This window comes from Paenibacillus sp. J31P190 (assembly GCF_059692075.1).
Map to the genome: position 1 here is coordinate 1 of NZ_JCAUAS010000018.1, position 56,551 is coordinate 56,551.

The window sequence follows — 56,551 nt, forward strand, 5'->3', positions numbered from 1 at the left end:
AGGGACTCCCACCACTATCTGATTCTATCGTTCACCACTTTTATGGGATGTGAAATCCTGCGAACAAGCGAGCATACGTAAGAAAATCTAATCATTCTGAGGGAGGAATGTAAGGGCATAGACCCGTTGAGCCGTGGGAGGGTGAACCTCTAAGGAAATTGTGGAGTATGCGTGCAGTAGAGTATGATATGGGGAATTATTCCATATATTCCTCTGTTCCCGTATGCCCATAGTATGAACCAACGGTTCTAAGCAACTTACTATCTGAACGATCTTGATTTTCAAGGTGATGAAATCCTGCGAATGAGTGAGTATACGTGAGATAAACCCTTAAAACCGAGGGACGGCGAACGAGAGTTGAGTAAATGTTACACGATTGAAATCTTATTTTCATCTGGTATTAATCATTAAAGGTTATAATAAAAACCGAGCCCCTTTAAAATATAACTTAGACCCACAGCCCGTTGCTGTGGGTCTCTTTTTGTTATTAAGCTAAAGGGCAGGTTAACGCAACCTTTTCAGTTGTTCAACGTCCTATTTTATGGAAAATCTTCAAAGGAAAAGATGATTATAAGATGGGGGGGATGGTATGAAGCAGAAAACGGTTTTCAAGTTTGCTGTATTGATGCTTACTGTTTTACTATTGTTTTTTCTTGCGGTTTGTTCTTCCGAAAAAGCCCAACAAGTTCAAGATATAAAAACCGCAATGGGCAACGCAAATATAACTTATGAATCCATTCATCATATCGAAATAATTGATGAAGGTGTTGTTGTTTATTATATAACTACAGGTGGTTTAAACGAGGGATTCATTGAACGAAAAACTGATGGATGGAAATGGGTTTTTGGTGGAGGAAGTGCTGAAGAGTTCCCTCAAAATGGTGTTTCCTGGAACGTAACAAATGTAATTGATCGGGGTATTGGTTTAGCTTGTGGTGTTATAACAAACGAAAAGATTATCGGAATAACTTTTAATGGTGAACCCGCTAAGGTAGTTTCTACTAGTGGAAAGACGATTTGGTTTACTATTACAAATTCTCCAATAACTAATTTTCAAGTGAAAGGCTATACAAGTGATAATCAAGAAATTGTAGTCAATTAATTAAATCAATTGCCTTTGTTCAACGAAGAACTATAGTTGAGGGGCTTGCTTCGCGGCAGCTCCTCCTTTTGTTCATTCAAGTAACGGGCAGTAGAGCTTTGCAAAAGCTTGTAAAATAGATAAGTTTAAGTATAAAAAAGGATGTGGATTATTTTACCAAACTGTGATTCCCAACAATCCTATGTAGAATGCCGTCTTATCTAAAGGGAAACATTAACTGAAGTTGCGTAGAATACATAAATTTGCTGGTTTGAAAAGGAGCTATTAAATAATGAATATGAAAATTGTTTTAACATTGGCGGTAATACTTGTCGCACTTACAGGTTGCTTAAACAAGGAAAGCAAGATTGCTGACCAAACACCACTTTCGACTACACCTCCAACCTCATCACCTGATTTTAAGTTATCAGCCAAAGAACAAGAGGTATATAACAACTTTCAAAAAGATTTAAATGAACAGCATTTAAAAGGGTTAGAACCAATTAGTGTAGCTAAGATATACGTTCAAGCCACATCGGATAATAAAAGAGATGTCATTTATGCTCTGTATACGGATAGAAAAGGGCATGTTCTATGGACAAAAGAAGAGTTTGAAAAATTTCCAGTTTCAGACAGAGGGACAAAAGAAGAGATTCTTAAACCATTTAGAAATATTGAAACAGGCAAGTTCATACAAACAAGCGATTTTGAAGGATATATTGAGTATCTATCAAGAAAAGACGCAGAAGCTAAGTCTGGTTTCCAAATGATTAAAGACGAAGATGGTATCTGGAACGTTGCATTTCAACCTATTCAATAAACCTTCATTAATCTAACGGATAACTATAGTTCAATATCAAAAGCTGCCGAGGCAGCCCTTCATTCAAATAACAGATAGGATATCCCCAATATGTGATATTATTTTAACATAATAGAATGACGAGAAATTTAATAACAAAGGTATGCTCCGGAGCAGAAATGGTAGCAAGCGACATCGGGCCATCTGACATTCAAAAAAATATTTTCGCATAATGTAGAAATCCATCGAATTGGATCGTCATTATAGTGAAGACATGAAACAACCCCAATATGAATGTTGAGAGGAGCAAAAACCATGAATTACACACTGTTAATGTATGAAACGACGGAGGATTTCGCCAAACGAAAAGATCCGATTCACAAGGAGGCATATGCCGCAAGCTGGGCCCATTATGTCAAAGCGATGCTCGATTCAGGCATTGTTGTAAACGGTGCAGGTCTCGAGGCCCCCGAAACCGCAACCACGCTTAGCCTCAGGGGTGGTGAATTGCTGGTTCAGGATGGCCCGATCACCGAAACCAAGGAGCATCTTGGCGGTTTGATGATCATCGACGTACCAGATTTGGACACCGCATTGGAATGGGCAGCACGTTGTCCCGGTAGCTCGGTTGAGGTTCGCCCTAACTTGCATCCAGTTTCGTTATGAGCACCATGCATGCTCATCAACTGATTGAACAGACGGCCCGTGATTCCTACGGCCGTCTGGTTGCTTTTCTGGCTGTGCGCTGGCGTGACCTAGCCGCAGCGGAGGATGCGCTTGCCGACGCTTTCCTGGCCGCGCTTGAATCATGGCCTGCGACAGGAGTGCCAGATAATCCCGAGGCCTGGCTGCTTACTGCTGCGCAGCGCAGACTGATCGACAGTACCCGGCATGCCAGGGTGCATGCTGGTGCGGAACAGACTTTGATCGCAATGGCGAAAAATACGCAGAAATGGTCCGAAATCGAAGCGTCTTTTCCGGATGAACGGCTCAAGATGCTGTTCATTTGCGCCCATCCCGAAATTGATCCAGCCGTGCGTACACCGCTCATGCTCCAGTCAGTACTTGGCCTTGACGCAGCCCGCATTGCTTCTGCCTTCGTTGTTAAGCCTGCAACGATGGGGCAGCGGCTTACCCGCGCGAAAGCGAAACTGAAAAGCGGTGTCATTATATTCGACTTGCCTGGGAAGGACGAATGGCCTGAGCGCCTTGAAGCTGTACTTGAAGCTGTCTATGCAGCCTATGGAAGCGGCTGGGATGATGTGGCAGGTGTAGATCCACGCCGGAAAGGAATGGCCGAAGAAGCGATTTTCATGGGAAGACTGATCTTACGGTTCATGCCGGGAGAACCGGAAGCGCTGGGATTAATGGCGCTTATGCTGCACTGCGAAGCACGCCGCCATGTGCGGCGCAATGAGGCAGGTGACTATGTTCCGATAACTGAACAGGATCATTCTCGTTGGTCAGTCATGATGATCGAGGAGGCGGAACATTGCCTTCGTGTTGCTGCGCAAGGAAACCGCATCGGGCGGTTCCAACTTGAAGCGGCGATTCAATCCGTGCACGCCCAGCGTGCCTGGACTGGCCGAACGGAGTGGGAAGCGATCGCATTGCTGTACGAGGGGCTCGTACGTATCGCGCCAACGATCGGCGCAATCGTCGGCCGGGCGGCAGCCGTTGCTGAGGCGCGTGGGGCCGAAATCGGGATGGCGGTGCTGAAAGAAGTGCCGGCCGATGCGGTCAAGAGCTATCAACCTTATTGGGCCCTAAGCGCCCATTTGTTCAAGCGGATGCAGAGGTTCGAACAAGCCCGTGCCGCGTACAGCCGCGCCATCGGATTGTGCATGGATCCCTCCATCCGCGAATTTCTGGAGAAGCAAGCTGGAGAATGTGAGTAGTCAGGTCTGTCGTCATGGATGTCTAAATCCAGGGACAGATCTTTTTTTGTTTTGTTCTCAAAATGCGATTGACATATTCACACGGGCTCCACGATAGTTACGGCATCAAGTTTCATTTCAATATTAACTTCAGATGTTTTGCCGATTTCGTTCGGTGAGATTGATCCGATAACAACACGCATCGTTGACGGCTGTGCCATGGATAATTTGCACCCGCTTATGATCATCGACGCAGCAGGCATAAGATAGCACGATTTACTAAAGTTTTTTGCTCACTTATGATTAAACTATCGGGCAGGATAATGGAATAAATTGTATGTTATAATGGATCCTGAATCATAGATTCGGTATCTGATTCCCTCGAATTATCAATTGTTATATTAAGGAGAAGGATTTTGAAAACAAAACTAATGAAATTAATGATTTGCGGAATAACTCTTAATATGTTGATGTTGCATACGGTTTCGTTTGCCTCTTCAAATGATGGAATTGTTAGTCGTCACACAATAGATTCAAGCGACCTTGCTGAACAGGTAAAGTTTAAGTGGATTGATATTAATATGGATCCTGTCGACCTGAAGAATCATTGGGCAGAACGCGTGTTTCAATGGGCAATAGTAAATAATATGATTGATGGTTATTCGGATGGAAGCTATCAGCCTAACCGTCCGATGTCCGAGGTAGAGTTTTTGAAAACATTTTATAGGGCATTTGGCGCAGCGCTTTCCGTCAGTATAGGGGAAGATTGGACGAATGGCCCCTATAGGCTTGCCTTCATGTGGAAGCACCCCGTACAAGGAACTGACGATAAATCATTAAGAGTTAAGCCAATCACAAGAAGTCAGGCTGCAGAGATCATTGCCTCAGCGCAAGGTGTAAATTATCAAGGTGATGAGGCAATTAAGTTTTTGTTAGGCAATGGGCTTGCATCGGGTAAAACTTTACCTACTCTAGAAGGCTTTTCTGGTAGTGATGTTTTAACGAGAGCAGAAGCCGTCCAATGGATCCGAAGATTAAAATTGAAGGGTGTTGGTAAAATTCTTCAAAGGCCAACGACCCCTTCGGACCCCAAGCTCTTACCGCCTTTGAACTCAGGAGTTATGGAGGATATTCAAGATTTCGTAACGGTTCCCTTGCTGAAGGAAGATTTAAATTTAATAGATAAGCAAGGAAATGTAGTCATCAAATTTGGAACCCCTAAGGAGTACTTTGATAGTAAATACGGGGTTTCTAAAGAGCAAAATGTTGTCAAAATGGAGATGTATGGGCAGCTTTCTGTTCATTTTGATAAGAATGGTGGAATGGACGCATGGTCAATTGATGATTCTTCCCTCATACAATCTAACTTCCAGACAAATCAACGGATAGTTCTTAATGAGAATACTTTGTTCGATGTACTCCAGACATATGGAACGGAAGGTTATGGAGGAAATGGGATTGCTGAATATTATTATGAAAGGTCGGTGACGATTTAATACCTCGCCCATCTCGCTCTCAAATTGTAGATCCAAACAATACTTATGTTATTTCATTTACATTTGATCAAATAACCCACAGGGTCAGATTTATTTTTGTATCAACGCATTTATTTGCCTCAAATCCACTAAGAGAGAATTAAGATGTTGGCGTGGAAAATAGAGGTTAAAAGCAAAAATTAGGAAGGAAATTATATTAAACTAACGGAAAACGATAGTACCAACACTGGTAAGTAATACAAAAAACTACCCGAAGGTAGTTGACTCTACAATTTCTTAAAGTTAAGAACAAGTCCACCAGTGCCTTCTAGACTCACAACCCATTTTAATGCGTTGCCTGATCCTATTTTTGCGCTCACAGATACTTGAAGATTGTTTAATTCAAAGTTGGTAAACTTGGCTGCGATTTTTTCAACGATTTCTTGAGTAAAGGGAACAAGTTCTTCATTGGTGTCGTCTTCTGTTAAGTCGTCGAGTGTATTAAAGGATTTTTCAACAGTTTCTTTTTTGACTAGAATATAGAGCTGGATGTCATCTGGCATAATATCATCATCTCCCTACAATTAATAGGAAAATTATACCATTATGTAGTTTTGAAGTCAGTAATTTAATGTAATTCTTGCATGAACGGAGCCTAGACTAACGAGGAACGTCAGCTCAACATGAACATTAACAGGCCGCCGCATATCATTAAGAAGGAGTGTGGAAAGTATGTTTCATGTAAAAGATATTTTATCCGATCAGTTATTAGCAAATGCTAATGACCCTAGTTGGTACCTACCATTTTCAGATGCAGTTGAAAATTTGTCAGAGGAAGTAGCGTTTTGGAAACCTAGTGAAGATAGTAATAGTATCGCTGAAATTGTGCAGCATTTACTTTATTGGAATGAAACTTGGCAAACCAGGTACCAAAAATCTCATGTCAATGCTGTGCCTTCCATAGGAAATAATAATAAAAGTTTTATAATCCCGAAAGATCAAAAATTCACTGACTTAAAAGAACGATTATTAGAGGTGCTTTTACAATGGCAAGATCTACTTACTGAAGAAAAAGTCGAAAGTGATGTAAATGGTTTCCCAGAGACTGCCAAGTGGTGGGAGATACTCGGAAATGTGTCAACTCATAATGCATATCACATTGGTCAAATCTGTTATATTCGGAAGCTACAAAAGAGCTGGAAAGTAGATACAAACTAAGAAAAATCACCTAGAATAAATAGTGAAGAAGCTTGCAACGCGGCAGCTCCCCTTTTGTTCATTCAAGTAACGGGCAGTTTAGTGGAATAGAGAAGGCTTAACTCAGCTGGGAGAGCGCATTGCTGGTAGCGATGAGGTCAAGGGTTCTACCCCCTTCGGCTCCATAAAAGTAAAAGTTACCTGCAGGGTGGCTTTTTTCTTTTATGATTTTGGGGAGGTGCCTCCCTCCAAGGGGGTCATACTGTACGGAGTGAGCGTAGCTAGTACATCGGGGTCCCCGCAAAGTAATCGGAGTAGGCTCCACTTTACACCGCTTGGGATGCCAAACGATTTTTGTTATGCTGGATATAGACGATTTGTAAATGGGAAGCAGGGAAGGCATATGAAAAAGATACTGATCATAGATGATGAAGCCGATCTTCGAAAACTGCTGACGGATTACTTTGAAATTAACGGGTATTTTGTTATGACGGCGAGGAACGGCAATGAGGCGTTGCGGCAAATTGAAAATCAACCGGACCTTGTTTTGCTGGATATCAATATGCCTGAGCTTAACGGTCTTGAATTATGCAGGAAAATCCGGCACTTTGTATCCTGCCCTATTTTATTTCTAACAGCCCGCGTTGAGGATGCGGATAAAATATCAGGGTTTCGAGCCGGAGGGGATGATTATATTCTAAAGCCGTTCAGTATCCATGAACTGGGCTCAAGGGTAGAGGCGCATTTACGCAGGGAAATGCGCAGTCAAAATAAAACGTCGATAAAGTTTAGTGAAGGTTTGGTCATAGATTATTCTGCTCGTGCACTTTTTTTCCATGACGTACAAATTTCCTTGGCAAAAAAGGAGTTCGATATTATTGAGCTGTTGTCGACACATCCCGGAATGGTGTTTGATAAAGAGCGCATTTATGAAAAAGTATGGGGTTTGGATGATGAAGGCGACAGCACCGTGATAGCGGAACATATCAGGCGAATTCGTTTCAAATTGAAAGAGCATGGCTGCGAAAACAGGATAGAAACTGTCTGGGGAGTAGGATACAAATGGCGAAAATCATAAGCTGGCTGCGACTGAAGCGTATGACCTTGCTGCAATCATTCATCTTCTTATGTTGTCTTACGCTCATCACCGTTCTAGTCGTCATCACATTGGAGTTTAGATGGGCGGAAAGCATACGGCTACGATTTGCCGACCATTCTTCCGTAAACGATTGGGTGTTGCCTTCCCTCGTTTCGATGGTGCTGTTAACTGTTGCCGTCGGTATAGTCCTGATGGCCAGCCACTTTTATAGATGGAAACTGAAAAAGCCGCTTGAAATACTGATGAAGGCATCGGAGAAAATATCGGCGAACGATTTAGGGTTTCATATTTCTTATGATGGTAATGATGAGATGGGCGATCTGTGCCGTGCATTTGAAAAAATGCGCGGTCAATTGGAAAAAAATTATAAAGCTCTTTGGCGATCGGTTGAGGAACGCAAACAACTTAATGCTATTTTTGCCCATGACCTGAGGACGCCCTTATCTGTCCTGAAAGGATATTCCGAGTTTCTGACCACCTATCTGCCCCAAAACAACATATCCGAGGAAAAACTCCTGGACATGATTCAAACTATGAAAGTCCATATTGTACGTCTTGAAAGCTACACTGAGGCCATGAATTCGATTCAAAAGCTGGAGGACATGCCTGTACACAGCCATGCGGTTGAAATGGATCTTCTGACCTCCTTGCTGAATGACATCGCCCGACAAATAACCGGACAATCTGGCAAGACTTTCGGCTCGTCCATTGCTGCGGATTCGAAAAAAATAGCTGTCGATATACATTTGGTGATGCAGGTTTTTGAGAATTTGATAGCTAATGGAGTGCGTTATGCTTCCAGCCATGTGAGTATTCATTATAGCGTCTGCAAGGGCTTTTTTTCCATAACAGTCACGGATGACGGCACCGGTTTTTCTGACGCAGCGCTTCAAAAGGCCGTGCTTCCTTTTTATCGCGGAGATGTATGGGATGCAAATGCGCATCATGGATTGGGACTTTATATTTGCAAAGTACTGTGCGAAAAGCATGAGGGGAGTCTGCATGTTGAAAACAGCTCCCATGGTGGCGGGAACGTAACAGCAAGTTTCTTTACGGGGTTGATAAATAGTTGAAAATTATCAATTAGTATTTCCTTATCATGTGATTAAGGAGTGCTACTATGACATTCGTTCAAAAGAAAATATGTCTATGTTTGAGTTGTTTACTGCTGATTTTGTCAATCTTGTCTAAACCTGTTTCCGCAATTGAAGTTCGAAACAAAGCTGAGATTCAACATGAAATTGATGACTACGTCACAAAAAACATGAAAGTCAGTCATATTAAGGGCGCGGCTCTTGCAATAGCCAATAACGAAGAGGTGTTCTATGCACAAGGTTACGGTGCATTTTCAGATGGCCGTGATATCACAGGCAGTACCCCCTTTCCCATTGCTTCATTAAGCAAATCTTTTACGGCACTAACCGTCCTGCAGATGGTGGAAAAAGGAATAATCAACCTTGACGCGCCATACACATCATACTTTCCCGACCTCTCACCTGAGGACGAACGTGTTCGCAATATTACGATCCGGAATTTACTGAATCAGACAAGCGGTCTTAATGACAAAGTGGATCCCGACATGACAAATTCCCCTCAATATCTATCGCTGCAAGAGATTAACCAATCATTGAACACGGTTAAGCTTGCCAATGATCCTGGAACAGACTATAGCTACCACAATCCTAATTATCAATATTTGGCTCTTCTTGTGGAGAAAGTAAGCGGACAGAGTTTCTCTGCTTACCTGGAAAATAATGTATTTGATCCTCTGGGGATGAGCCATACCTTTAACGTCAGTACCACAAAGCAAATCAATGAGAATCCTGCCATTCCGCGGGGGCATTATCTATTATTTGGCCATCCTGTAAGCCAAGCTGAGCCCATTTGGTTTATTGATGGTCCCGCCGGTATTATTTCAACTCCAATAGACATGGCAAAATGGTTGCTTGCCCAATATAACGGCCGTCTTCTTCCCCCAGAGTTGATGGAGCAATACCATACAGCCGGACAGAGCAGCCCGTATGGAATGGGGTGGCTTGCAGAAGAGGATGAACATGGGGGCCGGACGATTTCCCATAGCGGAATTTTCTGGACGTATAAGGCGGAAGAAACAATATATTTGGATAAGCAGTTGGGCATCACGATGATGTTTAACTCCGGTTTAAACGCTTTTGTCGATTATTCAGCTTTTGTCGACGGGATCGCACGGATTATAAAGGGCGAAAAGGCCGTAACTTCTATCTTTAACAGCAGAAACATTGAGATGGTTATGATTCTGCTGGTGATTGCGACGACTCTTAGGGGTGTATATACACTCTTCCATATCAATAGGAGCAAAAAGAGCATCACGACCGGAAAATTGATTACTTCATCGGTAGGGAGACTGCTCCCTATCTTGATTCTCTTGTTTCTGTCACCACTATCTACATTTATTGGCGCTGGGCGAGTTTTGCCTTGGTTCGGACTATGGACCACCATGCCATCTCTGATTATATGGCTGGCTGTATTATCGTTGGTAAATATAACGATTTTGGTATGCCGTTTCAAATTGTATTACCGTACTAAGAAGAGGAGTAATTTTGAAACTGACGCCCGATGAAGTCGCGTGCCTGGAAGAGCCGTATGTGCCACACCCGATGGGCGGGTTAAACTAACGGATAACGATAGCTCAATTACAAATAGGCTGCCAGCATCAGCGAGGGTCGCGAAATAGATCCATTTCTCAATAAATAATGAAGAACCTAGATAAAATGAAGAGACCATAGCTCGTTGCTATGGTCTCCTTCTATGAAGCGGTCAGCAAAATTACTAATTACAAAACTCGCCTCATTCACTTCAACTGTCCGTTAACGCCTACCGCTGAACCGTTTGATCGCTTCCTCGGTCACCGGCGCGAAGAGGTTAACCAGGTTGCCGTCGGGATCGCGAAACAGCACAGCACGGTTCCCCCACGGCATCGTGGTTGGTTCCTTTACCCACTCGTTGACAAACGGCTTCAAGCGCTCGTATTCGGCATCGACATCGTGGACGCGGAACTCGATGATGACAGTGTGATTGTCGGCCGCCACTGCGGAACCAGCGCCGAACAGTTGCACCGTCTGGGAGTGGCCGATTGCCAGGGTGCACGATGGCACAATGAGTTCGGCAAAGACGGGCGCGGGGCGTTCCGCCGAAACACCCATGACTTTCTCATAGAACTCGACGAGACGATCCACGTCGTCGGTAATGATGCGTACAGAAGCAAAATTCACGAGATACCATCCTTCCTATAATAAATGATACAATACCGTATCATATCATTTTGGGCCAAAATACTTCGCATTTATCTCCCACTCCTTTATGATTACTTACTCCGATTATAAAAAAACATTACTGACAACAGTATGTCAGTAGTGTTTTAACATTTTTTGGGCTTCCTCCAGAATTCGATTTCGGAATGTATCAGTACACGATATGGATGTTGCAAACGGAGCCAATCCGCCAGGGATTCATATCGGTTATGAGGATAACCACGACAGGTTTTTACATAACATTATTGTCGCAAATTCTCAGTTCGACAACCCTGAAACCGATATCGATTTTCAAAAGGGCGATTCCAAAGGGAAGTTGTACGAATTTATCGGGCCCCCTTTACGAGGCAGCTGGGTAGAAAAAATGGACAGTAATTTGTTTTATAACGATTTAGGCCATTTCCTAGCCACTGTTCATTTCCGACCGCTTGGCAGCAGCAGCAAAACCTTTACGCTGGAGGAATGGCAAACGCTTGGGCTTGATCTAAACTCGGTATATGGCGATCCATTATTCGTTGATCCGGAGCAAGATGATTATAGAGTGAGGAATGAGTCGCCGGCCTTAAAGCTTGGATTTAAAAATTTTGAAATGAATCAATTCGGGCTTCTTCAGGATTTTAAACTTAGATCGCGCTTTCTGTATGACTTCTTAAATGAACCATATAGAATTCCTTGCCCCGCTAAAATAGATGTGGGAAACTATAGTTAAATATCAGAAACTATATATTCTGTATGCCAGACCGAAAGGATAGACGCTATGCATCTACTTATTCCTGGACAAGAAAACCTTTTAATTAATCATCTCGTTTTAGATTTTAATGGAACGATTGCTCTAGACGGACTGATTTTGCCTCATGTTAGGGAAAAGCTTAAAGAACTAGACAAATTACTTAAGATTCATGTATTAACCGCTGATAGTAACGGTAGTGCGGCTAGAGAATGTGAGGAATTACCCGTGGAGTTGCACGTTATCGGCAAGGATAATCAACGGGAGGCGAAAAGCAGTTTTGTTCGTAAGCTTGCATCAGGTGTTGCTGTCCTAGGCAACGGGGTAAATGATGAGCTAATGTTTCGTGAAGCCGATCTTTCAATCGCTGTAATAGGGAAAGAAGGCTGTGCAACGGCGGCTTTAATGGCTAGTAAAATTGTCGTCACAGACGTAATTGATGGATTGAATTTGTTAATCATGCATCATCGGCTTATTCCAACGCTCAGAAAGTGATCTGTTGGTCAAAGCTAGAAATGTGCCGCTCTAAAAAGAGATACGTAGAAGAAACGACAGGGGATTATCTTCCCCTGTCGTTTTGATGTTTTACGCCAACAGAGAGGGGATGATTAGAATATCCTGTTCCTCTTAAGCTAGTTTAGTTTTTTTGCGCTTGCGTGACAGCCTTCCACTCCTACTCATCGCAGCGTTCATGCGCCATACTACCTCACAGGTCCAGTGTTCCGATATTGCTGAGGGGCGACGCCTTCGATCTTTTTAAACATCCGGCTGAAGTAAAAAGGATCTGGATATCCGACTTCCTCAGCAATTTCCTTAACGCTTTTAGCTGTATTGCGCAGCAGATGTTTGGCGTGTTGGGTTTTAAGTTCATGGATGTAGTGATGGATGTTCGTTCCAGCATATTTTTTAAACACCTGACAAAGGTATTCATATTTTCGCTCCAGCACCCGCTCCAACGTTTCTTTGGAAATGTCCGACTCGTAAAAATTGTTCAAATGGTTGACCAGCTTGCGGAATGTCAGGTAAGAAGCGGGGAAAGCCGTGTCCAGGTGGCTCTGCTCCAAGAAACCACTCGCCATGAGCCGAAGTATTTCGCCCAGCAAAAGGGTAGCATGAAAACGAAAATAACCGTTCGGTTGTTTCATTGTCTCTACTAGTTCTTCAAATAAGCCGAGCAGCTTATACCGCTGTAAGGAACGAAACTGACGAGGCACTACAAGCAAATCCTCATGAAGGATTTCAGTGGTTCTTAGTTCCGTACGCTCGGCATGGACAATATTAAGCTCGGACGCCCGATCCAACACGAATTCATTCAGGCCGGGTTCACAGGAAAATTGCACCCAAAAAAATTGGCCCTGTCGTTCATGGGGATTCCAACCGGAATGCGACTCCCATGGCATCATAAGCAGCGATTCACCGGTTTGTAGCGTCGTGCGGGTTTCGTTAGTCTGCAAATGAACCGTTCCGTCGGCAATGACGATCAGTTCGTAGTAGGGATTATGATGCCGACCGAAAAAGGTGTGATTATTCGCATCGAAAAGATCCGCCCATTTAACATCGAGCTTGGACAATCGGGACAGAGCGTAGTACATGGCATGACAACCTCCGATGTTATTTCTTTCGAGAACACAACTATGTACATGGCTCCATGAAGGAGCCGTTCCTATAATGAAATTATTACCATTATATCAAATGACGGAGGAGTACACATGAGCATCAGCATTTTAAATGAACAGGATTACTATCGAATCGTATACTGGGGATGGCTTGGTAAAAATATCGGCGGAACGCTTGGGGGGCCCGTCGAAGGCAAGAAAGAGCTGCTGGAATTGACCTTTTATCCTGTGTTGCCTGACGGTCCGCTGGAGAACGATGACTTGGATCTGCAACAATAAGCTATTTTACGTTTAGACTCAACTCATAGATCTGGCTAACAATAATCCATTCGTCGATACCCCATCGTCGTCCGTGATTCGAATGGTTTAAGCAAACTGTCAGCCGGAGCCTTCCGTTATTTTACAAGCCCAGGCTAACTGGCCTCTTCTGAAAATATTATTTCCCCTGCCGTAATCAACACGAATCCGGAGTCATTAGATTTTAGCGGAACGTAGAAGCTTTATTTTGTTCAAAACCGCGTATTTCACGTTTTCGCGGAACGAGGAGCCTCTATTACCTGCTTTCGAGGTGTAAAAACCGATAAACGCCAAAATAGCGCCCTCACGTTCTGCGAACCGGACCTAATTCAACATAATCACCGAAATAGCGCCCCCTGGTTCCTTAAGATTTCCATATCTTCACCTTTTCCTTCACGTAGGTCGAGGGCAGGGTGCCGGTGCATTTTTTAAACACTTTGTTAAAATAAGACTGCTCGCAAAATCCGAGAAAATCGGAGATTTCTCCTACGTTCATCTGTGAGTTGGTCAACAGGTCGCAGGCGGCGGCAATGCGGATTTGCTGGATGTAGTCAGTGACGGATTGTCCGGTAACCTGTTTGAAAATGGTGCTGACATAGTTAGGGGTTCGCTCCACGTGTTTAGCTAATTCGGTCACGGAGATGGTGCGGTGATAATGATTAAGAATATAGGCTTGAAGCAGCATAACGATACTATAGGATTTGCCCTGTATCGATTGAGAATCGATTTCTTCGTTGATGATAGCAAGCATTTCAAGCAGGATGCTGTGGCAAATGGTGTCCGAGTAGGGAGATTTGCGCAGCCAATGCTGGGTCAGCAGTGAAAATCTCTGCTTGATATAGTCAAAGTTAAAAGGCTTGGTTAAACAACGATCTGGGGCAATTAGCATAGGAAGTCCATCCCCGTCACCTTGATAATGAAAGTGAGCGACATACATGTCATGAGCTTCTTTGCTCGAATTCAACGCACTGCGCCAAACCCCTTGGGGAACAAATATAAGATCGCCTTTTTGCATAGTAAAGGTATGGTCTTCAACCGTGTAGAAAATGGTTCCACTTGTAATGAGGATTAAAATATGATTGTTCGTCTTACTTTTTGGTACATGCCAGTTGTTTGGCTCACAATGCTCGAAATAGATAGCAACCGGTTCGATCATAGAAGGCTCCTTTTGACAAATTCTCTCGTCTTTGTTGAGGTTGATGATCATCTTCTTATTGTAACTGAAATCGTAGAATAATTGAAATAATTATTGGATTGTTCATTGTTTCAATAGACCGATTTTACTAAGCTTAAAGGGTAAACTTGCCGAGGAGGATGAAGAGTGAAATGAGTACTTTATTCAAAAAAGCAAAAGCGCGAGTCGGCGTTATGACGGTTGGTCACGAGCCTTATTGGGCACAATTTCCGGGATTAAAAGAGGAGTTAGAGGGCTACGGCCGTGAATTTGAGGAAATGCTTCGCAAACATGACGTCGAGGTAGTCTCGGCAGGCTTTGTCGATGGTGTAGATAAGTCTTTTGCTGCATCTTCATATTTGAAAAGCCAAGATGTTGATTTCCTATTTTGCTTCTTGAGCACGTATGTGACGTCTTCGACTGCTGCTACCCCTATCCTGAATTTGTCCGTTCCGACGGTACTTGTTGCTTTGCAGCCAAGGAAGCGTCTTGACTACCGCAATACAACGACGTATATGCAGTTAGTCAACGATAATATATGTTCACTCCCTGAAATAGGCGGTGTGCTTGTCCGAGCAGGAAAGCCTGCGGCAGGGATGATCGTAGGTACGCTCTATGATGATGAACGCGCGATGAAGGAGTTACAAGGATGGTGTCAAGTCGCCAATACGCGCAGAGCATTCAAATATGCCAAAATCGGTTATATGGGGCATACCTATGAGGGCATGTATGATATGAACTCCGATCCGACGGCTTTTACGGCTTTCTTTGGCTCCCATGTGCAAATGCTGGAGATGTGCGATTTAGCCAAGCTGGTAAATGGGGCAACATCTAAGGAAACGGCCGACAAACTGGATGAAATTAAAAGCGTTTTCAAAATATCCGATCCATTTATCGATCCGGTGACAAGACCGATTAAGCAGGAAGATTTGGAATGGTCAGCTAAAGTGGCAGTCGGGCTGGATAAGCTGATTTTGGAATTTGGGTTAACAGGTTTGGCCTATTATTACCGAGGGCTGGACAATAATGAATATGAACGGATCGGATCGAATATGGTACTCGGCAACTCACTGTTGACGGGCAAAGGGGTTCCGCTTGCCGGTGAAGCCGACTTGAAAACGTGCGCAGCGATGTTGATCATGGATCGTCTCGATGCTGGGGGCTCGTTCGCGGAGCTGCATCCATGCGACTTCGTCGATGATATCGTACTTGTTGGACATGACGGACCGCACAACATCAAGATTAGCGACGGGCAGCCGATCATTCGCGGATTGGATCTGTTTCATGGCAAAAGCGGTTCGGGAATCGGCGTCGAATTCAGCATCAAATCGGGTCCTGTTACTTTGCTGAGTATTTCACAAACAGCTGAAGGTAAATTCAAAATGATCGCCACGGAAGGCGAATCCATCAAAGGGGAAATTCCGCAGACAGGAAACACGAATACACGTTGTAAATTTAATTACAGCGTTGCAGAATTCGTGGAAAGATGGTGTTCAGCGGGTCCTACGCATCACTTTGCGCTTGGCGTGGGGCATGTGGGTTCGAAGATCCGTAATGTCGCCAAAGTACTGGGCATTGAGGTGGAAATCGTATGAGTATGAATATACCCGTTAATCCAAAACGTACTTTGCAAAGAGTCACATTGGAAATGAGCTTAAAGCCTTTTAAAAGTATGGCGCCTGAAGACATAGAAGCCGTATGTGCGGAAGCGATCCGCCAGTGGCTTCCTCTGATCGGCATGGCAGACAGCTGCTCCATGCTGTTGTGGGTCGCTGACGGAAGCGAAATCCTAGTCTGGGACGGCGATTTGCAGCGTGAGATCGAATGGGCCCGCTACATCGGATTCGCCAATGAGGAGTACTTCGGCCACATCAAGGATGACAAAGATCCGCGAATCGCCAAACCATACATCAGCGAGCCGGCCCGAATCACCTACGGTGATTTGCAATTCATTATCACAACCTTTAAAAAAGTTGCAGCTGAGCGTTACGGCATTCGCATGGAAGTGGGAGCCACCTTTGATGCAGGGCCGGAATTTGCCTACTCGGATTTCAAATACAAGCTGCATCCGGAAATCAATCGCGCCGAAGTAAATGGGAAATTCATCTCCCTGAAGGCGGACTATACGGTCGTATGCGGTTGGTCGAAGCTGAAATCGGATAACGCCTCTTATGCGGCTTACCCTGACGGTATTCCCAATGACACAGCGTTTGGGGAGTTTCTCGGTAGGCAGTGTGCAAGCTTTTTACCTACATTAGGCTTTGATTACATTTGGTTTTCCAATGGATTCGCTTTATCGTACTTTCCCTGGACGTATCTGGGAGCTAATTACGATGGCACGCAGCTTGCTTTGGCGGAGTATGAAGAGCTGTCGTCGAAGATGCTGTCGTTCTGGGAACTATTCAAGCAGGAGTGCTCGACTTACCGGACCGAAATACGCGGGACGAACTACGGAACGGGCATGGATCTGGCCAAGGATTGCATTCCTTTGCTTGAACTTTACGAAAGAAACTATATCGAATTTCCACCGCCGAACTCGCCTTGGGGAGCACTTAATTACGATTTCGGCTTGGAGTTGACAGGTTACATGTCGCGCATTGCTGTGCTGCCGGGACAGACTTACCCGTACCGCTTCTATGCCAATGACCCTTGGTTCTGGCAGAATCCGTGGTGGGATCTGTACGACCGAGAACCGCATGACATCTATTGTCCGCTCTCTGTTGCTCGCGTTAACGCTGATGGAGAATTGGAGAGCCCGCGTGTCGTGGAAATTTTGACCATTGATACGGAAAAAGGCGAGCTAAATGAAGATGTACCGATGGAGGTTATTCCTCATATCAAGAAGGCCTTCAAAGACGCGCCTGATCAGCCCGGAATTCTAACCTGGTTGTATCCGTTTCGAGAGCTGCATGAAGCTATGGCTGAATCGGGCGAGTATTCGAGCAACGTTTTTTTCAATGATTGGTTTGTGCGTAATGCGATTAACCAAGGGCTGCCGCTTAATACGGTTCTTAGCACCGATGACTTTTTCGCCATGCAGGACGAAGCCATCCATAAGCTTCAAGATACGATATTGTTTACATCAGCCTTTTGGATAAAAGGGGAGAAGGCGCAGCGAATCGTCGAGTATGTCCGTCAGGGAGGAAAGATACTCATCTACGGCACTGTTGAAGATCCGGCTCTACGCCAACTGCTAAATCTCAGAGCCGAGCATGCGCTCGAAGGTACTTTCTCTGTTAACCTGTCACTGCCGGAAGATACGATCACGAGTGTTGAACAACAGAGGGGAAAAGGGACTCATCTGCTTGATCACAGCTCGCACATTTCTGGCGGTGGGTTGAGTGAGGTCGTGAATGATGCGGCTGACCCTTTTACGCAAGTACATGCAACAGTGAAGCAGAATGGACTAGAGCGTACGTTTACGCTAACTAGAGCCTTACCTGAATGGGACGGAGGAAAGGTCGGTTGGGTACGCGGATCGCTGCCTTTTCAATCGGCCGGAGTGACACATCTGCCAGTAAGGCAGGAAATGGAGTTCATGGATAGCTCAGTTATTGTGCGTTATTTGCTGCAGCAATTTGGTTATTCCTTCTTCCAGACTAAGGGAGACGAAGGTGCAAATCCAGCGCTTATGTTTATCGCCAGACACGACAACGGGTTCATTCTTACCGGTTGCAAACAGGACACTTCCGTAACGCTGCAGCTTCGCTTTCCAGATGGTGCTCCGGTCATCCCTGGACAATCCGCCATCATTGGGGAAGGAAAAGCTACTTATGCGCTTGATCGAACGTATCATGACGAATGCCGAGTTTTTGTTCATCAAAAACAAACGTCCCTCATTACGTCCAGAGAAAACCAGCCTTTTCCGACATCGAAGAAACGCCCTGTCCGTAATATTAGCGTTTACAATCTAACTGAGGCAGACGTGACCATTTACCCGCCAATTGCAGCCCTGCAGTCAGGTATTGTTGAAGTGAAAAATGGTGAACAATATTTGGATTTATCCGGTAAAATAGGAAATCGCGTACTATTATCTAAGATTAGCGGTACAATTGATATATCATGGTAAAGGTCATCTTCTAGGGAGAGAAAATATGAATACTCATAATCAGGTAAGCGAATCGATTGTTATGATAGCTGCGGAACCACATAAGCTGCGTTTCCGTCAACTGGTGAGAAACAGCTTTCGCTTGCGCAGCAAAGCATCTTCTCAAAATCTTGAAAGTACACGGTACTCAGAAGGAATAGACTTCATCGTCGATTATGAGAGCGGCACGATCCGGCGTACGGCAGCCAGCTCCATCCCAGATTGGGACAAGCATCCGCTTTACGGGAAATTAGACTACAATCATAGCGATTACCCTGATATCACGAATCATTCGTATACCCTTTATGCTGATTATGAATATTACGATCCGACTGCGGCCACAGAAGCCGCAGCGGTCGGATCAGAAACGATGTCACGGATTCTCGCAAAGCTGACAAACGGCGAAGCCATCAAATACGTCGTGTTCGGCGATAGCATCAGTACAGGTGCGGAAGTAAGCGAGGAAGCAAATAAATTTTACAATCGATTTGCAGAAATGGTCAGAAAGCGATTCCCCGGGGCGGTTATCGATGTGCAGATGAAAGCCATCGGCGGAGAAAGCAGCGAGGGAGGGTTAAAGCGTCTGCAAGAGGATGTCATCGCGCAAGCTCCTGATTTGGTAACGATTGGTTACGGGATGAATGATCAAAATAAGCAAGCAAATGGAACGAATGCGACTTCCCCCGAGCAATTTGAACGGAATATAGCAACAATGATCGAAGCGATTGGGCAGCATACGGAAGCAGACATCGTTCTCATCACCCCCTGTCTTCCGAATCCGTTATGGAAATATGCCAGCCCGAATGTGACCGACTACTCCGACAAACTGCGAGAGTTGGGCTTAAAAACCGAATCGGGGTCGCTGACCTTCAGCGGATATGGCTAGACGAGCTTGCTGCGGGTAAAACACACGAAAGCTTGCTAATTAATAATGTGAACCATCCAAACGATTATGGTCATAGCTTATATGCGCAGGCTTTAAATATTCTTCTAAGTTCTAATTGAGAAGTGGGTAGGTGATCGTATGAACATACAGTGGAGGAAATGGCGGTTTTCGATATTTACTAAGCTTGTCCTGACATTCTTAATTGTGATTTCACCGCTGTAAAGCTTGGAACGCGGATCAACGAATGGGGATCAGATATCGTCAAAAACGAAATTTCCAAGTCGCTGCAGTCTTAAGTTCAATTTTACCGCATCTTATTGGAGAATGAGATGTATAGAATGGTAAGTCTACAGCGTGAGTATGTGAATGACGATGATTTGCTTGCTTTAAGTCTAACCAAGGACAACATGTCAACCTATCAGCGTATAGAAGCGATGAAGAGATTTCAGCGCAGACTAGAGCTTATGAAGCAATCAAGCATATATGTGGAGTGGTATCCCCCTCATCTCCCGCATCGTTGCTACGGACGATTTATCTGGTAACCTGACGCAACAGGAGCTAGAGAAATTAAAGCAAAGCGTGCTTCAATCTAGATCGCTCATTGTCCAATCGAATAATAAGCTATTCATCCGTGAGCACTATCCGAACCCAATGATTTCAAGTACTCGTAATCCCATTTTTGCGCCCAGTACGGAACGTCTCAGAGAGACACTCCCTGAGTTTATTCGAATTTTTCGATCCCGATACTCCGAAGTGCCCATTCTGGTCGTTTCACAAATCCGGCTTGCGAAGGAGGCATTCGATGTCCATATGTTTCGAACACGGGAGGAGCGGAGGCAATTCCAACAGGAAACAGTAGAACGATTGCGGCGAAGCGGAGATCATCACATCCATTTTCTTAATGGAGAAGAGATGCTTGGATTAGAATACGGGGAATGCACAGTAGATGGCATACATCCGTCCGATTTAGGCTATAAGAGAATGAGTGAAGCACTAAAACCGCTACTGGAAAACCTTTTGCATCCTTACCTTAAATGAGTTTTCCTCCAAGTTCCATTAGGCAGATGAATAACAGTGAAGTATCATTTAGCTTAGGGTGATTAAAAATGTTCATTTCTCCTATGCTTGCATACAACGCAAAAGATAATAAACCATTTTACAGTAAAAATCATATAGCGGAAATAAAATTAGAGGGTCTTAGGTGTATTATTTCCAATATGGATAAACTCTATGTTTATACGGGGCATAATAACTTGATCACAAATAAATTCCCGGAGTTGTATAAATGCCCTCTGCCTGAAGGAACAATACTTGATGGTGCATTAATGATTATTGATGAGCAAGGGAAACCAGACTTTGAAGCCATGTCGGCCAGGTTTTTATCAAGGAAAAACAAAACACCTGTGATATTCTGCGCATTCGACATCTTAAGATACAAAGGAATCGATGTCACGGGACTAACCTTACTGGGGCGTAAAGAACTGTTGGACAAGGCTTTCATTGAAAATGAGAACTATAAAAAGGTGAAAGTGTTTGAAGGGAACGCAGTAGAATATTTTGAGCAGGTTCGTGGGCGGGGTCTTGAGGGCATCATCATTAAATCTAAAAAAGAAAATTCCAAATACGAAATAGAAAAACGCTCCAAACAGTGGCAAAAGGTGATCAATTGGACTTATGCGGATGTATACATATCCGGTTACAGAAAAAATAATTTTGCCTTATTGGCCTCTATTGATGCAGCTGATGGCTCCAAGTTACCAGTAGGGGTTATTGAGTCAGGTGTTACAATAAGTCATCAGAAAGCCCTTGATAGTGTAAAGAATCGTTTGGTCTTTAAGGAAGACAAGAATTTTGCTTATATGGAACCACGCATTATGGCGAAGATTAAGACTAGAAATTGGACGAAAAGCGGAAAACTTAGGTCGCCAGTATTCATGGAATTCGTTATCTAAATAAAAAAGACTGAAATCACCAAAGGAGGAAGTGGTGGTTACAGTCTTTTTGTTTGCTTGCACATCACCAAAGGAATTAGCGTCTAATTCCGCCGGTTAGTTGTTGTTCGGCCAATTGAACTAATCTTCTCGTAATGTTACCGCCGATTGCGCCCGTATCACGAGTAGCCATGTAGCCGTAATAACCGTCTTGAGGAATCTGAATACCTAATTCTTGAGCGACTTCGTATTTCATTTGGTCAAGAGCTGCTCTTGCTTGTTGCACGACTAATGTATTGCTGTTTCTTCTAGCCATTTGATTCACTCCTTTTTTGTGGTGTAAAAGTATTTTGTGGATTAAATGGTTTTTTATTCATTTTACTAAAAATTAATTTCACAAAACTCAGGAAATTATCTCCCCACATTCTTGACTTCATAGTCAACTATATGTATGATTCACTTATGAGCAGACCAAGAGAATTTGATGTTGATAAAGTATTGAATCAGTCGATGGAAGTTTTTTGGGCAAAAGGTTACAAAGCAACCTCATTCGAAGATCTCACCAATAAAACTCATGTCAAAAAACAAAGTCTATATGGCGTCTTTGCAGACAAACGCTCACTCTTTCTAAAAGCACTTGCCCTGTATCGAGCGCAAAATCTCGAGTCACTTCGAGAAATGGTCGATCAAGGCGGGTCGCCAACGGAAATTCTAAACGCCGTTAAGTCCGCTTCACTTAGTTCGAAAAACGAAGATAGCCGCAACGGATGTCTAATGGTCAACACAGCGTTGGAATTTGGAATGAGCGATGAGGAAGTAACTAATGAGGTTGAAAGAATGTTCAGTGATGTCCAGCTTGTGCTCGAGGAAGTAATTAGTAAAGGGCAAGCAATTGGAGAGATTACGACAAGCTTCACAAGCAAAGAATTAGGAGCCTTCTTGGCAAATGCCTTGCGTGGTACCCGCATTCTAGAGAAAACAGGGGTGCCGGTGGAGCAAATCGAAACCATTCTAAATACCTCGTTTGGATTAATAAAAAAATAAAAACGAATGCGCTATTGAGTATAGAAGAGGAGGCGCATTAGATTCCATATACGGCGTTCACTCCATTGGGTGAATGCCGTTTTTATTAATATTTAGGAAATTATGATAGACGCCCATCTGTGGATAAGTGTTGTAAATGAAAACGGAAATGGAAGTGATACATGTTGAGAGGTAGTCCCACGGGGACGTGAATACAGAATTACGGATATTCTCTAAAACCTAAAAGGACCGTCAGGGTGATCTTCCCAGCCGCTCCTTCTACCAAGTAGCCAAACAATAATTGTTCATCCATCTGTGAACATATTCTCTTATATCTTTTTCCCAAACTCAACACGTACCGGAATCACCAGATTTTAGCGGAACGTAGAAGCTTTATTTTTCTCAAAACGGCGTAATTCACCTTTTCGCGGAACGAGGAGCCTCTATTTCCCGCTTTCGAGGTGGAAAAACCGATAAAACGGCAAAATAGCGACCCTACGTTCCGCGTGCGGGTCCCGCATCGACATAATCACCGAATTAACGGCTCCTCGTTCCCCGCGATCCTAAGATTTGCAACCTAAATGTTCGAAATCACTCCACAGAGTTTTGCTTTCAAGCCGACCTATAATCCACTGGATTTGACCACTTTTTTACTGAAAGAAACATATGGGGTTCTCTCAATCATAATCTAGTAACAGAAGATTTGGACAAGACGACGCGGCTATATGCCCGATTCCAAGTAAATTTTACGAGGAGTGATTGAGAGATGAACAAGAATAAAGCAAGAATAGCCTACCGTTTCGATCCACAAGAAAGGTCGGAATCAACACGTAGAGCATCGCGAGTACCTGATCAAGAGGAGAAAGTGATATCCTCCGAGCTTAATCAGAATGGATGTGCGGGATGATCTGCCGAGAAGTCGATTTACTTCTTCTCGGACTCTGTCGACGAGCTCCAGCTCTTGCTATAAGATTTCTTATTGACACAACCGCTGGAAAAAGATATATTCTTCAGTGTAATAAGTAATAATTACGATTTATCGATCGCAATGCCTAATAACTTATTTGTAGTTTGGGCTTTGACAGATGAATCGAGGGATAGCCACAAACACAAATCGTAATTTTTACACATAAAGCTGGAAAGGATTTGTTCTTATGCTAGTTGCCTCCATGGATGAAGTGGAATTCGGTTACAATGACGTCCCTTGTATTCAAGACGCCAGTGTGGAGATTCAGTCTGGTGAATTTGTAGCTATTACAGGCCCCAATGGTGCAGCCAAGTCGACCTTGCTTAAATTACTTCTTGGCCTGCTTGATCCTTGGAAAGGGAGTATTTTCTTGTCTTCAACCAATAAAGAGGGGAGGAAGCTGAGAGTAGGTTACGTATCTCAGCAAATCTCCGCCTTCAACAGTGGATTCCCTAGCACGATATTGGAGTTTGTCCAATCAGGCAGATATGCAAGCCGCTCATGGTTTCGTAAACTCGACAAAGAAGATGAAGTGCAGACGGAGAAAGCACTCCGTCAGGTTGGGATGTGGGATTTGCGCAAGCGCAAGATCGGTGAGCTCTCAGGCGGCCAAAAGCAGCGTATTTGCATAGCCAGAGCGCTTGCACAGGAACCTGATATGCTTGTTCTCGATGAACCGACGACAGGGATGGATCAGGACAGCCGATTTGGCTTCTACGAGTTGATGCATCATCAAGTGAAAGCTCACGGGCGAACCGTTGTTATGGTGACGCATGGCCTTAGCGAGGTAGCACCCTATCTGGATCGTATTATTGAGTTGGAGAGGAAGGAGGATGGCGGATGGAAATGTTGCACTACGACTTCATGCAGCGGGCATTTTGTGCCGGTGGGTTAATTGCCATCCTGGCTTCGATTCTGGGGGTATATCTGATGCTTCGCAGGCAAGCACTGATGGCTGACATGCTATCCCATGTTTCCTTAGCAGGGGTTGCAGGAGGTGCGTATCTAAACATCAATCCAACCTTGACTGGATTCGTCGCAGCTACGCTGGGAGCTATAGCTGTTGAATATGTAAGGAGGTCATATAAAACCTATAGTGAAATTTCGGTTGCCATCATCATGGTGGGTGGATTATCTACAGCTGTGATCATCATGAGTCTCAAGCAAAGCATTAATAAAGGCTTCTCCGCTTATTTATTCGGATCTGTTGTTGCGGTGAATGAAACCGAGCTTCTCCTTATGTTTGTGGTAGCGATATTCGGGGGCATCTTTTTCTATCTATTCCGTCGTCCGCTCTATCAGATTACATTCGATGAAGATACGGCTAAGACAAATGGGCTTCCAGTAAAATGGATCTCACTTGGCTTTAGCGTCATAACAGGTATGATTGTATCTGCGGCTATGCCAATTGTTGGAGTTCTTCTCGTTTCGGCATTAATCGTGCTGCCCGCGGCACTTGCCATTCGAATTGCACCTAGTTTTACATCCGCACTTTTTATAGCTATGAGTATTGGGTTACTTGGTGTCATTTCCGGACTTACCGCTTCCTATCAGCTTAGTACACCCCCGGGAGGAACGATAGCGCTGCTTCTCTTATTTATTCTTATTACTGGCTTGGGATTGAAAAAGGTCGTTCTGACATTTAGCAAAAGCAAAGCAAAAAATGCAGGTGACATCATCCCTCATTTTTCCAAAGAAACGACAATTTCATCATTCAACAAATAGCAGGAGGAAAAATGTAATGAAAAAAATCTGGGTAACGAAATCACTTGCTTTTACCGTACTATCAGCTGCTCTCTTATCGGGCTGTGCATCTAAAACCGCTTCAAGCGATGGCAAATTAAACGTCGTTACAAGCTTCTATCCCATGTATGAATTCACTAAGCAGGTTGCAGGTGATCATGCCAATGTGATTGCATTAATCCCGCCGGGGGCTGAACCCCATGATTGGGAGCCTAGTGCGAAAGACATGAAACAATTGAAGAACGCCAATGTGTTCGTTTACAACGGTATCGTTGAAGGATGGGCGGAGCAATCACTTAAGAGCGCTGAAAATAAGAATCGTGTTGTTGTTGAAGCAAGTAAAGGAATTGAATTAATCGAAGGCTTACCGGAAGAAGAGCATCAAGAGGATCACAAGAACGAAGCGCATGGAGACAAAATCCAAGATCCGCATGTTTGGTTAACTCCAGTTCTTGCTCAAAAAGAGGTTGAGGCCATTGTAGTTGGATTAACGCAAGCTGACCCTGCTCACAAAGAGGATTTTCGGAAAAATGCGGATGCCTATATCGGAAAGCTTAAAGCCTTGGATGAGTCGTTTAAAACAGGTCTTATGAATGTTAAGCGTAAAGAATTCGTCACGCAGCATGCTGCTTTTGGTTATTTGGCCAAAGAATACGGGCTAACACAGGTCCCTATTGCTGGACTTTCCCCTGAAGAAGAGCCAGCTCCTGATAAAATGGCCCATATTATTAAATTTGCGAAAGATAATAAGGTACAAACGATTTTCTTTGAAACTTTAGTAGATCCAAAGGTTGCGAGTACAATTGCCAAAGAAGTCGGTGCGAAAACGGCTGTGCTGAACCCAATTGAAGGATTAACGGACGATGACAAAAAGAAAAACCTTGATTACATAGGTGTAATGACGAATAACCTGGAAGCATTGAAAAAAGCGTTAAATGAATAAATAGAATCATGAGGTTACTTTTTTTAATCATATAAATACGTAAAATTTACGAATAGAAAGAGGTTGTGATATTGATGGATCGTAAAATACCTGTAACCGTCTTAAGCGGCTATTTGGGAGCAGGCAAAACTACAATATTAAACCACGTCCTACATAATCGTGATGGCTTAAAAGTTGCCGTTATTGTCAACGATTTAAGTGAGGTTAACATCGATGCTGAGCTGATTAGAGAAGGTAACGGGCTTTCCCGCACGAATGAGAGCTTGGTTGAAATGTCCAATGGCTGTATCTGCTGTACATTACGTGAAGACCTGTTGAAGGAAGTAGAGCGGCTTGCTAAAGAGAATAAATTTGACTATATTCTTATTGAATCAACGGGTGTAGGTGAACCTTTACCGGTTGCACAAACATTCACATACTTGGATGAAGAGCAAGGGATTGATCTTACGCAATTTTGCCGTCTCGATACGATGGTAACCGTCGTAGACGCCTATCGTTTCTGGACGGACTACTCCTCTGGGGAAACGCTCCTTGAACGCAGTCAAAATGTGGGCGAAGATGATACTCGCGAAGTTGTTGATCTTCTGATTGACCAAATTGAGTTTTGTGATGTCCTGATTTTGAATAAATGTGACATGCTGGAAGAAGATGAGCTGATTGAGCTAGAGGGCGTGCTGCGCACATTACAACCTAGAGCCAAATTCATTCGTTCGGTTCACGGGAAGGTAGCTCCAACAGATATTTTGAATACTCATTTATTTAATTTCGATGAAGCAAGTACGTCTGCAGGCTGGATGCGGGAAATGGAGAAGGAAACCCATACACCAGAAACCGAAGAATATGGCATTTCCTCTTTTGTCTACGAAAGAATTCGCCCGTTCGAGCCTTCGCGACTGATGAGTTGGATGGAAGATTGGCCGGCGGAGATCATCCGAGCTAAAGGGATCATGTGGCTTGCCACGCGCAACGATTACGCCCAGAACTTAAGCCAAGCAGGTCCTTCTATTCGCTTCGGTCCAGCAGGATATTGGGTGGCGGCGCTGCCAGATGGTGAAAGAGAAGCGGTTCTTGAAGAAGACGCGGATCAAATCAAGCATTGGGATGATACCTATGGAGATCGCATTAACAAGGTTGTATTTATAGGCATTGAGGTGGACCGGGTTAGTATAGTGGCATCTTTGGATGCTTGCTTGTTAACGGATGATGAAATGCAAGGAGATTGGAATCGTTTCAAGGATGAGCTGCCGAATGCCATAATGGAGTTGGAGGAAGCCTGCCCTTTGCCACAATAAATTCAGTAATGATGTATGATAGGAGGTGAACAGTATGAGAGTCATTATTACATTGGCTTGTACCGAAACTGGTGACAGAAACTATACAACGACGAAGAATAAAAGAACCCAAACCTCTCGTTTGGAGCTGAAGAAGTATTGTCCACGTCTGAAGCGTCACACGCTTCATCGTGAAACACGTTAATAAACCAAGAAAGTCCGGGCTTACTTGTCCGGGTTTTCTGCTTTACGAAAGGGATTATAATATCCCAAAGGAGGTTGATGGGTTTGATGAGTTTGAATACCAATGAGGCAAGAGATGTCATTCTAAGTCATCACACGGATGCTCAGTGGCACCGCCGCGAGCAGGAATTATTGCAATGGGCGGCTCGTGAGAAACAGCGCAAGCACGCTAAGAAGACCAAACTTCTCGGACATATCAACGTGGATACCGAATTGTTTCCTGCCTTGATACTGCTTCAGCAGAAGCAAATAGTGACTGAATTCTCTTGTGCAGGTGTAAGCCCGCTTGACGAACCGGAAGACCATTCCCTGTATGCTTATCTCACGATCATAGCCTCTGAGCGAGCCGAGCAATTTGTCCAATTGACCATGAAGCGCATGAGACATCGCTTATTGATCTCCTTTGAACCAGCAAGGAACCGATACGATCTTTCATCCTTTTACATAGGCCACAACCGTTCCTTTTGTCAGATGATTCAGCAATGCGCTGAAATTTTTGAGAATGAAGTTTAGGCACTGAATAGGTACAAAAGGCTTTCTCCTAAATAACGGAGCAGGCCTTTTTGTATTTCTTGAATGGTCTGAACCTGATAAAAACGAGTTGGAGGGGGAACTATCTAGTAGTAAACAGACCGTGGAGGATTGAAGAATGGAACATCCATTACTCTCAGAATTGAAGCAGCTTATTACCGATCTCGAACAAAAAGAGGCTGAGGTCATTTATACGATTCCCAGTGAAATAATGGGGGCCACGAATAAGGCAAAAAACTTGGAAAGGTTTTTACACGATATATTTGCTGTAGTTAACGGCAGCGGCGGTGTTAACCTGTTGAGCATTATCCGTAGGGAGTTTGGCATGAGCGTGGAACTTACAGATCATATCCATCAGTGGGCACCATACAGCAAAGATCAATTTGAAGATGCGCTCCATGATGCGATTGACCGGGCTGAAATTCGTGCGGGAAAGCAAGGGTTATTTTTTGAAGGATCGCCTGATAAAAAGGAAGCCGCAGAAGCACTGCATTTGCTTAAGCGTATCGCCCATGCCGCGGTTAAGTGTCAATTTAGTCCAAAACTAGCTGGACCACATGCTTATATTGAAATTTTGGACCATGTAATCCAGTTTCATGCACTTCCCAATTCGTTCCCTGATGATAGCATGATCAAGTACAGAAACCTATTGTCTTCTGACAGACTTTACGCATTATCGGGGCACGATGATGCTATAACAGCTGCATTGAAGAGTCATGTAAAAGAGTGGTACCAACGCTCAACCTTTACGTTTTTGGAAAACAGCGAATGGTATCATACGTACGAATCAGTCCTAGATTATTTGTACGTTTTAACGGAAGAGCAGCTAGAACATTTACGGATGGATTTTATCCAGCATATTAGGAATGATTTTAAAATAGTGAAAGCAAAACCAGAGCTGCACCGGGTGAAGCTTCTGAAGTCCATGCTGGAAACCGTTTTGAACTGGAAGGTTTAGTTACCACGAAACCGTTTAATTTCGCTTATAGGCGGAAGGTTTTATCATTATTTAGGTTTAATTGTATGCTTGGCATTAAAAATGAAGGAAATCTGTCGAAAGTTGTCGAAACGACTCATATCTATCTTTTTAGGAGATGAGGAGTATGAGAACAGCCGATGCTGCTCCGCGGATACGACTTGTTCATTTTATAATTCTATTGATGCTTGTATCTATTTCGATCATTTCTATCATTCAAATAGCTGCTTCGTTTAAGGCAGAACGAGATTCCTTGTATGAAACGACATTAGAGCTTAATTATGATAGTGCAAAGAAGATGAGCGTGACCATGAACTCCCTGTTCAAAGCGATGGAGAAAAGCTTGAAAGTGACCTCTGAACACCTGGAGAAGAGTATGCAAACACAAGATTCTATCCAAGCCCAATTGGATTTGGTAACGGGGAGCAGCAATTACTTTAATTCACAAATGGTCAATGACGCCGATGGGAATGTCTTAGCTATTTCCCCTGTTTCGGTAGGGCTCACTAGCAAGAAGTTGACATCGAAAGCCGTGTTAGATGCGATTGAGCAGCGAAAGCCTGCGATCTCAGCACCTTATGAATCTATAACGAATAGGCTTATTGTATTAATGACAAATCCCATATTTAATTCCTCTGGCCAGTATATGGGTTCTTTAGGGGGCGCTATTTATTTACGAGAAAATAATGTATTAAATGATATATTCGGTTCCAACAGCTACTCTCCATCGGGTTCATATATCTATGTAGTCGATGGGGATGGTAATCTCATTTATCATCCAGAACACAATCGATTAGGTGAGAATGTAAGTGCCAATCCAGTGGTAGCCAAGCTCATTCATGGTCATAGCGGCAAGGAAAAAGTCGTGAATACTTTGGGCGTGCCGATGCTTGCTGGATATTCTTATGTCCCTGCTAACGGGTGGGGAATCGTTGTGCAATCGCCGCTGGAAGAGATAAATGATAAATCGATGCGTTTGATCCAAAATGCAATTCTGTATTCATTACCCTTTCTCCTGCTCATACTTATGCTAACAGCATGGTTGGCCAAGAAGCTGACGCTTCCCTTTGCTCGATTGGCTGCGACCGCCTATAAAATCTTGAATGGCAAGCAAGTCGCAGATCTGCCAAAGGTTAGAACGAATACGTATGAAGCCTATCATTTGTACAAAACCATGTTAATCACGATCGATGCTTTGCAAAAGAAAGCGAATCAATATGAACTGGAAGCTCAAACGGATAATTTAACAGGTCTTGCCAACAGAAGGAGCATGGAAACACAAATGCTCGACTGGCTGGAAGAAGGCATAGTTTTTTCTCTCATTTTACTGGATATTGATCATTTCAAAATTATTAATGATACGCATGGGCATCTTGCAGGAGATACGGTTCTGAAATATTTAGGGAAGCTTTTGCTTTCAATGGCAAGTGGGAACGATTATTACTTCCGGTTTGGCGGAGAGGAATTCATTGTTCTAATGCCCCATGTGACGAAAGAGGATGCGTATCTATATGCAGAGAAAATCCGTAATAAGTTGGAATTGACAATAAGCCCAGTAGGGCAACCCATCACGGTATCTCTGGGAGTGTCCTCATTCCCAACAGACGGAGTGACGGCACATGAAGTGCTAGAACATGCGGATCAAGCGCTCTATTTTGCCAAAGGAAAAGGGCGGAATTGTACCGTTGTTTACGATCCTAAGTATACATAGTCAAGGACCTTAGTTCACCCGCAAGAATTTGCGGAACGAGCTAAGGTCTTTTTCTAATGAAACAGCAATTCTGATATTGACAGTGATTGGAAGATAGCTTATAGTTATGAAAATATTTAATTCCGAGTTAACTTATTGGAATAATATACATGATTATTTTTTTCTCATCTGGAGGGGCACTACGATGAATATTGAGAATATAGAAGCGTTCGTGTATGTCATCCACTATGGCAGCTTTAACAAAGCATCGGAAGTATTATTCCTTTCCCAGCCTTCAGTAACAGCTAGAATTCAATCGTTAGAACGGGAACTGGATTGTCAGCTCTTTGATCGAATTGGCAAGCAAGTTCATTTAACGGATGATGGCAGGAAGTTTCTCCCTTACGCGCAGCAATTACTGCAAACCTTCCAGAAGAGTAAAATCCATCTTAAGCAGAAAAAGGCGCTGCCTAATGAGCTGCGAATCGGCTGTACGGTATCTGTATCTAATTACATGATGCCAGCAATCATCCCCAAGATGAAGCATAAATACCCGGAAATCAATTTTAAACTAACGACCGGAATAACGGATGATCTCGTCAACAAGGTTCTGAACCGAGATGTGGATATCAGCTTTGTGCGGGGAATCACCCATCCAAGTATTTTGTCAGCGAAATTTTATGAGGATCCTATTCGACTCTATGTCTATGAAGGGCATCCCTTTATTGGAAAAGAAAACTTAACGATCCAAGATATCGGACGTCAGGCTCTTATTTTCTTTGAGTGCGGCTCGCTAGATTGGATGCGAATTCACCGTGTATTTGATAGTTTGAAGGAGTCGCCCAACATCCAGATTCAGACGGATAACTCCGAAACAGCCAAGAAGCTGGTTCTACAGCGTGCAGGTATCGCTTTCTTGCCTGGGCTTAGCGTCAGTCAGGAAGTTAAGGACAATAAGCTATTTCCAATCGACTTTCCAGAGACAGCAGGCATTGCTTTGCAGACGAACTTGATTACGTTAAATGGGGAGAATACGTTATTCTTCAACAGTATTTTGGATATTTGCAAAGGGTTATGGGGCCGAGCGAAAGGGTAATATCAGATTCTTATATATGCTTATAGAAAAACTCTATTATCCAGTTGTGAAACTTGATGATAAATTAATGCTAATGTTAATTCATACAAAACAAGTAGGAATTATAAGTTTAATATTTTGTAACCGAAAAATGGAGGGTATACACAGATGAAAAAATTAACAATCCTTGGAACAACACTAACTTTGGCCTTGGTAGCAGCAGGCTGCGGGGCGAAAAATACAGAAACAATCGCATCACCAAAGGCAGCCGCTGAAGGTACGAAGGCTGCTGCAGCTACAGCTTCTGCAGCGGAGCCTGTCAAAGTGAAGAAGATCATTGTTGGAACTGGCACCAAATTTCCGAACGTAGCTTTCCTAGATAAAGACGGTAAGCTTACCGGTTATGATATTGAGCTTGTCAAAGAACTGGATCATCGGCTTCCTGATTACGAGTTTGAATTCAAAACGATGGATTTCGCTAACCTGCTTCTCAGCTTGGAAACGAACAAAGTTGACTTTGTTGCCCACGAAATCGAGAAAAACAAAGAAAGAGAGCAAAAATACCTTTTCAACAACGAGCCCTATGCCTACTGGAAAACAAAAGTTATCGTGGCTAAAGACAATACCAACATTAAATCGATTGATGACTTGAAAGGTAAAAAAGCGTTAACGACAGCGACTAGTGCCGAAGCAACACTATTAGAAAATTATAATAAAGCAAACGATAACGCGATCAAAATTGTTTATCAAAACGGTGCTGCCAACGATTTGGTTAGTCAGCTTACAACAGGACGTGCGGACGGATCATTAGGAGCAGATTTCTTGCTTCCGCTCGTCGACCCGCAAAGCAAATTAAAAGCAGTGGGACCGATTATTGAAGAAGCTGAGGTTCGATTCCTCTTCCGTAAAAATGATAAAGACGGGCAAGATCTTGCGGATAAAATCGACGTGGCGTTAAAGGCTGTGAAGGCAGATGGAACGCTTTCCAAACTTAGCCTTCAATGGCTAGGCGGAGACTATACGAAGAAAGATTAAGGAAGCTTTGAGTAAGAACGGTACAGAAAGGTGAGATCGTCCGAATGGAACAACAATTTGAAATCACCTATGTCTTTGATTTTTTGCCCAAATTAGTCTCTTATCTGCATATCACATTGTTTATTGTAGCTAGCTCTATGCTGCTGGGTGTGCTAATCGGATTCCTCATAGCGCTGCCAAGGCTGTATGAGGTTCCGGTGTTAAGAAGGATATCCCAAATCTATGTGTCATTTTTCCGGGGGACACCGATCCTCATACAGTTGTTCCTCATCTATTATGGTCTTCCCGAGATATTGAAGCTCATTAACGTCGACGTCTCTAAAACCCCCGTCCTGACTTTCGTCATTCTGACTTTTGGCCTGCATGGCGGTGCTTATATCTCTGAAGTCATTCGGGCAGCCGTGAAAGCCGTGGATCGAGGACAAATGGAGGCTGCCTATGCGATAGGTATGACAGGTTACCAAGCCTTTACACGTATCATCATGCCACAAGCGCTTGCTATATCGATACCGAACTTTGCGAATCTGCTTATCGCCAATTTGAAGGATACTTCACTAGCGTTTTCGTTAGGCGCGATGGAATTGATGGGGAAAGCCCAGACACTTGGAGCGGCAACGCAGCATTTTATTGAAACTTACATTTGTTTATCGCTCATCTATTTTGTCATTTGTTACGGGCTGGAGAAGCTGTTCTTGGATATCGAAAAAAGACTGCTGCGGCATGAACAAGCGATTGTTCAACGTGAATCGAGGGTTACATTTAAGCGGTTATTTAAGACACCTTGGGCTGCATCCGCTCAAACGGATAAAGGAGGGTATCAACCATGAAACTCGATCTAGGGTTTATCGGTTCCGCCTTTATTCAACTGCTCTCTGCTTTGCCTATTACACTGCTAATTACGTTCGTATCGGTTTTTTTCGGATTTCTGATTGGATCGGCCGTGGCGATCATCCGAATATACCGCGTACCTGTTATCCATTACATCGCAAGCGGCTATGTGACGTTCATCCGAGGGACACCGATGCTGATGCACTTGCTGCTCATTTATTTCGGATTACCAGTGATTATTGATTCTTTGGCAACAGCCATCGGTTGGAGCTTCCGATCGACTTCTATTCCAATGATCGGTTTCGCCTTTCTTTCTTTCTCGATTACAGCAGGAGCCTATTTGGCTGAAGTAGTAAGATCAGGCATTCTAGCCGTGAATAAGGGGCAAATCGAAGCTGCCTATTCCATCGGCATGACAACACCGCAAGCGTTAAGGCGCATCGTGCTTCCTCAGGCATTGGCTGTGAGCTTGCCTAACTTATCCAATTCGTTCATTGGAATGCTTCACGGTTCTACACTGGCTTTCACGGTATCCGTTGTTGAAATTAATGCCAAAGCGCAAATCGTTGCTACGACGAATTGGAAATTTTTTGAATCTTATATTGCCGCGGCTTTCTTGTTCTGGGGAGTGACGATTCTGATCGAGAAGATAACAGAGCTGCTGGAGAAACGAATAAATATTTACAATCGAGGTGGTGTACGATGATCAAAATGGCGAATATCACCAAAGCTTTCGGCAAGCATGAGGTGTTGAAAGGTATCAATTTGACGGTGAAAAAAGGAGAAGTCGTCTGCATCCTTGGCCCAAGCGGTTCAGGCAAAACGACGCTGCTTCGCTGCATCAATTACTTGGAGAAGCCGAACCAAGGTGAGGTAACGATTGGGGATTTCACCATCCATTGCAAGCGCCCGAGCAAACAGGATATTCACACGCTGCGCAAGAAAACGGCGATGGTATTTCAACATTACAATTTATTTAAACATAAAACGGTGCTGGAAAATGTGATGGAAGGCCTTGTCATTGTGCAAAAGCAATCCAAGGATACTGCACGGCAAACGAGTATTCAAATGCTGGAAAAAGTGGGGCTGGGCAGTAAGCTGGACGCTTATCCAAGCCAACTGTCAGGCGGACAGCAGCAGAGGGTAGGTATTGCTCGTGCGCTGGCTCTCAATCCAGAAGTAATTTTGTTCGATGAACCAACCTCAGCCCTTGATCCTGAGTTAGTCGGTGAGGTGCTCGAGGTAATTCAGAAAATCGCCAAAGAAGGCATTACGATGATCGTCGTTACACACGAAATGGGCTTTGCTCGTGAAGTTTCGAATCATGTTGTTTTTATGGATCAAGGTGTGATTGTGGAAGAAGGAAGGCCTCAGGATATTTTTGGCGATGCGAAGGAAGAGCGTACGAGACAATTTCTAAAACGAATTACGCCGGAGTATACGTTTAACATTTAAATTTATAGCGAATACGGAGTGGATGACATGGGGATCAAACTTAGTATTTTGGATCAAAGCGTTATTTTCCCGGGGGAGAATGCGGAAGCCGCTCTGCAGCATACAATAGAGCTTGTGCAATTAGCGGAAAAGCTGGACTATCACCGCTTTTGGGTATCAGAGCATCACGATTCCGATCAATTGGCCGGTTCTTCACCCGAGGTGCTAATCTCTCATTTATTAGCGAAAACAGAGCGCATTCGCATTGGCTCTGGCGGCATCATGCTGCAGCATTACAGCCCGTACAAAGTAGCCGAAAACTTTAATGTCCTCGCAACATTAGCACCTGGAAGAGTAGATCTCGGTATCGGAAGGGCACCTGGCGGGCTTCCTCGTTCTACGAAAGCTCTACAGCAGGGCATCACAGAGCCAGCTACTTTATCGGAGAAGCTGAAGGAACTCAAACAATTTGTTCATAATCGATTGGATGCTGATCATCCGCTTACAGGACTTCGGGTATCACCGATTCCGACACAACCGGCGGATATTTATCTGCTTGGCGCCACTGCGGCCAGTGCAGAATTAGCCGCTGAATTAGGGCTTCCTTACGTATTTGCCCAATTCATTAATGGTGATCCTGCTGTTGCGGCCGCTGCTTTTGAAGCGTATCACACTGGATTTAATCTAAAACATGGCGGGCAGCCGAAGGCGATTTTGGCTCTGTCCATCATTGTGGCTGACACAGAAGAAGAGGCCAAAGTGCTGGCTGGCGAATATAAGAATGTCAAAATTCATTTGGAAAACGGTAAAACACTGACCGTTGGAACGCTTGAACAGGCCGAGGAGTATGGACGGCAAACACAAGCTAAATTCACCGTAGAAGAGAAGGAAGCGGAGATAACGAAAGGGACCAAAGAATCCGTCCGCCAAAAGCTGCTGGACATCCAGCAAACGTATGGGGTAGATGAGTTTATTGTTACCACGTCGGTGAAAGATTTCGCCAAGCGTCTGCGGTCATTTGAATTGCTTAGTGAGGCGTTCTCGGAGCTGCTTGTGTAGGTAAAAACGCCATACATCTTTTTGGAGGGGGAATGAGCATGAGCGAAGCGCTATCGGAACAATCACAGTCGGCATTTGAGCAGAAGCTGATCGCGATTCGGCGTCATCTGCATCAAAATCCGGAATTATCGAACGAAGAAGTTCAAACCACCGCATCGATCCGAGGCTGGCTGCAGGAAGCGGGTATCCGAGTGGCTAACTTTCCGCTGAAAACAGGTCTTGTCGCGGAGGTTGGTGGTCTGCACGAAGGCCCCATTATTGCGCTGCGAGCCGATATTGATGCTTTGCCTGTCCAGGAAGCTACTGGACTGGCTTATGCCTCATTGGTTCCGGGCACCATGCATGCTTGCGGACATGATTTTCATACCGCAGCCATTCTGGGCGCCGCTTTCTTATTAAAGCAGCGAGAGAAAGAGCTGCAGGGCACGGTTCGCTTCTTTTTCCAACCGGCAGAGGAGAAAGCGCAAGGAGCGGAGCAGGTCATCCGAAGCGGAGCATTGGAGGGGGTTCGTGCGGTATTTGGGATGCACAATAAACCTGATCTTCCTGTGGGCACAATCGGCATTAAACCGGGACCCCTCATGGCATCTGCAGATGGGTTCGTTGTTGAAATCGAGGGAAAGGGTACACATGCTGCGGTGCCTGAAGCAGGGATAGATCCCATTGTAACCGCCGCACATATCGTCACAGCACTTCAAGCGATTGTAAGCCGGAATGTGAGTGCGCTGCAAAGCGCTGTGATAAGCGTCACCAAGATACACAGTGGAACCGCTTGGAATGTCATACCGGATAAAGCTGTCTTAGATGGAACGGTGAGGACATTTGACGAGGAGGTTCGAGCCACGGTTTTGAGCAGGTTCGATCAGGTGGTTCATGGTGTAGCGGCTGCTTATGGGACGAAGGCATCAGTACGATGGATCAAGGGTCCACCAGCCGTGCAGAACGATGCGGGGTTAGCGGAATTAGCAACACGAGCTGCGGATCTTGCAGGCTTGAAAGTCATCGCACCTACTCCATCTCTAGCAGGGGAAGACTTTGCTTTCTATCAGAAGAAGGTGCCAGGTATCTTCTTATTCATGGGCACGTCGGGTCCGCAGGAGTGGCATCATCCCGCATTTGATCTCGATGAGCGCGCGCTGCCAATCAGTGCCAACTATTTTGCCATATTATCGGAGCAAGCTCTTAAGCAAATAAGCTCCAAATTCGAAGTGGAGGTTTCAGGATGAGCCAACTTGTCATCGATATTCAACCTTATTTAGATACGAATAATCAGTTGAGAACAGCGATTGAAGGTCTTACGGAAGAGCAGTTGAAATGGAAGGAGAACGCGGATAAATGGAGTGTGACGGAAGTTCTATCTCATTTGACCGATCACAACATCGTTGTTTCCTTTCGTATTCGCGAGATCATTTCTGGATCCACGGTCCCACTGCCTGCCTTTGGGCAAGATGCTTGGGTAAGTAGTGCTAAGGCGAATGAAGGCGCAGCTATAGATATTTTGGACGCTTTCCAAGCGTTGTTGACCTATAACAGTCTATTATTGCGAAGATTATCCCCCCAAGACTGGGAGAAAACGGGGGTTAACTTCAAAGGACAGACGTTAGCATTGACGGATGTCGTTCAATCTTTTACCGCACATGTGCAGGTGCATCTTGCCCAAATAGAGCGGATTAAACAAGCTTGGCAAGCAGCGGATCTTTAATGATATAAAGCCGACTAAACCTATATGTGATAGAAAGTGGTGTGGGGGAAATGAGTACAAATAGGATTCGGATTCGTGAAGCTCGTACGGAAGACCGTGAGGTGATTAGGCAGCTTCTTATTGATGCCTACAGACAATACGAAGCAGTTCTTCCACCCGAAGGATGGCAGCAATACAGAGACAACATTCTTGCCTCCGTAGATGGCGACGCTCCTTCTGCACGACTAATTGCGGAAATCAATGGGGAAATCGTGGGCAGCTCCCTCTTGTTCCTGTCTTCTCAGGTTGCCTATGGGCTTCCTGAATTGGATATCCATACGCCGATTATTCGCTTATTGGCTGTTTCCCCGCAAGCTAGAGGCAAGGGAATCGCAACGGAGCTCATTAAAGAAAGCGCCAGACGAGCGCTGGAATTGGGGGCATCAACGCTGCATTTGCACACTTCCGATATGATGGAATCTGCCGTGAAGCTTTATGAGCGTTTAGGCTTCGAACGGGCATTTGATAAGGATATTCTAAAAGGCGAAAACGTAGTAAAAAGCTACCGTCTGCAGCTCAAAGAAGCAGCGATTCTTCAATAATAATCATAAGGACGTGATGACGATGTCAAAACAAAAGCAATTGAAGCTTGGAGCTATCATTCATGGTGTCGGTGGAAACATATCAGGATGGCGCCATCCTGAGGCGATTACAGATGCCAGCGTCAATTTTGGCTTTTATAAACAACAAGCCCAGAAAGCTGAGGCAGGTAAATTCGATCTGGTTTTCATTGCGGACGGTCTTTATATTACCGAGAAATCCATCCCTCACTTTTTGAATCGGTTTGAACCGATTACAATTCTTTCGGCGCTGGCTGCCGTCACGTCCAACATCGGTCTTGTGGGTACACTTTCGACCTCTTACAGCGAGCCCTTTACAGTGTCCAGACAATTCGGCTCGATGGATCTGATTAGTGATGGGCGTGCAGGCTGGAACATCGTGACTTCACCTCTAGAGGGATCGGCTAGAAATTATAGCAAAGACCAGCACCCCACACATCCTGAACGATATCGAATTGCGAATGAATTCTTGGAAGTAGCGCGTGGACTTTGGGATTCCTGGGAAGACGATGCCTTCGTCCGGGATAAAGAAAGCGGCGTATTCTTTGATCCGAGCAAACTGCATACGTTGAACCACAAAGGGGAGTTTTTCTCCGTACAGGGTCCACTCAATATTGCGCGTTCGAAGCAAGGTCAGCCGGTTATTTTCCAAGCAGGAGCTTCTGAGGATGGTCGGGCTTTCGCGGCTAAAGTCGCTGATGCCATATTTGCCGGACATGAAACGATTGAGGAAGCTAAGGCTTATTATCAGGATATTAAAAGCAGAGCGGTAGCTTATGGCCGTTCAGCCGAAGATCTCGTTATTCTTCCTGGGATTAGTCCGATTATCGGACGCACAGAAGAAGAAGCAGAAAGCAAATATCAAGAGATTGCTAACTTAGTTACGATTGATAAAGCATTAGATTTTCTGGGGCGCTTCTTTGAGCACCACGATTTCTCTCAATATCCACTTGATGAACCGTTCCCGGATCTTGGTGATTTCGGCAGCAACAGTTTCCGCAGCGGTACGGATAAAATCAAGCAGACGGCGAAGGAGAAAAATCTCACTTTGAGACAAGTGGCGCTTAGCGTGGCAACACCGCGCAATGAGTTCACAGGAACAGCTGAACAAGTAGCGGATCGTGTCGAACTCTGGTTCAAAGAAGAAGCGGCAGACGGCTTTATTATTGCTGCAGCTCTTCCCAAAGGATTGGACGATTTCGTCGATCTCGTTGTGCCAATCCTGCAAGAGCGCGGTATTTACCGGAAAGAGTATGAATCTGACACATTGCGGGGGAACCTAGGCGTACCGATTCCTGCAAATCGTTATACGAAGGTTGAGGCTACTATCTAGAAATCAGTTAGTCGTGGTACTCATTTCCATTTCATTTACTTAGTCTTTAACCGCCCGTTTTGGGCGGTTTTATGGCGTTTAGGTTGAATTATTTCCCAAAGCAGCTCCGAAATTCCAAAATTTGAAAACAAATGTGTAATCGTATAAACTGTGAACATAGACTATTGTGGAGAAAAATGTAGCCTATAGTCAAAATGTGTTACTAAATCTTATAGGTGGTGCTGAAATGAGTACGTTTAAATCATGGTTTTCAAATGCAAAAACAGGCTTATCCGATCAAGTCAAAAAATTTCAAAACAAAGATTTTCTGGATGCCGTAGTAGCGGGTTGTGCGATTGTAGCGGCAGCTGACGGCAGCATTGGTAATTCAGAAAAGGAAAAGATGATTGGTTACATCAGCCGTAGCGAAGAGCTTAAAGTATTTGATGTCAGTAATGTCATCGCTCGCTTCAATCACTTTGCTGGCAACTTTGAGTTCTCAAACATTGTAGGCAAGCAAGAGGCGCTTAAAGTTATTTCCAAGTTTAACAATAAGCCGGAAGTTGGACGAATTATCATTGCGGTATGCTGCGCAATTGGTGCTGCAGACGGAGATTTTGATGATCAAGAGAAGAAGGTTGTCAAAGATATTTGTACAGCGCTGAACCTCAATCCTAGCGAATTTAGTCTGTGATCATCGATTTACAAAACATTTAATCGGAAAAATGAAACGTGTTCGAACTTCATCCGTATCAAATGAAAGAGTGTACGAATACAGGATATGAAGGGAGGTGACCTCGTTGACAATTAGTTTGGTCAAAGGTCAAAAGATTGATTTAACCAAAGGTAATGCGGGTCTTTCCAAAGTTGTAGTTGGACTAGGTTGGGATCCTGCAGTTGTGGAGAAGAAAGGTTTCTTCGGATCCAAAAAAACAGCAGTTGAAATTGATTGCGACGCTTCCGTCATCTTACTAGATGAGAATGGTAAATTGACGAAAGAGAAAAATGTTGTTTTCTTCGCTAACTTGCAAAGCCCTGACGGTTCAGTGGTTCACTCCGGTGATAACCGCACGGGGGAAGGCGATGGCGATGATGAGCAAGTATCTGTTAATTTAGGACAAGTTCCTGCGGATGTGAGTAAAATCGTTTTCGTTGTTAATATCTACGACTGCGTCAATAGAAAACAAGATTTCGGTCTCGTTCAATCCGCCTACATCCGGTTAGTGAATGATTCGAATAACCAAGAATTGATTAAATTTAATCTGACCGAAGATTATTCAGGTAAAACATCTCTTATTGTTGGTGAACTTTACCGTCATAGCGGCGAATGGAAATTCAACGCCATTGGTGAAGGCAGCACGGATACAACGGTTGGACAATTAGTTAAACGATATCAATAATAGCAACACCAAATCCCCTTATAAAGCGAGGTTATATTCAATGGCAATTTCACTATCCAAAGGTCAAAAAGTTGATTTAACAAAATCAAACCCAGGTCTAACTAAAGTTGTTGTTGGTCTAGGTTGGGACACGAACAAATATGATGGCGGTAAAGACTTCGATCTAGACGCTTCCATTTTCGCTGTTAATGCTTCTGGCAAAGTAGGATCTGAATCTGATTTCATCTTCTACAACAACCCGAAGAATGCGAATGGTTCAATCGTACATAACGGCGACAACCGTACAGGTGCTGGCGATGGCGATGATGAGCAAGTAAGTGTTGATCTAAGTGCAGTTCCAGCTGAAACTGAGAAAATTGCTTTCTGCATCACCATTCATGATGCTGAAGCAAGAGCGCAAAACTTTGGACAAGTTTCCAATGCTTACGTTCGTATTCTTAATGAAGGTTCAGGCGCAGAATTGATCCGTTTTGATCTTGGAGAAGACTTCTCCATTGAAACAGGCGTAGTCATCGGTGAATTGTACCGTAACAACGGCGAGTGGAAATTCAGCGCAATCGGCAGCGGCTACAAAGACGGTCTTGCAGGATTAGCTCGCGATTACGGTTTACAAACTTCCTAAGATTTTAATTTATCATGCTTACGATGCTAGTTTTCTTGCGAAAACTCTAAGGAGATGCAGCAATGACAATCAGCTTGTCAAAAGGTCAACGAATTGACTTAACCAAGACGAACCCTGGCCTCAGCAAGGCTATCATTGGGTTAGGTTGGGATACGAACAAATATAGTGGTGGGCATTCATTCGATTTGGATGCATCAGCCTTTCTGCTTCATGCTGAAGGTAAAGCCAAAGGGCTAGAGGACTTCATTTTTTACAACAACTTGGTTGGTGTTAATGGTTGCGTCCAGCATACCGGCGATAATCGTACAGGTGATGGCGATGGGGATGACGAGCAAATCAAAGTTGATTTCTCCAAAATCCCTGCACATATTCACAGAGTAGGAATAGCTGTTACGATTCATGATGGAGCGAACCGCAACCAAAATTTCGGACAAGTATCGAATGCGTTCGTTCGGCTTGTTGATGAGGTAACGAATCGGGAGATTTTACGTTATGACTTGGGTGAGGATTTTTCTGTAGAAACGGCTGTAGTCATTTGTGAATTGTACCGAGACAGCCAAGGTCAAGAATGGAAGTTCCAAGCTGTTGGAAGTGGTTTTCAAGGTGGTCTTCAAGCCCTTTGTAAAAACTACGGACTTGATGCCCAGTAAATTCAGAACAGGTGGGGTGGTGCAAGTAAGGCATCACCCTTCAATTATTGAGTACGGAAGGGACAGCCCTTATGCATATATCTCTTGTAAAAGGCCAAAAGACGGATGTTACAAAAACAAATCCGGGACTCTCACAGATTGGTATTGGACTCGGATGGAACTCTCCTGCGAACATAGATCTGGATACTTCAGCATTCTTGCTAGGCGCTAATGGGAAGGTAGATAATGACGAACAGTTGGTATTCTACAACAACCCTACCAAAAGCGGTGTGAATTTCATCGATCAACCCTCTCAAGGGACCGATAAGAAGCAATTTTCTATTCAATTTTTGGGCATTCCAGCCAATGTTGAGAAAGTTGCTATCACACTAACCATTCATGAGGGTGAGAAGTTAAAGCAACAATTCAGCCAAGTGACACAAGCTTATTTACGGATTTTTCATCCTAGCACAGGGCAAGATATGTTGCGATATGAATTAGGAAATCAATTCTCCGTTGAGACAGCTATTGTTGTAGGGGAACTATATAGATACGGCACAGAATGGAAATTCAGTGCGATTGGATCTGGCTTTTCCGGTGGGCTGAAAGCGCTGTGCGGTAATTTCGGAATCGAGGTTAAGGATGAACCTACACCTAACCCTGTGCCTAATCCGACACCGACGCCTCCCCCAGTTTCAACTCCGGCGCAAGCGAGTAAACCTCCTCTTATCCCTCCGGCTCCAATTAATCTGAATAAGATTGAATTGAAGAAGAAGGGCGATCGCATTAGTCTTGAGAAGAAGACAACAGGCAATCTAGGGGAAATTGTTATTAATTTAAACTGGAATCAGAAGAAGAAACCTGGTGGATTTTTTGGGAAAAGCAAAGGAATCGATCTGGATCTGGCTTGTTTATATGAATTAAAGAACGGTGAGAAGGGCGTTATTCAAGCCCTTGGCAACCGATTTGGCTCACTTAATAGAGAGCCGTATATTGCCTTAGACGGTGATGATCGTACGGGCTCGGTAACAACAGGAGAGAACATTCGAATTAATGGGAATAAGCTCTCTGAATTTGAACGCATTCTAATTTTCACTTTCATTTACGAAGGTGCAACCACTTGGTCTGAAGCAGATGGAATAGTGTCCATCAAACAAGATGGCGGACCTGACATCGAAGTGAAATTGAACGAACATGATAATCGTCACGGCATGTGTGCCATTGCATTAATTCGTAACCAAAATAATGAAACATTTAGCATTGAACGGCTTGTTCAATATTTCTCCGGACATAAGGCGCTAGATGAAGCCTTTGGATGGGGAATGAGATGGGTTGCAGGAAATAAGTAAATAATTAGCGAAAAATACAGGAGGGTCAAGGCATGTCAGATTTTTTTCAAAGTTTTATCAATAACTTCCTTAACTTTTTCAATTGGGAAGTGCTGTCAACAACACTTTCAGATCCGGTTAGCTGGGGAATTATCGGGACACTAGTTATCTTAGAGGGGCTTTTATCCGCTGATAACGCATTGGTACTTGCAGTAATGGTAAAGCATTTACCGAAGGAACAGCAGAAAAAAGCTTTATTCTACGGACTCCTAGGTGCCTACATTTTCAGATTCATAGCTATTGGAGTAGGTACATTCCTTGTTCAAATTACTTGGATTAAAGTGCTCGGCGGCGCCTATCTCCTTTGGATTGCCATCAGTAATCTTTTCTTCAAGAAGAAGGAAGAGGAAGGGGAGGTTCAGAATAAAGGACTTTCCTTCTGGCGAACTGTTCTTGCTGTAGAAGTCATGGATATTGCTTTTAGTGTCGATAGCGTACTTGCTGCCTTTGGCGTAAGTGACAAGGTTTGGGTATTGTTCCTTGGAGGCATCATAGGTGTACTTATGATGAGAGGCGTGGCGCAAGTCTTCTTAAAGCTCATTGACAAGATTCCAGAGTTGGAGAAAGCAGCCTTCATCCTTATTATCATCATTGGTCTTAAGATGATTGCAGGCGCATTCGGTGTCCATATTTCACATGTTCTTTTCTTCTCAACCCTTATTGTCATATTCGGAGGCACGATAGTTCTTAGTTTACTTCGCAAAAAGGACAAGCAGGAATCAGCTAACTAATAGTACCGACTAACATTGACAATCCCTCCTTTATGGGGGGATTGTTTCTTAAACGAAAGAGGGAGGAATCGGGATTGAGATATTTTAATTATTTAACAGCGGATGAAGAGAAAGCTCTATTTTATTTACCTCCGACTTCCTTCCATAATCATTCGCGCAAAGAAATCCTTGCTTATTCCATTGGTGCTGCTCTTTATATGCCGGCTACACGTCCCACGTTCGCAGAAGATATCGCTTTTGGTAAAATTGAAGGTCTAGTTTCAGTTATTCTTGATTTGGAAGATGCCGTTGGTGAAAATGAGGTTTATGCCGCAGAAGAATCCTTGGTGAATCAAATGAATAAGCTAGCCACCTTCATTGAGGTCGGAATTCTTCATACGGATAATCTTCCGCTTTTATTCGTACGAGTAAGAAGGGTGAATCAGTTAAATTATTTGATTGAAAGATTAGAGGAAAATGTAGCCCTTTTAACGGGATTTGTATTCCCGAAATTTACTGCAGACAATGGTGAGGCTTATTTTCAAATACTAGAAAATTATAATGATGAGAAACCGCCTTCCTCCCCCATGCTATATGGTCTTCCAATTCTAGAGTCCGGACCTGTGATTTATAAGGAAAGCCGTACTTATACGCTTCAAACGATTAAGGAGATCCTAGAGCAGTATAAGAATTTGGTCCTCAATGTAAGAATTGGCGCCACAGATTTCTCCAGCTTATTTGGTTTGAGACGCAGCCCAGACATGACCATTTATGACATAACGCCGATTAGAGACTGTGTGGCTGACATTATTAATATATTTGGACGCGTTGACGCCTCTTACGTTATTTCTGGACCCGTATGGGAATATTTCCCTCAAAAGGGTTTAGTTCGCGAAGTGATTATGGATAAAGAGAACGGCATGATTGGCAAGACGATTATTCATCCTACTCATATTAAACCCGTTCAATCGCTATACGCGGTGACTCATGAAGAGTATACGGATGCTACAAGCATTATTACGAGCAATAATGGCGATCATGGCGTTATTAAGAGCGCGTATGCCAATAAAATGAATGAAATCAAACCTCATTTAAGCTGGGCCAGACGTATTCTTTTACGATCACAAATTTATGGGGTGCTGCATGAACAACAACAATATGACGGATTATTGCTCAAGCATAATCGAGCATACGTATAAAATCGCAGGTGATTTAGAGCTTCAAGTGACATTGACCTCTAATCCTTTTGAGATTCCTCTCGACTCTCTGTTCGCCATGGCGGCGAGAATCAATAAGAAACGATCGTTTCTGTTTGTTAGCAAAGTGCTGGGTAAACATATCCCTGTGAACCCGTATTCCTCCTTATTAAGCGGGGCTTCATTGGCACTACTTTTACAACAAGCCTTAAAAGGTTCTATACCGCAGCAGTTAATCCCTCAAACCATTCAAGGCATTATAGATCCTTCTCAGGCCGAGGCGGCCTATAAAGAAATTATGTCCTATCGTTTAAGTTTACCGCAATCTGTTGCTTTTATAGGGTTTGCTGAAACGGCTACAGCCATCGGACATGCCGTTTATGAAACCTTTGGTCAGGGTGGCAGCTATATTCATACCACGCGCGAAGTGATCAAAGGATCGGCATCCATCATTAATTTCAGTGAGGAGCATTCCCATGCGGTAGCTCATTATTGTTACGCGAAGGATCCTCATATGCTTACGCATCCTGAGATTGTAGTCCTTGTTGATGATGAAATTACGACAGGTAAGACATCTTTGAACATTATTCGAGATATGCAGGGGAAATTTCCGAAGACAACCTATTATATCCTTGCTCTGCTTGATTGGAGAACCCCAGAGGATCAGCAGCAGTTTCTGAAGCTAGAGCTCGAGCTAGGAATCTCCATCCACGTGCTTTCCTTAGTCAAAGGTGAGGTAAAAGTAACGGGTTCATCAGAAAGTTTAACTCCCCAAGTGCCTGTCCTTCCTGTTCCAAATCAAATGGGACCCATTCACTTCACGTATTTAGATCATCTATTCGCTCATGCTCCTTACGTGAGCCAACATCCTTATTTACAGCATAGCGGAAGATTTGGTCTTACGCCGGAGGAAAGCGAACAATCCAGTCATTCGATATCTCAAGCCGCCAAGCAGTTGAAACTTACTCGTATAGGTAAGAAGACGTTGTGCGTAGGCACAGGTGAGTTTATGTATATCCCCATGCGAATTGCCGCTGAAATGGGAGAAGGTGTGTCATACCAATCGACGACGAGGAGTCCAATTCATACCATTGATACAGAGGATTACGCAGTCAAGGTAGGCTATCCGTACTCATCTCCGGAGGATCCCGACGTTACTCATTTCCTATACAACGTTCCTGTAGGCAAGTATGACGATCTCTATGTATTCATGGAACGAGAAGCTGATCCAGCTTCAATGCAGCCATTGCTCCAAATTCTTCAAACGAGAGGGCTGAAAAGGATTCATATTGTATTTTTCTCTCCTCAAACGGTTGAATGGAAGGAGAATGCAGTATGGAAGATTGGCGAGCTAGACCAATAGTGGAGCCTAGGCACTTGGGAAGCTATCCAGCTTCTGATGTGACATTCCTTCTTAAGGATTTGAGCGAGGTTAAGCTGGAAAAGTCGATGGATGCGAGAGAGCTAGCCATTCAATCGGGTACTCATTATTCAGAAATGCTGCCGCAGGAGCATCTGCCAACGTCCGATTATTTAAAATTGTACCGAGAGACGCTGCAGATGTCATCCAAGAAGGTAGCATTAGCCGTCGGTACTACGGCAGAGCTTATTCGAAATAAGAAAGGACCGAATACGGTGCTGATCTCTCTTGCGAGAGCGGGTACACCGGTCGGTATTCTAATAAGACGTTACCTGCAAGAGGTGCATCAGTTGGACTTGCCTCATTACAGCATCTCGATTATTCGAGGTAAAGGGATTGATGAGAACGCAATGTTTTATATCCTGCAAAAGCATCCAGACGCGAAACTTCAATTCGTCGACGGGTGGACCGGCAAGGGAGCAATCCGTAAAGTGCTTATAGAGGCTTGCAGCAAGCTGGAACGAGATTACGGGATCAAGCTGGACGATGATCTTGCTGTACTTGCTGATCCTGGTCATTGCACGGATATGTTTGGAACGAGGGAAGACTTCTTGATTCCGAGTGCATGCTTGAATGCGGTGGTATCCGGTTTAATGAGTCGAACGGTGCTGCGCGAGGATCTCATTGGGCCATATGACTTTCATGGTTCCAAATATTATAAAGAGTGGTTGGACCAGGATCTCTCCAATCATTTTATTGCGGAGATTGTACCCTTTTTTGGCGAGGTAGTGAAAGAAGCGCAGCATAGTGCTCGTGAATTACTCCAGCCTCCTCCGACAGTTTCATGGAAGGGTTTGCGAGATATTCAGGCAATTCAGAACGAATATCAGATTGCGGATATCAACTTGATCAAGCCCGGTGTTGGAGAAACGACCCGTGTACTGCTCCGTAGAGTGCCTTGGCGGATATTAGTTGACCGTTTAGATAACCCGAATATACGCCATATCCTCCTTTTAGCTGAAGCTAGGGAAGTACCAATAGAAGTGTACCCAGGTCTCACTTATTCCTGTTGTGGTATTATTAAATCCGTAAAAGGAGATGCCGAATGATATTTGCAAGTGATTTAGATCAAACGTTAATCTATTCACAGCCTTTAGAGCGTGCCGAAGAATTAGGAGATCGCATTATTACAGCAGAGCTCATTGACGGTAAAGTGAGATCGTATATGTCCTCAAGTTCCTACCAGCTGCTTCAAAAGTTGATGAAGGAGCTCATTTTCATCCCGGTAACAACACGAACCATGCAGCAGTACAATCGTATACATTTAATTAGTCAAATGTTGAAGCCCACCTATGCCGTTACGAGCAACGGCGGGAATATTCTGATAGATGGACATCCCGATCTGGAATGGAAAGCTTCTATAGTTGCACGCGTAAGTGAATCAAGTGAGCATGTGCAGGATGTCAGGATACTGCTTGATCGTGTCCTTAGTCCGGAATGGGTTATCAGTTCCAGCTATTGCGACGAGCTATTTTTTTCCCATATCATTGACCGGGCAAAGCTGCCGCTGGAGGAAATTACCCAGATGAGTGCAGAACTTCTGCGTATGGGCTGGAGCACTTCCATTCAAGGAAGAAAGGTCTATGTCGTTCCCCAATCCGTTAATAAAAGAGATGCCGTTCAGCATCTCAAGCAATTAACAGGAGAGAGCCAAGTTGTGGCATCTGGTGATTCCCTTTTGGATCGGATCTTGATTGATTTCGCTGATTTCTCTATCGCTCCTAGGCACGGAGAATTATTTCGACAAGAGCAGCTTCAATCGACGGGGAACTATTTATTTACCGAGGAATCCGGGATTTTCGCTACGGACGAAATACTTAAGTTTGCTGAATCCGTAAACATAGAACAAACGAATCTATTTGTCATTAAGGAGTCCTCATGAAAAAAGTATGGTTTAACCGTTGGTTTTCAGTAGCCTTTCATTATATGAATAGCATTCGCAATAATGAGGATGGCGTCCAATTCAAAATGTACGCTACACATCCGGACCGTACTCACATGGCTCTACAGGCGGCTGATTACGCGGATACCGAACCTGTTTTAAGTGATGATGATTATGTGGAGTTCGCGCTAGATTTCTGCAAAAAGCATGGTATTGATGTATTCATTCCCAGATTGCATATGTACGCAATAGCGAAGCATATTGATTTGTTCGAAAAAGTAGGAACGAAAGTAACGGTTTGTCGTGACCTTGAACTATTAGAGAACTTGCTGGAAAAGCAAAAGTTTTATGAATCCATTAGGGAAAAGAACATTATTTCAATCCCTGATTATCATGTGGTCAATACAGCAGATGAATTTATGACAGCCTATGAGGCGCTCGTTAGTGCAGGTCATCAGGTTTGTATGAAGCCAACGAATGCTGAAGGCGGTATGGGCTTCAGAATCATCAGCAATGGGCGGGATACATTAAGCGACCTGTTCGGTACAGTTACTCCATATCTCTCTACGGAACAGGTATACAAGACCTTATCATCCGTAGATCGTTTCGAGGACTTGATGGTGATGGAATTATTAAACGGTTTTGAGTACAGTATCGATTGCTTAGCATCGGCTTCTGGGGAATTACTTGCCGCTGTACCGCGCCGCAAAGCGGATGGAAGGCTAAGGCTGCTTGAGGAAGTGCCTGAGCTAATTGAAATTGCACATCAGGTTGCTGCCACCTACAAGATCCCGTTTAATTACAACATTCAAGTGAAGTACAATCAGGGTGTGCCTAAATTACTTGAGATTAATCCGAGAATGTCTGGCGGGTTGCATGTGACTTGTCTATCAGGTATTAATTTCCCTTATTTAGCAGTGAAATCAATTTTGGGTGGGCATGTGGACAACCAAAAGCCTAATTATGGCATTCTGGCCAGTCATATTGAGAAATACGTTATTATGGATTTAGGCGAATAAAAGAAACCGTGCATCATATCTTTGAATAAGATGAACAAATCTGTCAAAGAAGGTGCACAGGATGATAATAAGCGGGATTATACTTTCTGGAATAATCATTGTGCTCATTGTCGTAGCAAGCGCTGAAAAAGCAGAATATGTGTCTAAATTCATTGAAAAATAGTCGTCTGTGAAACCTGAAAAGGTTTCTTTTTTTTGTTATGATTTGGTAGAATATAAGAATAGATTTGTGATGCTGGGGAGGGGGCTGTACGTTGCTGGATTTTACATTTGAGATTGTTGACGAGTATACAATTAATACCAGAATTTTGTATGCCAACGAATGGTTCACTTTCAACATATATGAGAAAGATCATGTTTGGACACTTCATCCCTTTGATGGTATGTTAATACGGAATAAAGATATGTGTCAGCTTGTGATTAATGAGCTGCTCAAAAATAAATATTTTCATGTCATGTGCGCGAAAGAGAATATCCTATTGTCGGAGCTGAGGACGACAGTTGATTTAAGTAATAGAACGAGCATGTCTACACCTAGGCCTACTCCTTCACCTAGAGAAGAACTGGATGATGAGTTCCCGGACGATATAAAGTCATTTATGGATTATCATACCTTGGATGAAATTATAGACTTGGAGAAACAAATTATTTATAAACGAATGACGTTTTATAAACAAATGTTAGAGGCCATGTTCATGCAAGGAGCAGGACCGGCGGACCAGGAATTTATCCAGATTCAATCCATTTATATGATGTGGAAAGAATCATATGAGAAATTGAATGGGTTAAGCGATCAAGATTTGTCTGGTGGGAAGAAGAGATGGTAGTATAAAGGGAGACTTAAATACCAAAGAGTACATGTTCATAAAGCCGTAAGGCTTATTTTTTTGCCCTATCACTTGATTACAAAGGAGTACCAGATGAGCATTCCCAAAATTGAAACACCAAAAATCCCCAAAGAAATACCAGCCATAACACTGCCGAACGAGGAAATGCAGCCGGAAGATAGCTTTCATACGGGTATTATAAGTGATTGTATCATTGACAATCAGTCCGGAGATAAAGTCGCGTTTGATAAAGTGATATTTCGTAATGTTACTTTTACTCGGATATCGATGAAAAACATAGAGCTGACAGATGTTATTTTCGAGAAATGCGATCTATCCAACGTTGATTTTGGTGAAGCTACGATCCATCGGACTGAATTTAGAAATTGCAAGATCATTGGCATTGACCTGACAGAAGCAACCGTCCGAAACGTCTTATTACATACATGCTTGGCCGACTATGCGACCTTTCGAATGGCTAATTTCAAACAGATTATTTTTCAGGAATGTTCGCTTTTAAATGCGGATTTCTATGAATCCACGCTGCAAAAAGTGTATTTCGATAACTGTCAGCTGGACCGGGCACAATTCACAGGTGTGAAGCTCGCAGGTATTGATATAAGCAGCTGTGAATTTACAAGTTTAGGTGTGAGTATAGAGGATTTGCGCGGCTGCATCATTTCGAGGGGACAAGCCTCTGTTTTTGCAAGTCTTTTCGGACTTATATTGAAGGAATAAGGGGAAAATAATAAAGGAAATTGCTCCGGCAGCCTAGTATATCCGTGAAATGAGGAGTTAACCTTGAAATTCGGCTTTGATATCGATGATACACTTATTAATTTAAGAGAACATGCCTTTCATATTTATAACCATAAGCTAAATCAAAATATTGGCTTGGATGCGTTCCACGCCTTAACGACGATGGAAATCCATAGTGCCTTCGGTTTGACGAAAGAAGAAGGAGGCAAGCTATGGTCTAGTCTCCGCGACGACATTTACTATTCTCAGTGCCCTTCTTTTCCCCACGCCGTAGACATCTTGCAGGAACTAGTGCATCAAGGTCATGAGGTGTACTATATCACGGCAAGGGCTAAAGAACATACAGACCGAACGAAAAACTGGTTAATAGCCAATGGTTTCCCGGTGGTTGAAGGACATTTTTATTGTGGGATGAGTGATTCCGAGAAAGTACATATTATTGAAAAACTGAACTTGGATTATTATTTTGACGATAAACCGGCCGTTCTGGAAACCTTGTCTCACCTCCCATTGAACTTATATGTGAAAGATAGATCGTATAATCAGCACTTGAACCTGCCAAGGATTGTATCTTGGGATGAACTCAGAGAAATTATAAAATGAAACGCAGCTGAACTCCTAAATGTTAAGGGGTTCAGCTTTTTTACACATTTTACTAGATTTATAATAAATACAAGTGTAGATAATCATCCAATGACATTCTTCCTTTAATGTCAGTCTATGAGGGTAAACCTTCCATTTGGGTAGAGGAGATGAATTGATGTTAAAGAAAAATGCTCTGATGGCCGTCCTAGTGGCCGTAGTAGGAACTAGTTTACTTGCTGGTCTAGGCGGGGCGCCTAAGCCTGCCGCAGCTGCGAGCAACATGGTACCGAATTATGAAGTGAAGCTTCTCCTTAATCCAATTGCAGTTCTTGGATCTGACTTTAAACTTACAAGCAGCGTAAAGACTGCATTTGGCATGCCAGATAGCGTGACCAAGATGAACGTCCAATTCCTGGATACGAACGCCAAGGACATTTATAACAATGGGTGGAGTCCGCGGATTCGTAAGACAGAGGGAGAGAGCGATTTCGAGCTTACCTACAAAAAGCGCTATGCAATTATTGGCAACGATATTAATGGTGCCTTAACACTTGCAAACCAACAGGGCTTTGATTCAAGCGATACGGGCTATGAGGCGCAAGTCGAGTGGGGATATCAGAAGAAAACACTAAGTATTACACGTCCAAAGACAGGCACTAAATCAGGCTATAGCGGTATGGACCTCCCAAACCAAACCGATTCCCGCAGTCTTCTGATTAATAATGCACCTGATAAATTTAATAATTGGCTTTACAGTGGATGGGGGACTAGCATGCTTTCTTCTTCCCGTGTATACGGCCCAGTTCTAGCCAAACGTTCAGTCGGAACGTGGAGCGGCCAACAGCTTTATATCGAAGTGTGGCCAATTCTTAATGCAGCCGGTACGGGAACTGAATACATTGTTGAAGCTTCATTTAAAACAAATAGTGAATCGACAGCATCCACTAAACACGATGAATTAATTACCTATCTACAAAGTAAAGGCTGGTTCCTCGCACAAGATTCACTGAAAACACAACTAATTATGGATCGGTATTAAGAAGATTATTTATACGACACCGACAATAAACGAACCAAGAAGTATCAAGAAGCACCAAGAGCTAAGAACAAGAGCCATCCGAGAGCCAAGATCCGAGAATCGGGGGCCGCGACCCAAGAATCAAAAATTAAAAACCCAGAACCCAGAACCAAGAACCCAGAACGCAGAACCCAGAACCCAGAACCCAGAACCCAGAACCCAGAACCCAGAACGCAGAACCCAGAACCCCAGAACCCCAGAACCAACCCCCAACCCCAACCCATGAATCCAACACTCTACCACCTTTCAACAAAGGTGGTCTTTCTCTTCCAGCCCACTATGTTCACTATCCCTTTAACTCAGAATGAAACCAGATATGAATGAATGATTGATTGAGTGAGTGAGTGAGTGATCGAGTGATTAAATAATTGAATGATTGAAGATTAAATAATTGAATGATTGAAGATTAAATAATTGAAAGATTGAAGATTGAAGATTGAAGATTGAATGATTGAATGATTGAATGATTGAATGATTGTATGTATGTATGCATGTATGCATGATCAAGCTGCTCGTCGGATGAAACTAAATTTTATTTCTGTAATTACAAGAAATTGAATAGCCAAATAGAATGCTACTGTTAGTCTTATTAGTAGCTAGCGGGTTTGAAGCAGAGTTGAATTAAATGGGCAAAAATAGGTGTGTTTTTTGAAGAAAGATTTAGTCGATAACTAAATTCGTCTAAGTACTTTTGTAAATGTTTGGGGCCGAGGCCATGGAAGGTGTTATTTATCCATTTACTAGCCTGTTTAGCGAATACGTGTAAAGGGCGAAGTCGTGTGGGGGTATAAAAACCTGTAACAATCTCAATAATTTGGGTATCGGATTCTATGTGCTGTTGTTGGAAGGCTTTTGTTTCAAAACGAGGAATATGTCTTTCTTTTGGATTCGTAAGAAGAACGTGCTTTATTTTGAGGTAGATAGATTCATTCCATTCATTAACTGATGAGCCTATGAGAAGAAGGTGCTCTTGCGGGTGTTTGTGAACAGAAGGATTATAAGGTCGTCCATAGATAGCTGAATGAATACAAACTGAGCCCGAAAGCGGAGTTTCATTATCGGTATTATGAATCATAGAACGGATTTTATATAAGATTAGCCAGGCAGTTTTATAAGTAACCTTAATAAAATTAGAAAGTTCGATTGCGGTCGTACCTTTATTTGAACGGGAGAAAAGAAAAAGAGCCAGCATCCATTTACTTAGATCAGTTCGGCTTCCCTCCATAATTGTCCCGGATATTAGAGACGTTTGATGGCGACAGTGACTGCATTCGTAAAGTGGAAGACGACGGGTAGTTGTCACATAAGCATGGCTGTGTTTACAACGCGGGCAGCTAAAACCTTCAGGCCACTTAGTATGAAAAATATACTCGATGCAAGCATTATCAGTGGAAAAATGATTTTGAAATTGATCAAGTGACATACTTGCAAAATTCATATGCATCTCTCCGTTTGCATTAAAATAAGAATATACGTTCCTGTTTATATTATACCAAACATATGATCTCATTTCAAGAGGAGAAGGAAAATACTTGATTGAAACTCGGATTATTTTCTGATTTCTGAGTGATGGGGATAGTGTCCATAGAGGTGGTGAAAAGTTGGGTTGGATGCAAAGTGAGGTGGCGTGGGAGGGAAGATACTAATGAGTTGAGATACATGTATTGAGACAAACCAGAACGGAAAGGACTTGGACAGGACAAGTTCTGTCTGCTGAAGGATGTGGTGAGTAATTTTGCGAGATGCGAGTTGATAAGGTGCAGACGTTAGTAGATAAAGAATGGAAGAGACGGACATGGGAGTAAGCATGATGATGGGTCGCAGTGTGTGTAGATACGAAGTGGATGAGACGGACGTGGGAAGTAGCAATGATGATGGGTCGCAGTATCATGGGACGGGATTCAAGTAGAATCGGGAGGGAGTTGAGTTAGACTAACAAAGGAGATGAACGTATGACCGTTGAGGGGACTTGCTGTTGGGAACGTGTCTTCTTTTTCACTCCATGTCCGCATAAGGTAGTACTAATTGATTTGAGTGGCTAGGGGAGGGAATGGGATGCTGCTAAGGCGACGCTGGAGAAGCAGACCTACAGGGAAAACAAACCGCAAAAAGGTGCTGTTGATCGGTCTTCTCATCTTTGTCTTATTTGGCGTGCAGTTTTTTATTTTCGTAGAACGTAATCTTAGACCTCCACTGATGAATTTGGCAAAAGTACGCATAAAGCAGATAGCAACACAGGCGATCAATAGCGCTATTGCGGATCATGTGGCTGGAAGTACGAGTGCGGAGCAATTAATTGATTGGAAGATGGATAAAAACGGTAAAATAACAGGATTCATGCTTAATTATAATGAGCATATGCGTATAACTGCGGATACGATTAAAACGGTGCAAGGTGAACTGAAAGATTTACAAAGTATTTCAGAGCATATTCCGGTTGGGCAAGCGATGAATAGTGCGATTCTCTCCTCATTTGGCCCTGATATTCCGATTCGGCTGCTGCCAGTTGGTAATGTGAAGGTTGATCTGAATACGCGTTCTCAAAATGCAGGAATCAATATGGTTATGTTTGAAGTGTATGTTCGTATTATTGCTGAAGTATCTGTGATTATTCCCTTTGATTCCGATACTGAAATTGTGGAAACTGAAATTCCTATTTCATATTCTCTCGTGGTTGGGGATGTCCCTACCTATTATTATGATAATAAGGGAAATCCTGTGGGTAGTAATAAGGATGCAGGTCCGCCGAGTTTATCCTTGCCTAGTATACCGAATGCCGGAACAACAACACCAAAGGTAGAGGGAGTTACAACGCAAGAAAGCAAGACACAAAAAGAGCCGCCCCAATAATGGAGCGGTTTTATTTTTTCTTTTTCATCCGATCTTCACGTTCCCATTTGCGAAGGGAGGGGTAAGGATCGAAGCTCCACTCGGTTAGCCCATTATCACGATAAAGTCCAAAATGAAGATGAGGTGGAAATTTACCTGATGTTCCCGGTTTACCATAACCAGAACTACCTACCCAACCGATGGTTTGTCCAGGTTTTACAATATCGTTTTCTTTGATTC

The 56,551-nt window shown here is 43.6% G+C and carries 62 protein-coding genes, 1 tRNA gene and 1 pseudogene (1 of these 64 cut by a window edge); 55 read left to right on the forward strand and 9 right to left on the reverse strand.

All coding sequences use genetic code 11. From position 1 onward, the window contains the following. Window positions 1-589: 589 nt before the first annotated feature. The 5 genes and pseudogenes from AC58U0_RS25810 (at window position 590) to AC58U0_RS25830 (ending at window position 3,778) form a co-directional block, all read left to right on the forward strand. Window positions 590-1,102 carry a hypothetical protein gene (locus AC58U0_RS25810; RefSeq protein WP_497381772.1) on the forward strand — a complete coding sequence of 171 codons (513 nt, stop codon included), beginning with the start codon at window positions 590-592 and terminating at the stop codon, window positions 1,100-1,102. Window positions 1,103-1,373: 271 nt separating this feature from the next. Next, the gene (locus AC58U0_RS25815; protein ID WP_497381773.1) at window positions 1,374-1,901 is read left to right on the forward strand and encodes an RNA polymerase subunit sigma; all 528 of its coding nucleotides are present in this window, start codon (window positions 1,374-1,376) and stop codon (window positions 1,899-1,901) included. Between the two features lie 294 nt (window positions 1,902-2,195). Continuing rightward, window positions 2,196-2,546: a YciI family protein gene (locus AC58U0_RS25820; RefSeq protein WP_056626071.1), complete on the forward strand. Its 351-nt coding sequence runs from the start codon at window positions 2,196-2,198 to the stop codon at window positions 2,544-2,546. A gap of 5 nt (window positions 2,547-2,551) precedes the next feature. Further along, window positions 2,552-2,764: pseudogene (locus tag AC58U0_RS25825) on the forward strand (sigma factor); the annotation flags it as partial. A gap of 165 nt (window positions 2,765-2,929) precedes the next feature. Continuing rightward, entirely contained in the window at window positions 2,930-3,778 is an 849-nt protein-coding gene (locus AC58U0_RS25830; RefSeq protein WP_497381900.1) for an RNA polymerase sigma factor, read from the forward strand. Window positions 3,779-3,855: 77 nt separating this feature from the next. Here AC58U0_RS25830 and AC58U0_RS25835 read toward each other — a convergent pair whose 3' ends face one another. Beyond that, window positions 3,856-3,978 (reverse strand): hypothetical protein, encoded by a 123-nt coding sequence (locus tag AC58U0_RS25835; protein ID WP_261305123.1) that lies wholly within the window; start codon window positions 3,976-3,978, stop codon window positions 3,856-3,858. A 195-nt stretch (window positions 3,979-4,173) separates the two neighbouring features. On the opposite strand from AC58U0_RS25835, the gene AC58U0_RS25840 reads away from it, so the two are divergent. Continuing rightward, on the forward strand, window positions 4,174-5,253 hold the full coding sequence (locus AC58U0_RS25840) for an S-layer homology domain-containing protein (protein WP_497381774.1): 1,080 nt from the start codon (window positions 4,174-4,176) through the stop codon (window positions 5,251-5,253). Between the two features lie 266 nt (window positions 5,254-5,519). On the opposite strand, the gene AC58U0_RS25845 is transcribed toward AC58U0_RS25840, so the two are convergent. Further along, window positions 5,520-5,795 carry a hypothetical protein gene (locus AC58U0_RS25845; protein ID WP_497381775.1) on the reverse strand — a complete coding sequence of 92 codons (276 nt, stop codon included), beginning with the start codon at window positions 5,793-5,795 and terminating at the stop codon, window positions 5,520-5,522. A 169-nt stretch (window positions 5,796-5,964) separates the two neighbouring features. On the opposite strand from AC58U0_RS25845, the gene AC58U0_RS25850 reads away from it, so the two are divergent. The 5 genes from AC58U0_RS25850 (at window position 5,965) to AC58U0_RS25870 (ending at window position 10,127) form a co-directional block, all read left to right on the forward strand. Beyond that, window positions 5,965-6,450, forward strand: a complete 486-nt coding sequence (locus AC58U0_RS25850) for a DinB family protein (RefSeq protein ID WP_497381776.1) — start codon at window positions 5,965-5,967, stop codon at window positions 6,448-6,450. 99 nt (window positions 6,451-6,549) lie between these two features. After that, a tRNA-Thr gene (locus AC58U0_RS25855) sits at window positions 6,550-6,614 on the forward strand. 218 nt (window positions 6,615-6,832) lie between these two features. Beyond that, window positions 6,833-7,507, forward strand: a complete 675-nt coding sequence (locus AC58U0_RS25860; RefSeq protein ID WP_497381777.1) for a response regulator transcription factor — start codon at window positions 6,833-6,835, stop codon at window positions 7,505-7,507. Continuing rightward, window positions 7,492-8,601, forward strand: a complete 1,110-nt coding sequence (locus AC58U0_RS25865) for a HAMP domain-containing sensor histidine kinase (RefSeq protein WP_497381778.1) — start codon at window positions 7,492-7,494, stop codon at window positions 8,599-8,601. The genes AC58U0_RS25860 and AC58U0_RS25865 overlap by 16 nt, the downstream gene beginning before the upstream one ends. Before the next feature lie 47 nt (window positions 8,602-8,648). Continuing rightward, window positions 8,649-10,127 (forward strand): serine hydrolase domain-containing protein, encoded by a 1,479-nt coding sequence (locus AC58U0_RS25870; RefSeq protein WP_497381779.1) that lies wholly within the window; start codon window positions 8,649-8,651, stop codon window positions 10,125-10,127. 247 nt (window positions 10,128-10,374) lie between these two features. On the opposite strand, the gene AC58U0_RS25875 is transcribed toward AC58U0_RS25870, so the two are convergent. Further along, on the reverse strand, window positions 10,375-10,779 hold the full coding sequence (locus AC58U0_RS25875; protein WP_497381780.1) for a VOC family protein: 405 nt from the start codon (window positions 10,777-10,779) through the stop codon (window positions 10,375-10,377). A gap of 202 nt (window positions 10,780-10,981) precedes the next feature. On the opposite strand from AC58U0_RS25875, the gene AC58U0_RS25880 reads away from it, so the two are divergent. Together AC58U0_RS25880 and AC58U0_RS25885 are read left to right on the forward strand one after the other, a co-directional pair. After that, window positions 10,982-11,527 (forward strand): hypothetical protein, encoded by a 546-nt coding sequence (locus tag AC58U0_RS25880; RefSeq protein WP_497381781.1) that lies wholly within the window; start codon window positions 10,982-10,984, stop codon window positions 11,525-11,527. A 48-nt stretch (window positions 11,528-11,575) separates the two neighbouring features. Then, entirely contained in the window at window positions 11,576-12,040 is a 465-nt protein-coding gene (locus AC58U0_RS25885) for an HAD family hydrolase (protein ID WP_497381782.1), read from the forward strand. A 206-nt stretch (window positions 12,041-12,246) separates the two neighbouring features. Here the strand turns inward: AC58U0_RS25885 and AC58U0_RS25890 are convergent, their stop codons facing one another. After that, entirely contained in the window at window positions 12,247-13,137 is an 891-nt protein-coding gene (locus tag AC58U0_RS25890; protein WP_497381783.1) for an AraC family transcriptional regulator, read from the reverse strand. 117 nt (window positions 13,138-13,254) lie between these two features. On the opposite strand from AC58U0_RS25890, the gene AC58U0_RS25895 reads away from it, so the two are divergent. Continuing rightward, window positions 13,255-13,440, forward strand: coding sequence for a hypothetical protein (locus AC58U0_RS25895; RefSeq protein ID WP_497381784.1), 186 nt, complete (start codon window positions 13,255-13,257; stop codon window positions 13,438-13,440). A 382-nt stretch (window positions 13,441-13,822) separates the two neighbouring features. On the opposite strand, the gene AC58U0_RS25900 is transcribed toward AC58U0_RS25895, so the two are convergent. Next, window positions 13,823-14,614: an AraC family transcriptional regulator gene (locus tag AC58U0_RS25900; RefSeq protein WP_497381785.1), complete on the reverse strand. Its 792-nt coding sequence runs from the start codon at window positions 14,612-14,614 to the stop codon at window positions 13,823-13,825. 170 nt (window positions 14,615-14,784) lie between these two features. Between AC58U0_RS25900 and AC58U0_RS25905 the strand changes: the two genes are divergently transcribed. The 5 genes from AC58U0_RS25905 to AC58U0_RS25925 all read left to right on the forward strand — a co-directional run bounded on the left by AC58U0_RS25905 (window position 14,785) and on the right by AC58U0_RS25925 (window position 21,557). Further along, window positions 14,785-16,227 carry an L-fucose/L-arabinose isomerase family protein gene (locus tag AC58U0_RS25905; protein WP_497381786.1) on the forward strand — a complete coding sequence of 481 codons (1,443 nt, stop codon included), beginning with the start codon at window positions 14,785-14,787 and terminating at the stop codon, window positions 16,225-16,227. Continuing rightward, a complete protein-coding gene (locus tag AC58U0_RS25910; protein ID WP_497381787.1) occupies window positions 16,224-18,701 on the forward strand; it encodes a hypothetical protein in 2,478 nt (825 codons plus the stop codon). The genes AC58U0_RS25905 and AC58U0_RS25910 overlap by 4 nt, the downstream gene beginning before the upstream one ends. A gap of 25 nt (window positions 18,702-18,726) precedes the next feature. Next, a complete protein-coding gene (locus AC58U0_RS25915) occupies window positions 18,727-19,605 on the forward strand; it encodes an SGNH/GDSL hydrolase family protein (RefSeq protein ID WP_497381788.1) in 879 nt (292 codons plus the stop codon). A 483-nt stretch (window positions 19,606-20,088) separates the two neighbouring features. Further along, window positions 20,089-20,643, forward strand: coding sequence for an SGNH/GDSL hydrolase family protein (locus AC58U0_RS25920; RefSeq protein WP_497381789.1), 555 nt, complete (start codon window positions 20,089-20,091; stop codon window positions 20,641-20,643). A 68-nt stretch (window positions 20,644-20,711) separates the two neighbouring features. Then, entirely contained in the window at window positions 20,712-21,557 is an 846-nt protein-coding gene (locus AC58U0_RS25925) for an ATP-dependent DNA ligase (protein ID WP_497381790.1), read from the forward strand. Between the two features lie 76 nt (window positions 21,558-21,633). On the opposite strand, the gene AC58U0_RS25930 is transcribed toward AC58U0_RS25925, so the two are convergent. Further along, window positions 21,634-21,852: an alpha/beta-type small acid-soluble spore protein gene (locus AC58U0_RS25930; protein ID WP_029195127.1), complete on the reverse strand. Its 219-nt coding sequence runs from the start codon at window positions 21,850-21,852 to the stop codon at window positions 21,634-21,636. Window positions 21,853-21,998: 146 nt separating this feature from the next. On the opposite strand from AC58U0_RS25930, the gene AC58U0_RS25935 reads away from it, so the two are divergent. The 35 genes from AC58U0_RS25935 (at window position 21,999) to AC58U0_RS26105 (ending at window position 53,443) form a co-directional block, all read left to right on the forward strand. Next, on the forward strand, window positions 21,999-22,580 hold the full coding sequence (locus AC58U0_RS25935) for a TetR/AcrR family transcriptional regulator (protein WP_497381791.1): 582 nt from the start codon (window positions 21,999-22,001) through the stop codon (window positions 22,578-22,580). Between the two features lie 745 nt (window positions 22,581-23,325). After that, on the forward strand, window positions 23,326-23,466 hold the full coding sequence (locus AC58U0_RS25940) for a hypothetical protein (RefSeq protein ID WP_497381792.1): 141 nt from the start codon (window positions 23,326-23,328) through the stop codon (window positions 23,464-23,466). Window positions 23,467-23,713: 247 nt separating this feature from the next. Further along, window positions 23,714-24,421, forward strand: coding sequence for a metal ABC transporter ATP-binding protein (locus tag AC58U0_RS25945; RefSeq protein ID WP_497381793.1), 708 nt, complete (start codon window positions 23,714-23,716; stop codon window positions 24,419-24,421). Further along, on the forward strand, window positions 24,367-25,251 hold the full coding sequence (locus tag AC58U0_RS25950; protein WP_497381794.1) for a metal ABC transporter permease: 885 nt from the start codon (window positions 24,367-24,369) through the stop codon (window positions 25,249-25,251). The genes AC58U0_RS25945 and AC58U0_RS25950 overlap by 55 nt, the downstream gene beginning before the upstream one ends. A gap of 16 nt (window positions 25,252-25,267) precedes the next feature. Next, window positions 25,268-26,212 (forward strand): metal ABC transporter substrate-binding protein, encoded by a 945-nt coding sequence (locus AC58U0_RS25955; RefSeq protein ID WP_497381795.1) that lies wholly within the window; start codon window positions 25,268-25,270, stop codon window positions 26,210-26,212. 74 nt (window positions 26,213-26,286) lie between these two features. Continuing rightward, the gene (locus AC58U0_RS25960) at window positions 26,287-27,504 is read left to right on the forward strand and encodes a GTP-binding protein (protein ID WP_497381796.1); all 1,218 of its coding nucleotides are present in this window, start codon (window positions 26,287-26,289) and stop codon (window positions 27,502-27,504) included. 34 nt (window positions 27,505-27,538) lie between these two features. After that, window positions 27,539-27,688 carry a 50S ribosomal protein L33 gene (gene rpmG, locus AC58U0_RS25965; protein ID WP_029195131.1) on the forward strand — a complete coding sequence of 50 codons (150 nt, stop codon included), beginning with the start codon at window positions 27,539-27,541 and terminating at the stop codon, window positions 27,686-27,688. An 86-nt stretch (window positions 27,689-27,774) separates the two neighbouring features. Continuing rightward, on the forward strand, window positions 27,775-28,239 hold the full coding sequence (locus AC58U0_RS25970; protein WP_497381901.1) for a hypothetical protein: 465 nt from the start codon (window positions 27,775-27,777) through the stop codon (window positions 28,237-28,239). 136 nt (window positions 28,240-28,375) lie between these two features. After that, window positions 28,376-29,215 (forward strand): hypothetical protein, encoded by an 840-nt coding sequence (locus AC58U0_RS25975; protein ID WP_497381797.1) that lies wholly within the window; start codon window positions 28,376-28,378, stop codon window positions 29,213-29,215. A gap of 145 nt (window positions 29,216-29,360) precedes the next feature. Beyond that, window positions 29,361-30,944, forward strand: coding sequence for a sensor domain-containing diguanylate cyclase (locus tag AC58U0_RS25980; protein ID WP_497381798.1), 1,584 nt, complete (start codon window positions 29,361-29,363; stop codon window positions 30,942-30,944). Between the two features lie 184 nt (window positions 30,945-31,128). Next, window positions 31,129-32,019: a LysR family transcriptional regulator gene (locus tag AC58U0_RS25985; protein WP_497381799.1), complete on the forward strand. Its 891-nt coding sequence runs from the start codon at window positions 31,129-31,131 to the stop codon at window positions 32,017-32,019. A 147-nt stretch (window positions 32,020-32,166) separates the two neighbouring features. After that, window positions 32,167-33,033 carry a transporter substrate-binding domain-containing protein gene (locus tag AC58U0_RS25990; RefSeq protein ID WP_497381800.1) on the forward strand — a complete coding sequence of 289 codons (867 nt, stop codon included), beginning with the start codon at window positions 32,167-32,169 and terminating at the stop codon, window positions 33,031-33,033. Between the two features lie 44 nt (window positions 33,034-33,077). Further along, window positions 33,078-33,860: an amino acid ABC transporter permease gene (locus AC58U0_RS25995; protein ID WP_497381801.1), complete on the forward strand. Its 783-nt coding sequence runs from the start codon at window positions 33,078-33,080 to the stop codon at window positions 33,858-33,860. Continuing rightward, entirely contained in the window at window positions 33,857-34,567 is a 711-nt protein-coding gene (locus tag AC58U0_RS26000; protein ID WP_057307637.1) for an amino acid ABC transporter permease, read from the forward strand. Before AC58U0_RS25995 ends, AC58U0_RS26000 begins: the two co-directional genes overlap by 4 nt. After that, the gene (locus AC58U0_RS26005; protein WP_497381802.1) at window positions 34,564-35,316 is read left to right on the forward strand and encodes an amino acid ABC transporter ATP-binding protein; all 753 of its coding nucleotides are present in this window, start codon (window positions 34,564-34,566) and stop codon (window positions 35,314-35,316) included. The genes AC58U0_RS26000 and AC58U0_RS26005 overlap by 4 nt, the downstream gene beginning before the upstream one ends. A gap of 27 nt (window positions 35,317-35,343) precedes the next feature. After that, window positions 35,344-36,354, forward strand: a complete 1,011-nt coding sequence (locus tag AC58U0_RS26010) for an LLM class flavin-dependent oxidoreductase (RefSeq protein ID WP_497381803.1) — start codon at window positions 35,344-35,346, stop codon at window positions 36,352-36,354. A 38-nt stretch (window positions 36,355-36,392) separates the two neighbouring features. After that, a complete protein-coding gene (locus AC58U0_RS26015; RefSeq protein ID WP_497381804.1) occupies window positions 36,393-37,580 on the forward strand; it encodes a M20 peptidase aminoacylase family protein in 1,188 nt (395 codons plus the stop codon). Further along, window positions 37,577-38,056: a DinB family protein gene (locus AC58U0_RS26020; RefSeq protein WP_497381805.1), complete on the forward strand. Its 480-nt coding sequence runs from the start codon at window positions 37,577-37,579 to the stop codon at window positions 38,054-38,056. Before AC58U0_RS26015 ends, AC58U0_RS26020 begins: the two co-directional genes overlap by 4 nt. Before the next feature lie 50 nt (window positions 38,057-38,106). Further along, window positions 38,107-38,637 carry a GNAT family N-acetyltransferase gene (locus AC58U0_RS26025; protein ID WP_497381806.1) on the forward strand — a complete coding sequence of 177 codons (531 nt, stop codon included), beginning with the start codon at window positions 38,107-38,109 and terminating at the stop codon, window positions 38,635-38,637. A gap of 22 nt (window positions 38,638-38,659) precedes the next feature. Then, complete coding sequence (locus AC58U0_RS26030) at window positions 38,660-39,988, forward strand: LLM class flavin-dependent oxidoreductase (protein WP_497381807.1); 1,329 nt, start codon at window positions 38,660-38,662, stop codon at window positions 39,986-39,988. 226 nt (window positions 39,989-40,214) lie between these two features. After that, window positions 40,215-40,661, forward strand: a complete 447-nt coding sequence (locus tag AC58U0_RS26035; RefSeq protein WP_057307631.1) for a tellurite resistance TerB family protein — start codon at window positions 40,215-40,217, stop codon at window positions 40,659-40,661. A gap of 106 nt (window positions 40,662-40,767) precedes the next feature. Further along, complete coding sequence (locus tag AC58U0_RS26040; protein WP_057307630.1) at window positions 40,768-41,367, forward strand: TerD family protein; 600 nt, start codon at window positions 40,768-40,770, stop codon at window positions 41,365-41,367. A 40-nt stretch (window positions 41,368-41,407) separates the two neighbouring features. After that, the gene (locus AC58U0_RS26045; protein WP_057307629.1) at window positions 41,408-41,989 is read left to right on the forward strand and encodes a TerD family protein; all 582 of its coding nucleotides are present in this window, start codon (window positions 41,408-41,410) and stop codon (window positions 41,987-41,989) included. Between the two features lie 62 nt (window positions 41,990-42,051). Beyond that, window positions 42,052-42,639 carry a TerD family protein gene (locus AC58U0_RS26050; RefSeq protein ID WP_057307628.1) on the forward strand — a complete coding sequence of 196 codons (588 nt, stop codon included), beginning with the start codon at window positions 42,052-42,054 and terminating at the stop codon, window positions 42,637-42,639. Between the two features lie 71 nt (window positions 42,640-42,710). Then, complete coding sequence (locus tag AC58U0_RS26055; protein ID WP_497381808.1) at window positions 42,711-43,967, forward strand: TerD family protein; 1,257 nt, start codon at window positions 42,711-42,713, stop codon at window positions 43,965-43,967. Between the two features lie 32 nt (window positions 43,968-43,999). Next, the gene (locus AC58U0_RS26060) at window positions 44,000-44,737 is read left to right on the forward strand and encodes a TerC family protein (protein ID WP_497381809.1); all 738 of its coding nucleotides are present in this window, start codon (window positions 44,000-44,002) and stop codon (window positions 44,735-44,737) included. Window positions 44,738-44,811: 74 nt separating this feature from the next. Then, complete coding sequence (locus AC58U0_RS26065; RefSeq protein ID WP_497381810.1) at window positions 44,812-45,915, forward strand: HpcH/HpaI aldolase/citrate lyase family protein; 1,104 nt, start codon at window positions 44,812-44,814, stop codon at window positions 45,913-45,915. Then, window positions 45,860-47,275: a phosphoribosyltransferase family protein gene (locus AC58U0_RS26070; protein ID WP_497381811.1), complete on the forward strand. Its 1,416-nt coding sequence runs from the start codon at window positions 45,860-45,862 to the stop codon at window positions 47,273-47,275. The genes AC58U0_RS26065 and AC58U0_RS26070 overlap by 56 nt, the downstream gene beginning before the upstream one ends. Continuing rightward, entirely contained in the window at window positions 47,248-48,381 is a 1,134-nt protein-coding gene (locus AC58U0_RS26075) for a cysteine protease StiP family protein (RefSeq protein WP_497381812.1), read from the forward strand. The genes AC58U0_RS26070 and AC58U0_RS26075 overlap by 28 nt, the downstream gene beginning before the upstream one ends. Beyond that, a complete protein-coding gene (locus tag AC58U0_RS26080) occupies window positions 48,378-49,214 on the forward strand; it encodes an HAD family hydrolase (protein WP_497381813.1) in 837 nt (278 codons plus the stop codon). The genes AC58U0_RS26075 and AC58U0_RS26080 overlap by 4 nt, the downstream gene beginning before the upstream one ends. After that, entirely contained in the window at window positions 49,211-50,233 is a 1,023-nt protein-coding gene (locus AC58U0_RS26085) for an ATP-grasp domain-containing protein (protein WP_497381814.1), read from the forward strand. Before AC58U0_RS26080 ends, AC58U0_RS26085 begins: the two co-directional genes overlap by 4 nt. 254 nt (window positions 50,234-50,487) lie before the next feature. After that, window positions 50,488-51,060 carry a hypothetical protein gene (locus tag AC58U0_RS26090; protein WP_497381815.1) on the forward strand — a complete coding sequence of 191 codons (573 nt, stop codon included), beginning with the start codon at window positions 50,488-50,490 and terminating at the stop codon, window positions 51,058-51,060. A gap of 93 nt (window positions 51,061-51,153) precedes the next feature. Beyond that, a complete protein-coding gene (locus AC58U0_RS26095) occupies window positions 51,154-51,798 on the forward strand; it encodes a pentapeptide repeat-containing protein (protein WP_497381816.1) in 645 nt (214 codons plus the stop codon). Between the two features lie 63 nt (window positions 51,799-51,861). Further along, complete coding sequence (locus AC58U0_RS26100; RefSeq protein ID WP_497381817.1) at window positions 51,862-52,422, forward strand: 5' nucleotidase, NT5C type; 561 nt, start codon at window positions 51,862-51,864, stop codon at window positions 52,420-52,422. Window positions 52,423-52,579: 157 nt separating this feature from the next. Then, complete coding sequence (locus tag AC58U0_RS26105) at window positions 52,580-53,443, forward strand: hypothetical protein (protein ID WP_497381818.1); 864 nt, start codon at window positions 52,580-52,582, stop codon at window positions 53,441-53,443. 127 nt (window positions 53,444-53,570) lie between these two features. On the opposite strand, the gene AC58U0_RS26110 is transcribed toward AC58U0_RS26105, so the two are convergent. Then, a complete protein-coding gene (locus AC58U0_RS26110) occupies window positions 53,571-53,714 on the reverse strand; it encodes a hypothetical protein (RefSeq protein ID WP_497381819.1) in 144 nt (47 codons plus the stop codon). Window positions 53,715-54,071: 357 nt separating this feature from the next. Next, window positions 54,072-54,920 (reverse strand): transposase, encoded by an 849-nt coding sequence (locus tag AC58U0_RS26115; protein ID WP_497381820.1) that lies wholly within the window; start codon window positions 54,918-54,920, stop codon window positions 54,072-54,074. A gap of 620 nt (window positions 54,921-55,540) precedes the next feature. On the opposite strand from AC58U0_RS26115, the gene yunB reads away from it, so the two are divergent. Next, the gene (gene yunB, locus AC58U0_RS26120) at window positions 55,541-56,332 is read left to right on the forward strand and encodes a sporulation protein YunB (RefSeq protein ID WP_497381902.1); all 792 of its coding nucleotides are present in this window, start codon (window positions 55,541-55,543) and stop codon (window positions 56,330-56,332) included. 10 nt (window positions 56,333-56,342) lie between these two features. Here yunB and AC58U0_RS26125 read toward each other — a convergent pair whose 3' ends face one another. Next, window positions 56,343-56,551, reverse strand: partial view of a M23 family metallopeptidase gene (locus tag AC58U0_RS26125; RefSeq protein ID WP_497381821.1) — the 3' portion only. It continues 841 nt past the right edge of the window; only the last 209 of its 1,050 coding nucleotides appear in the window; its start codon lies off the right edge, out of view; it ends in the stop codon at window positions 56,343-56,345.

What these genes read in the sequence shown, in the direction of transcription:
- AC58U0_RS25960 (WP_497381796.1), top strand. Translation starts at nt 26,287, where the DNA reads ATGGATCGTAAAATACCTGTAACCGTCTTAAGCGGCTATTTGGGAGCA.
- AC58U0_RS25925 (WP_497381790.1), top strand. Translation starts at nt 20,712, where the DNA reads ATGTTCATTTCTCCTATGCTTGCATACAACGCAAAAGATAATAAACCA.
- AC58U0_RS25835 (WP_261305123.1), bottom strand. Translation starts at nt 3,978, where the DNA reads ATGGCACAGCCGTCAACGATGCGTGTTGTTATCGGATCAATCTCACCG.
- AC58U0_RS25985 (WP_497381799.1), top strand. Translation starts at nt 31,129, where the DNA reads ATGAATATTGAGAATATAGAAGCGTTCGTGTATGTCATCCACTATGGC.
- AC58U0_RS26015 (WP_497381804.1), top strand. Translation starts at nt 36,393, where the DNA reads ATGAGCGAAGCGCTATCGGAACAATCACAGTCGGCATTTGAGCAGAAG.
- AC58U0_RS26020 (WP_497381805.1), top strand. Translation starts at nt 37,577, where the DNA reads ATGAGCCAACTTGTCATCGATATTCAACCTTATTTAGATACGAATAAT.
- AC58U0_RS26105 (WP_497381818.1), top strand. Translation starts at nt 52,580, where the DNA reads ATGTTAAAGAAAAATGCTCTGATGGCCGTCCTAGTGGCCGTAGTAGGA.
- AC58U0_RS25980 (WP_497381798.1), top strand. Translation starts at nt 29,361, where the DNA reads ATGAGAACAGCCGATGCTGCTCCGCGGATACGACTTGTTCATTTTATA.
- AC58U0_RS26000 (WP_057307637.1), top strand. Translation starts at nt 33,857, where the DNA reads ATGAAACTCGATCTAGGGTTTATCGGTTCCGCCTTTATTCAACTGCTC.
- AC58U0_RS25865 (WP_497381778.1), top strand. Translation starts at nt 7,492, where the DNA reads ATGGCGAAAATCATAAGCTGGCTGCGACTGAAGCGTATGACCTTGCTG.
- AC58U0_RS25885 (WP_497381782.1), top strand. Translation starts at nt 11,576, where the DNA reads ATGCATCTACTTATTCCTGGACAAGAAAACCTTTTAATTAATCATCTC.
- AC58U0_RS25920 (WP_497381789.1), top strand. Translation starts at nt 20,089, where the DNA reads ATGTGGAGTGGTATCCCCCTCATCTCCCGCATCGTTGCTACGGACGAT.
- AC58U0_RS25860 (WP_497381777.1), top strand. Translation starts at nt 6,833, where the DNA reads ATGAAAAAGATACTGATCATAGATGATGAAGCCGATCTTCGAAAACTG.
- AC58U0_RS25815 (WP_497381773.1), top strand. Translation starts at nt 1,374, where the DNA reads ATGAATATGAAAATTGTTTTAACATTGGCGGTAATACTTGTCGCACTT.
- AC58U0_RS25935 (WP_497381791.1), top strand. Translation starts at nt 21,999, where the DNA reads ATGAGCAGACCAAGAGAATTTGATGTTGATAAAGTATTGAATCAGTCG.
- AC58U0_RS26010 (WP_497381803.1), top strand. Translation starts at nt 35,344, where the DNA reads ATGGGGATCAAACTTAGTATTTTGGATCAAAGCGTTATTTTCCCGGGG.
- AC58U0_RS26030 (WP_497381807.1), top strand. Translation starts at nt 38,660, where the DNA reads ATGTCAAAACAAAAGCAATTGAAGCTTGGAGCTATCATTCATGGTGTC.
- AC58U0_RS25915 (WP_497381788.1), top strand. Translation starts at nt 18,727, where the DNA reads ATGAATACTCATAATCAGGTAAGCGAATCGATTGTTATGATAGCTGCG.
- AC58U0_RS25880 (WP_497381781.1), top strand. Translation starts at nt 10,982, where the DNA reads ATGGATGTTGCAAACGGAGCCAATCCGCCAGGGATTCATATCGGTTAT.
- AC58U0_RS25975 (WP_497381797.1), top strand. Translation starts at nt 28,376, where the DNA reads ATGGAACATCCATTACTCTCAGAATTGAAGCAGCTTATTACCGATCTC.
- AC58U0_RS25845 (WP_497381775.1), bottom strand. Translation starts at nt 5,795, where the DNA reads ATGCCAGATGACATCCAGCTCTATATTCTAGTCAAAAAAGAAACTGTT.
- AC58U0_RS25830 (WP_497381900.1), top strand. Translation starts at nt 2,930, where the DNA reads ATGCTCCAGTCAGTACTTGGCCTTGACGCAGCCCGCATTGCTTCTGCC.
- AC58U0_RS25910 (WP_497381787.1), top strand. Translation starts at nt 16,224, where the DNA reads ATGAGTATGAATATACCCGTTAATCCAAAACGTACTTTGCAAAGAGTC.
- AC58U0_RS25870 (WP_497381779.1), top strand. Translation starts at nt 8,649, where the DNA reads ATGACATTCGTTCAAAAGAAAATATGTCTATGTTTGAGTTGTTTACTG.
- AC58U0_RS26045 (WP_057307629.1), top strand. Translation starts at nt 41,408, where the DNA reads ATGGCAATTTCACTATCCAAAGGTCAAAAAGTTGATTTAACAAAATCA.
- AC58U0_RS26050 (WP_057307628.1), top strand. Translation starts at nt 42,052, where the DNA reads ATGACAATCAGCTTGTCAAAAGGTCAACGAATTGACTTAACCAAGACG.
- AC58U0_RS25995 (WP_497381801.1), top strand. Translation starts at nt 33,078, where the DNA reads ATGGAACAACAATTTGAAATCACCTATGTCTTTGATTTTTTGCCCAAA.
- AC58U0_RS25955 (WP_497381795.1), top strand. Translation starts at nt 25,268, where the DNA reads ATGAAAAAAATCTGGGTAACGAAATCACTTGCTTTTACCGTACTATCA.
- AC58U0_RS25905 (WP_497381786.1), top strand. Translation starts at nt 14,785, where the DNA reads ATGAGTACTTTATTCAAAAAAGCAAAAGCGCGAGTCGGCGTTATGACG.
- rpmG (WP_029195131.1), top strand. Translation starts at nt 27,539, where the DNA reads ATGAGAGTCATTATTACATTGGCTTGTACCGAAACTGGTGACAGAAAC.
- AC58U0_RS25970 (WP_497381901.1), top strand. Translation starts at nt 27,775, where the DNA reads ATGAGTTTGAATACCAATGAGGCAAGAGATGTCATTCTAAGTCATCAC.
- AC58U0_RS26060 (WP_497381809.1), top strand. Translation starts at nt 44,000, where the DNA reads ATGTCAGATTTTTTTCAAAGTTTTATCAATAACTTCCTTAACTTTTTC.
- AC58U0_RS26035 (WP_057307631.1), top strand. Translation starts at nt 40,215, where the DNA reads ATGAGTACGTTTAAATCATGGTTTTCAAATGCAAAAACAGGCTTATCC.
- AC58U0_RS25940 (WP_497381792.1), top strand. Translation starts at nt 23,326, where the DNA reads ATGAACAAGAATAAAGCAAGAATAGCCTACCGTTTCGATCCACAAGAA.
- AC58U0_RS25850 (WP_497381776.1), top strand. Translation starts at nt 5,965, where the DNA reads ATGTTTCATGTAAAAGATATTTTATCCGATCAGTTATTAGCAAATGCT.
- AC58U0_RS25810 (WP_497381772.1), top strand. Translation starts at nt 590, where the DNA reads ATGAAGCAGAAAACGGTTTTCAAGTTTGCTGTATTGATGCTTACTGTT.
- AC58U0_RS26085 (WP_497381814.1), top strand. Translation starts at nt 49,211, where the DNA reads ATGAAAAAAGTATGGTTTAACCGTTGGTTTTCAGTAGCCTTTCATTAT.
- AC58U0_RS26070 (WP_497381811.1), top strand. Translation starts at nt 45,860, where the DNA reads ATGAACAACAACAATATGACGGATTATTGCTCAAGCATAATCGAGCAT.
- AC58U0_RS26075 (WP_497381812.1), top strand. Translation starts at nt 47,248, where the DNA reads ATGGAAGATTGGCGAGCTAGACCAATAGTGGAGCCTAGGCACTTGGGA.
- AC58U0_RS26080 (WP_497381813.1), top strand. Translation starts at nt 48,378, where the DNA reads ATGATATTTGCAAGTGATTTAGATCAAACGTTAATCTATTCACAGCCT.
- AC58U0_RS26115 (WP_497381820.1), bottom strand. Translation starts at nt 54,920, where the DNA reads ATGAATTTTGCAAGTATGTCACTTGATCAATTTCAAAATCATTTTTCC.
- AC58U0_RS26005 (WP_497381802.1), top strand. Translation starts at nt 34,564, where the DNA reads ATGATCAAAATGGCGAATATCACCAAAGCTTTCGGCAAGCATGAGGTG.
- AC58U0_RS25890 (WP_497381783.1), bottom strand. Translation starts at nt 13,137, where the DNA reads ATGTACTACGCTCTGTCCCGATTGTCCAAGCTCGATGTTAAATGGGCG.
- AC58U0_RS25945 (WP_497381793.1), top strand. Translation starts at nt 23,714, where the DNA reads ATGCTAGTTGCCTCCATGGATGAAGTGGAATTCGGTTACAATGACGTC.
- AC58U0_RS25895 (WP_497381784.1), top strand. Translation starts at nt 13,255, where the DNA reads ATGAGCATCAGCATTTTAAATGAACAGGATTACTATCGAATCGTATAC.
- AC58U0_RS26025 (WP_497381806.1), top strand. Translation starts at nt 38,107, where the DNA reads ATGAGTACAAATAGGATTCGGATTCGTGAAGCTCGTACGGAAGACCGT.
- AC58U0_RS25990 (WP_497381800.1), top strand. Translation starts at nt 32,167, where the DNA reads ATGAAAAAATTAACAATCCTTGGAACAACACTAACTTTGGCCTTGGTA.
- AC58U0_RS25930 (WP_029195127.1), bottom strand. Translation starts at nt 21,852, where the DNA reads ATGGCTAGAAGAAACAGCAATACATTAGTCGTGCAACAAGCAAGAGCA.
- AC58U0_RS25950 (WP_497381794.1), top strand. Translation starts at nt 24,367, where the DNA reads ATGGAAATGTTGCACTACGACTTCATGCAGCGGGCATTTTGTGCCGGT.
- AC58U0_RS25820 (WP_056626071.1), top strand. Translation starts at nt 2,196, where the DNA reads ATGAATTACACACTGTTAATGTATGAAACGACGGAGGATTTCGCCAAA.
- AC58U0_RS26095 (WP_497381816.1), top strand. Translation starts at nt 51,154, where the DNA reads ATGAGCATTCCCAAAATTGAAACACCAAAAATCCCCAAAGAAATACCA.
- AC58U0_RS25900 (WP_497381785.1), bottom strand. Translation starts at nt 14,614, where the DNA reads ATGATCGAACCGGTTGCTATCTATTTCGAGCATTGTGAGCCAAACAAC.
- AC58U0_RS26055 (WP_497381808.1), top strand. Translation starts at nt 42,711, where the DNA reads ATGCATATATCTCTTGTAAAAGGCCAAAAGACGGATGTTACAAAAACA.